The sequence below is a fragment of the Kineococcus sp. G2 genome (genome assembly GCF_037154035.1).
Taxonomy (GTDB): Bacteria; Actinomycetota; Actinomycetes; order Actinomycetales; family Kineococcaceae; genus Kineococcus.
On sequence record NZ_JBBBEM010000018.1, the window covers coordinates 57,672 to 102,405 of the forward strand.

The 44,734-nt window shown below is 75.6% G+C and carries 40 protein-coding genes and 1 tRNA gene (1 of these 41 running past the window's edge); 25 read left to right on the plus strand and 16 right to left on the minus strand.

The genetic code is table 11. The annotated features are described in order from the left end of the window. Window positions 1–168 carry the final stretch of a DUF368 domain-containing protein gene (locus V9U69_RS04025; RefSeq protein ID WP_337060015.1) on the plus strand. Its footprint begins 777 nt before the window's first position, so the window shows 168 of its 945 coding nt (coding positions 778–945); its start codon lies off the left edge, out of view; it ends in the stop codon at window positions 166–168. 28 nt (window positions 169–196) lie between these two features. Here the strand turns inward: V9U69_RS04025 and glpK are convergent, their stop codons facing one another. The 3 genes from glpK to V9U69_RS04040 are packed head-to-tail and all read right to left on the minus strand — an operon-like array spanning window position 197 to window position 3,147. Next, entirely contained in the window at window positions 197–1,765 is a 1,569-nt protein-coding gene (gene glpK / locus V9U69_RS04030; protein WP_442907574.1) for a glycerol kinase GlpK, read from the minus strand. A 31-nt stretch (window positions 1,766–1,796) separates the two neighbouring features. Further along, entirely contained in the window at window positions 1,797–2,549 is a 753-nt protein-coding gene (locus V9U69_RS04035) for an IclR family transcriptional regulator (protein WP_337060017.1), read from the minus strand. Between the two features lie 31 nt (window positions 2,550–2,580). Further along, on the minus strand, window positions 2,581–3,147 hold the full coding sequence (locus tag V9U69_RS04040) for a beta-class carbonic anhydrase (RefSeq protein WP_337060018.1): 567 nt from the start codon (window positions 3,145–3,147) through the stop codon (window positions 2,581–2,583). Between the two features lie 56 nt (window positions 3,148–3,203). Here V9U69_RS04040 and V9U69_RS04045 point away from each other — a divergent pair, with 56 nt between their 5' ends. The 5 genes from V9U69_RS04045 (at window position 3,204) to V9U69_RS04065 (ending at window position 8,608) form a co-directional block, all read left to right on the plus strand. Further along, on the plus strand, window positions 3,204–3,818 hold the full coding sequence (locus tag V9U69_RS04045) for a histidine phosphatase family protein (protein ID WP_337060019.1): 615 nt from the start codon (window positions 3,204–3,206) through the stop codon (window positions 3,816–3,818). A gap of 84 nt (window positions 3,819–3,902) precedes the next feature. Then, the gene (locus tag V9U69_RS04050) at window positions 3,903–5,345 is read left to right on the plus strand and encodes a putative bifunctional diguanylate cyclase/phosphodiesterase (protein WP_337060020.1); all 1,443 of its coding nucleotides are present in this window, start codon (window positions 3,903–3,905) and stop codon (window positions 5,343–5,345) included. 109 nt (window positions 5,346–5,454) lie between these two features. After that, a complete protein-coding gene (locus tag V9U69_RS04055; protein WP_337060021.1) occupies window positions 5,455–6,414 on the plus strand; it encodes a YihY/virulence factor BrkB family protein in 960 nt (319 codons plus the stop codon). Between the two features lie 90 nt (window positions 6,415–6,504). Next, a complete protein-coding gene (locus tag V9U69_RS04060) occupies window positions 6,505–7,797 on the plus strand; it encodes an FAD-dependent oxidoreductase (RefSeq protein WP_337060022.1) in 1,293 nt (430 codons plus the stop codon). Window positions 7,798–7,843: 46 nt separating this feature from the next. Next, window positions 7,844–8,608 (plus strand): PadR family transcriptional regulator, encoded by a 765-nt coding sequence (locus V9U69_RS04065; protein WP_337060023.1) that lies wholly within the window; start codon window positions 7,844–7,846, stop codon window positions 8,606–8,608. Here the strand turns inward: V9U69_RS04065 and V9U69_RS04070 are convergent. Next, entirely contained in the window at window positions 8,590–9,183 is a 594-nt protein-coding gene (locus V9U69_RS04070; protein WP_337060024.1) for a hypothetical protein, read from the minus strand. The genes V9U69_RS04065 and V9U69_RS04070 overlap by 19 nt on opposite strands. A gap of 165 nt (window positions 9,184–9,348) precedes the next feature. Between V9U69_RS04070 and V9U69_RS04075 the strand changes: the two genes are divergently transcribed. Both V9U69_RS04075 and V9U69_RS04080 read left to right on the plus strand, forming a co-directional pair. Then, window positions 9,349–10,092 carry a MerR family transcriptional regulator gene (locus V9U69_RS04075; RefSeq protein WP_337060025.1) on the plus strand — a complete coding sequence of 248 codons (744 nt, stop codon included), beginning with the start codon at window positions 9,349–9,351 and terminating at the stop codon, window positions 10,090–10,092. A 109-nt stretch (window positions 10,093–10,201) separates the two neighbouring features. Next, the gene (locus V9U69_RS04080; protein ID WP_337060026.1) at window positions 10,202–11,122 is read left to right on the plus strand and encodes a DNA/RNA non-specific endonuclease; all 921 of its coding nucleotides are present in this window, start codon (window positions 10,202–10,204) and stop codon (window positions 11,120–11,122) included. A gap of 24 nt (window positions 11,123–11,146) precedes the next feature. Here V9U69_RS04080 and V9U69_RS04085 read toward each other — a convergent pair whose 3' ends face one another. The 5 genes from V9U69_RS04085 to V9U69_RS04105 form a co-directional block, all read right to left on the minus strand. Further along, the gene (locus tag V9U69_RS04085) at window positions 11,147–11,941 is read right to left on the minus strand and encodes an SGNH/GDSL hydrolase family protein (RefSeq protein WP_442907575.1); all 795 of its coding nucleotides are present in this window, start codon (window positions 11,939–11,941) and stop codon (window positions 11,147–11,149) included. A gap of 92 nt (window positions 11,942–12,033) precedes the next feature. Continuing rightward, complete coding sequence (arfA, locus tag V9U69_RS04090; RefSeq protein ID WP_337060028.1) at window positions 12,034–13,551, minus strand: arabinosylfuranosidase ArfA; 1,518 nt, start codon at window positions 13,549–13,551, stop codon at window positions 12,034–12,036. Between the two features lie 104 nt (window positions 13,552–13,655). Beyond that, window positions 13,656–14,555, minus strand: a complete 900-nt coding sequence (locus V9U69_RS04095) for a carbohydrate ABC transporter permease (RefSeq protein ID WP_337060029.1) — start codon at window positions 14,553–14,555, stop codon at window positions 13,656–13,658. A gap of 2 nt (window positions 14,556–14,557) precedes the next feature. Continuing rightward, entirely contained in the window at window positions 14,558–15,520 is a 963-nt protein-coding gene (locus V9U69_RS04100) for a carbohydrate ABC transporter permease (RefSeq protein ID WP_337060030.1), read from the minus strand. Between the two features lie 13 nt (window positions 15,521–15,533). Continuing rightward, the gene (locus tag V9U69_RS04105) at window positions 15,534–16,841 is read right to left on the minus strand and encodes an extracellular solute-binding protein (RefSeq protein ID WP_337060031.1); all 1,308 of its coding nucleotides are present in this window, start codon (window positions 16,839–16,841) and stop codon (window positions 15,534–15,536) included. A 98-nt stretch (window positions 16,842–16,939) separates the two neighbouring features. On the opposite strand from V9U69_RS04105, the gene V9U69_RS04110 reads away from it, so the two are divergent. Then, complete coding sequence (locus V9U69_RS04110; RefSeq protein WP_337060032.1) at window positions 16,940–17,956, plus strand: LacI family DNA-binding transcriptional regulator; 1,017 nt, start codon at window positions 16,940–16,942, stop codon at window positions 17,954–17,956. A gap of 50 nt (window positions 17,957–18,006) precedes the next feature. After that, entirely contained in the window at window positions 18,007–18,969 is a 963-nt protein-coding gene (locus tag V9U69_RS04115) for a quinone oxidoreductase family protein (protein WP_337060033.1), read from the plus strand. A 25-nt stretch (window positions 18,970–18,994) separates the two neighbouring features. On the opposite strand, the gene V9U69_RS04120 is transcribed toward V9U69_RS04115, so the two are convergent. The 3 genes from V9U69_RS04120 to V9U69_RS04130 form a co-directional block, all read right to left on the minus strand. Then, a complete protein-coding gene (locus tag V9U69_RS04120) occupies window positions 18,995–20,020 on the minus strand; it encodes a DUF808 domain-containing protein (protein ID WP_337060034.1) in 1,026 nt (341 codons plus the stop codon). 91 nt (window positions 20,021–20,111) lie between these two features. Beyond that, window positions 20,112–20,876: a VOC family protein gene (locus V9U69_RS04125; protein WP_337060035.1), complete on the minus strand. Its 765-nt coding sequence runs from the start codon at window positions 20,874–20,876 to the stop codon at window positions 20,112–20,114. A gap of 5 nt (window positions 20,877–20,881) precedes the next feature. Then, window positions 20,882–21,094: a DUF3072 domain-containing protein gene (locus V9U69_RS04130; protein WP_337060036.1), complete on the minus strand. Its 213-nt coding sequence runs from the start codon at window positions 21,092–21,094 to the stop codon at window positions 20,882–20,884. 245 nt (window positions 21,095–21,339) lie between these two features. On the opposite strand from V9U69_RS04130, the gene V9U69_RS04135 reads away from it, so the two are divergent. The 8 genes from V9U69_RS04135 (at window position 21,340) to V9U69_RS04170 (ending at window position 32,366) form a co-directional block, all read left to right on the plus strand. Further along, window positions 21,340–22,566 (plus strand): acyltransferase family protein, encoded by a 1,227-nt coding sequence (locus V9U69_RS04135; RefSeq protein ID WP_337060037.1) that lies wholly within the window; start codon window positions 21,340–21,342, stop codon window positions 22,564–22,566. Between the two features lie 60 nt (window positions 22,567–22,626). Beyond that, window positions 22,627–24,450, plus strand: coding sequence for a methionine--tRNA ligase (metG, locus tag V9U69_RS04140; protein WP_337060038.1), 1,824 nt, complete (start codon window positions 22,627–22,629; stop codon window positions 24,448–24,450). After that, entirely contained in the window at window positions 24,447–25,280 is an 834-nt protein-coding gene (locus tag V9U69_RS04145) for a TatD family hydrolase (RefSeq protein ID WP_337060039.1), read from the plus strand. Before metG ends, V9U69_RS04145 begins: the two co-directional genes overlap by 4 nt. A 309-nt stretch (window positions 25,281–25,589) precedes the next feature. Continuing rightward, window positions 25,590–26,753, plus strand: coding sequence for a ubiquitin-like domain-containing protein (locus tag V9U69_RS04150; RefSeq protein WP_337060040.1), 1,164 nt, complete (start codon window positions 25,590–25,592; stop codon window positions 26,751–26,753). 82 nt (window positions 26,754–26,835) lie between these two features. After that, window positions 26,836–27,687, plus strand: a complete 852-nt coding sequence (rsmA, locus tag V9U69_RS04155) for a 16S rRNA (adenine(1518)-N(6)/adenine(1519)-N(6))-dimethyltransferase RsmA (protein WP_337060041.1) — start codon at window positions 26,836–26,838, stop codon at window positions 27,685–27,687. An 11-nt stretch (window positions 27,688–27,698) separates the two neighbouring features. After that, entirely contained in the window at window positions 27,699–28,652 is a 954-nt protein-coding gene (locus tag V9U69_RS04160) for a 4-(cytidine 5'-diphospho)-2-C-methyl-D-erythritol kinase (RefSeq protein WP_337060042.1), read from the plus strand. Window positions 28,653–28,715: 63 nt separating this feature from the next. After that, window positions 28,716–30,536: an ABC-F family ATP-binding cassette domain-containing protein gene (locus V9U69_RS04165; RefSeq protein ID WP_337060043.1), complete on the plus strand. Its 1,821-nt coding sequence runs from the start codon at window positions 28,716–28,718 to the stop codon at window positions 30,534–30,536. 360 nt (window positions 30,537–30,896) lie between these two features. Continuing rightward, entirely contained in the window at window positions 30,897–32,366 is a 1,470-nt protein-coding gene (locus V9U69_RS04170) for a sugar transferase (protein ID WP_442907578.1), read from the plus strand. 131 nt (window positions 32,367–32,497) lie between these two features. Here V9U69_RS04170 and V9U69_RS04175 read toward each other — a convergent pair whose 3' ends face one another. Further along, window positions 32,498–33,040 (minus strand): MarR family winged helix-turn-helix transcriptional regulator, encoded by a 543-nt coding sequence (locus tag V9U69_RS04175; RefSeq protein WP_337060045.1) that lies wholly within the window; start codon window positions 33,038–33,040, stop codon window positions 32,498–32,500. A 10-nt stretch (window positions 33,041–33,050) separates the two neighbouring features. Next, window positions 33,051–33,737, minus strand: a complete 687-nt coding sequence (locus tag V9U69_RS04180) for a TetR/AcrR family transcriptional regulator (protein WP_442907579.1) — start codon at window positions 33,735–33,737, stop codon at window positions 33,051–33,053. 157 nt (window positions 33,738–33,894) lie between these two features. Between V9U69_RS04180 and V9U69_RS04185 the strand changes: the two genes are divergently transcribed. The 5 genes from V9U69_RS04185 (at window position 33,895) to pth (ending at window position 38,065) form a co-directional block, all read left to right on the plus strand. Beyond that, window positions 33,895–33,966 (plus strand) — tRNA-Gln (locus tag V9U69_RS04185). Between the two features lie 213 nt (window positions 33,967–34,179). After that, entirely contained in the window at window positions 34,180–35,631 is a 1,452-nt protein-coding gene (gene glmU, locus V9U69_RS04190) for a bifunctional UDP-N-acetylglucosamine diphosphorylase/glucosamine-1-phosphate N-acetyltransferase GlmU (RefSeq protein ID WP_442907580.1), read from the plus strand. Continuing rightward, a complete protein-coding gene (locus tag V9U69_RS04195; protein WP_242126021.1) occupies window positions 35,628–36,605 on the plus strand; it encodes a ribose-phosphate diphosphokinase in 978 nt (325 codons plus the stop codon). Before glmU ends, V9U69_RS04195 begins: the two co-directional genes overlap by 4 nt. Window positions 36,606–36,807: 202 nt before the next feature. Beyond that, window positions 36,808–37,440, plus strand: coding sequence for a 50S ribosomal protein L25/general stress protein Ctc (locus V9U69_RS04200; protein WP_337060048.1), 633 nt, complete (start codon window positions 36,808–36,810; stop codon window positions 37,438–37,440). Window positions 37,441–37,468: 28 nt separating this feature from the next. Beyond that, window positions 37,469–38,065, plus strand: a complete 597-nt coding sequence (gene pth / locus V9U69_RS04205) for an aminoacyl-tRNA hydrolase (RefSeq protein ID WP_337060049.1) — start codon at window positions 37,469–37,471, stop codon at window positions 38,063–38,065. A 96-nt stretch (window positions 38,066–38,161) separates the two neighbouring features. Here pth and V9U69_RS04210 read toward each other — a convergent pair whose 3' ends face one another. Together V9U69_RS04210 and V9U69_RS04215 are read right to left on the minus strand one after the other, a co-directional pair. Further along, window positions 38,162–38,545, minus strand: a complete 384-nt coding sequence (locus V9U69_RS04210) for a hypothetical protein (RefSeq protein WP_337060050.1) — start codon at window positions 38,543–38,545, stop codon at window positions 38,162–38,164. Window positions 38,546–38,711: 166 nt separating this feature from the next. Continuing rightward, complete coding sequence (locus V9U69_RS04215) at window positions 38,712–40,496, minus strand: DUF4012 domain-containing protein (RefSeq protein WP_337060051.1); 1,785 nt, start codon at window positions 40,494–40,496, stop codon at window positions 38,712–38,714. 139 nt (window positions 40,497–40,635) lie between these two features. On the opposite strand from V9U69_RS04215, the gene mfd reads away from it, so the two are divergent. Together mfd and V9U69_RS04225 are read left to right on the plus strand one after the other, a co-directional pair. After that, window positions 40,636–44,220, plus strand: a complete 3,585-nt coding sequence (gene mfd, locus V9U69_RS04220) for a transcription-repair coupling factor (RefSeq protein ID WP_337060052.1) — start codon at window positions 40,636–40,638, stop codon at window positions 44,218–44,220. Next, window positions 44,217–44,734, plus strand: a 518-nt coding sequence (locus V9U69_RS04225; protein ID WP_337060053.1) for a MazG family protein, incomplete at its 3' end; no start/stop codon positions are given. The genes mfd and V9U69_RS04225, both read left to right, overlap by 4 nt.

The window sequence follows — 44,734 nt, forward strand, 5'->3', positions numbered from 1 at the left end:
CTGTGGCCGTGGCAGGGCGCGCAGCGCGAGCTGGCCGGCCCCTCCGGCGACGTGCTGCCCGTGGTGCTGCTCGTGCTGGCCGGCGCCGCGCTCGTCGTGGTGCTGCTCGTCGTCGAGGAGCGCCTGGCGCGCCGCGGCGCCGGGGCGCCGGACGCCGCCGTGCGCTGACGCCCGTGGTGCGCCGGGGCGCCGCGCGTCACGGCGCCCCGTGCCGCACCCACCCGAACGTGCGCCGCACCGCCTCCTGCCAGTCCTCCCAGCCGCGCTCGCGCTCGCCGGCGGCCATCGCCGGCGACCACTGCGCGGCGCGGTGCCAGCGGCGGCGCAGCGCGGTGGTGTCCGGCCAGAAGCCCACCGCCAGGCCCGCCGCGTACGCCGCGCCCAGCGACACCGTCTCGGAGACCATCGGCCGCACCACGGGCACGTCCAGCACGTCCGCGATCGTCTGCATGAGCAGGTTGTTCGACGTCATGCCGCCGTCCACCCGCAGCGAGGACAGCCGCAGGCCGGAGTCGGCCTCCACCGCCTCGACGACCTCCCGGGTCTGCCACGCGGTCGCCTCCAGCACCGCGCGCGCCACGTGCCCCTTGGTGACGAAGGAGGTCAGGCCGATGAGCAGCCCGCGCGCCTCCGCCCGCCAGTGCGGGGCGAACAACCCGGAGAAGGCGGGCACGAAGTAGCAGCCGCCGTTGTCGGGCACCGTGCGCGCCAGCGACTCCACCTCCGGGGCGGTGGAGATCAGCCCCAGGTTGTCGCGCAGCCACTGCACCAGCGCCCCGGTGACCGCGATCGAGCCCTCCAGCGCGTACGCGGGCGGCTCGTCGCCGATGCGGTGCGCCACCGTCGTCAGCAGCCCGTGCGCGGAGCGCGGCACCTCGGTGCCGGTGTTCATCAGCAGGAACCCGCCGGTGCCGTAGGTGCACTTCGCCTCGCCGGGGGAGAAGCACGTCTGCCCGAACAGCGCCGCCTGCTGGTCGCCCAGGGCGGCGGCGATGCGCGCGCCCGGCACCACGGTGCGGGCGGTGCCGTACACCTGCGAGCTGGGCACGATCCGCGGCAGCGCCGCCCGGGGGACGCCGAACTCCGCCAGCAGCTCGGGCGACCAGTCCAGCGTGCGCAGGTCCATGAGCATGGTGCGGCTGGCGTTGGTGACGTCGGTGACGTGCTCGCCGCCGTCCGGCCCGCCGGTGAGCTTCCACACCAGCCACGACTCCACCGTGCCGAACAGCACCTCACCGCGCTCGGCGCGCCGGCGCAGCGACTCGTCGTGGCGCAGCAGCCACGTCATGCGCGGGCCCGCGAAGTAGGTGGCCAGCGGCAGCCCGCACACCCCGGCGAAGCGGTCCACGCCGCCGTCGGCGGCCATCTCCTCCACCAGGGCGGCGGTGCGGGTGTCCTGCCACACCACGGCGGGGCCGACGGGTTCGCCGGTGCGCCGGTCCCACGCCACGACGGTCTCGCGCTGGTTGGCGATGCCGACGGCCACGACGTCGGCGGGGGAGGCGTCCACCTGCGCCATCGCCTGCGGCACCAGGCGGGCCACGTCGCTCCAGATGCGGGCGGCGTCGTGCTCCACCCACCCCGGGCGCGGGTAGTGCTGGCGGTGCTCGCGCTGGGCGACGGCCACCAGGCGCCCGGCGTGGTCGAAGAGGATGCAGCGCGTCGACGTGGTGCCCTGGTCGACGGCCACCACGTACCCGCGGTGCTCGGGCCGCTGGTCCGCGCCGTCCAGCGTCGTCGCCGCCCGCGTCGTCACGCGCGCCATCCTGCCCGACGCGGTCCCCGGCCCGGGGGGCTCACGCGGGACGGGCGCCCAGTTCGCGGGAGATGGCGCGGGCGGCGTGCCGCACCGCCGGGACCAGGCCCGCCCGGGGGCGGCCGCGCGTGTCCACGAGGCGGTCCGCGTCCCCGTCGACGCCGATCGCCCCCGCCACCAGGCCGCCGCGGTCGCGCACCGGCGCCGCGACGCCCGCCACCCCCGCGGTCAGCTCCTCCACCTCCAGGGCCCAGCCCTGGTCGCGCACCGCCGCCAGCGCGCGCCGCAGCGCCGCCGCGTCGGTGACGGTGCGTCCCGTCATCGCCGGCAGCCGCCCGCGCAGGCGCACCGGCGCCGACGCCAGCAGCACCTTGCCCAGGGCGCACGCGTGCGCCGGCAGGCTGGCCCCGGTGGTCAGCTCCTGGGCGCTGTCGTCGGGGCGGAAGACGTGGTGCACCACCAGCGCCCTGCCCTCGTGCAGCACCGCCAGCCGCACCGACTCGCCCGTGCGGGCGGCCAGCGAGTCCGCCCAGTTCACCGCGTGCGCGCGCAGGTCGTCGGCGCCGGTGCGGGGCCGGCCCAGGTCGGCCAGCGCGGGGGAGGCGCGGTAGTCGCCGTCGTCGTCCTGCACGACGAACCCGACGTCCACGAGGGTGCGCAGCAGCCCGTGCGCGGTGGTCTTCGCCAGCCCCAGCGCGTTGCCGACCTCCACCACGCCCAGGCCGCGGCCGGCGCCGGACAGCAACCGCAGCACCGCAGCGGCCCGCTCCACGGACTGGATCGGCCCCGGCACGCCGCGCCTCCCGCCCCGCGCCGGCCGGCGCTCAGCGCGCCGCGGGGGGCGCTGGGGTGTCCTCGGCGGGGCTGTCGGCGTCCACGACGATCCGGATCCGCCCCGTGCGCACGTCGTAGACGCCGCCGGCCACCGGCATGCGCGGCGGCAGGAACGGCCAGGAGCGGATGCGCTGCACGTCGTGCACGAGCGTGGCCTCCTGGTCGCTGATCGTGCGGAAGTCGATGCTGCGCGTGTCCACGCCCTGCGCCAGGACCTTCGCGTGCACGTCGGCGTCGGTGCTCTTCGTCATGCCGCAGTCGGTGTGCGCCAGCACCAGCACCCGCTGCACGCCCAGCAGGTAGGTGGCCAGCACCAGGGTGCGCAGCACGTCGTCGGTCACGCGGGCGCCGGCGTTGCGCAGGATCTTCGCGTCCCCGGGGACCAGGCCGAGCATCTCCAGCGGGGAGATGCGCGAGTCCATGCACGTCAGCACGGCCAGGCCGGAACCGGCCACGCCGGGCCGGCCGGTGTCGACGAACGAGTCGGCGTACGTGGCGTTGGCGCCCAGGACGTCGCCGAAGGGGTCGCCGGGTCGGGGGTCGGTGGTGTCGTTCACGGCGACATTCTCACCACGGGGCGCGTCCCACCGGCACGGGGCGTACCGTCCCGGACGTGTCCATCCTCGTCGTCCGTCACGGGCAGACCGCCTGGAGCCTGTCGGGTCAGCACACCGGCACCACCGACGTGCCCCTGACCGCCGAGGGCGAGGCCCAGGCCCGGGCGCTGGCTCCGGTGCTCGCCGCCCGCCGCACCTGCCTGGTCCTCAGCAGCCCGCGGGTGCGCGCCCGCCGCACCGCCGAGCTCGCCGGCCTGGCCGACGCCGCGCCCCTGCGGCTCGACGACGACCTCGTCGAGTGGGACTACGGCGGCTACGAGGGCCGCACCACCGCGGAGATCTCCGAGGAGCTGGGCCGGCCGTGGTCGGTGTGGCACGACGGCGTCGTGCCCGGCGGGACACCGGGCGAGACCGTCCAGCAGGTCGCCGTCCGGGCCCGCGCCGTCCTGGCCCGCGCCGCCGCCGCGGTGCGCGAGGCGGGCGGGGACGACGAGGCCGACGTCGTGCTCGTCGCCCACGGCCACCTGCTGCGCGTCCTGGCGGCCTGCTGGCTGGGCCTGTCGCCCACCGCGGGAGCGCTGTTCGCGCTCGACGCCGGCACCTGGGGAGAGCTGGGCCACGAGCACGGGCGGCCGGTGCTGGTGCGCTGGAGCGTGCCCGCCCAGGGCTGAGCAGCGCGGCCGCAGGCCCCGCACGGGCCCGAACTCACCCGGCCGGACCGTTCAGGGCGCGACCGCCCGCGCCGATGGGCCTTCGTGGACACAGCCTGGATCGCCTGGACGACGGTCGTCCTCGTGACCGCGGCCGCCGCCGTCGCCCTCGCCGTGGTGGTCCACCGGCGCGACCGCCGCACCGCGCGGGCGGCTCGCACCGACGCCCTCACGGGCCTGGGGAACCGGGCCGCGCTCGCCGAGCGCGTCGCCGCGCTGCTCGCCGAGGGCCGCGCCCCGGCCCTGCTGCTGCTGGACCTCGACGGCTTCCGCGACGTCAACGACACCCTCGGGCACTCCGCCGGCGACGCCCTGCTGCGCCAGGTCGCGGACGTGCTGGAACGCACCGCCGGCGAGCAGGCGCAGGTCACCCGCCTGGGCGGTGACGAGTTCGCCGTCCTCGTGCCCGGCCCCACCGACGCCTCGCAGGCGGACGTGCTGGCCCGCCGGCTGCTGGCCGGCCTGGCGATGGGCGCCTTCACCTCCGGCGAGGTCCCCCTGGACGTCCAGGGCAGCATCGGTGTCGCGCTCGCCGGCCCGGACGGCGCGACGGCCGAGGCGCTGCTGCAGCACGCGGACGTGGCGATGTACGCCGCCAAGCGCGCCCGCGCCGGGGTGCTGCGCTACGACCCCGCGCACGACCCGCACTCCACCGGTGCGCTGGAGGTCCTCGGCCAGCTGCGGCAGGCCATGGAGGAGGACCAGCTCGTCGTCCACTACCAGCCGAAGGTGTCCGGTGGCGGCACCGGTGGCGGCCGGCTCCTGGGGTTCGAGGCGCTGGTGCGCTGGCAGCACCCCACCCGCGGGCTGCTGCCCCCGGCGGCGTTCCTGCCGTTCGTCGAGCGCACCCGCCTCATCCACCCGCTGACGCGCTGGGTGCTGCTGACCGCGACGCGGCAGGCGGCCGCGTGGCGCGCGCGGGGCCTGGACACCACCATCGCCGTGAACATCAGCGCCGCCTGCCTGGACGAGGGGCTGCTGGGCGTGGTGGAGGAGGCCCTGGCGCTGACGCGCTGGCCCGCCCAGCAGCTCGTCCTGGAGATCACCGAGACCGCCATCGTCGTCGACCCCGACGGTGCGCGCCGCACCGTGCAGCGCCTGCGCGAGCGCGGCGTGCGCGTCTCCGTCGACGACTTCGGGGCCGGTGCCACGAGCCTGGTGCACCTGCGCGGGCTGGCCGTGCACGAGCTGAAGGTGGACCGGCAGTTCGTCACCGAGCTGATGGCGCACCCGGAGGACGAGGTGATCGTCTCCTCCGTCATCGCGCTCGCGCACCGGCTCGGGCTGGTCGTCGTCGCCGAGGGCGTGGAGGACCCCCGCACCGCCGAGCGCCTGCGCGCCATGGGGTGCGACGAGCTGCAGGGGTACCTGTTCGCGCGGCCGCTGCCGGCGGCCGAGGCGCTGCGCTGGGCCCTCGACGCGCTGGGCCGCGAGCCGGGCGGGCCGGCCGGTGAGCCCGCGGGGGAGCCGGCGGCCGAGCCCGCCTGACCCTGCCCGCCTGACCCTGCCCGCCTGACCCTGCCCGCCTGACCCTGCCCGCCCCCTGCCCGGGCGGACGGCCATCCTGGGCGGTGGACGTCGTGCGGGAGGGGTGGGTGTGCTGATCGACGGCGACGAGGTCTGGCGGCGCCTGGAGGGCGCTGCCGCGGCGCGCCGGGTCCGGGTGCGGGGGCGCAACCCGGCCCTCGTCGCGGTGCGCGCCGCCCACCGGGCGTCGGAGGTGCGGGTGCCGGGGCTGGCGGCCGAGATCACCTACTACCTCCTCGTGTCCCTGCTCCCGCTGGCGACGGTCCTGGCGGCGAACCTGGGGCTGCTGCGAGACCTGCTGGGCACGGCCGCGGTCGAGCGGATGGAGGAGCGGATCGTCGGCGCGGTGGAGGCCACCCTCAGCCCCGAGCTCGCCGGGGACGTGGCGGTCCCGTTCGTCCGGCAGCTGCTGCACGAGGAGCGGGTGGGCGTCGCGCTCAGCAGCGTGGCGGTGGCCCTGTGGCTGGGCAGCAGGGTGTTCCGCGCCGCGGTGCGCACCCTCGGCGACGCCTACCGGGTCCAGGAGCGGCGCGGGTTCCTGCAGCTGTGGGGCCTGTCCCTGGTGTTCACGCTCGCGGCGGTCGTCGTCACCAGCACGTTCCTCGCCCTGGCCGTGGTGGGCCCGCTGCTCGGGAGCGGGCAGGAGCTGGCCGACGCGCTCGGTGCGGGGGAGGCGTTCCGCTCCGCCTGGTCCCTGGCGCGCTGGCCGGTGCTGGCCGTCGTCGTCACCGCGTTCCTGGCCTGGCTGTACCAGGTGGGGCAGAACGCCGACACCCGCTGGCGCGACGCCCTGCCGGGCGCGGTCCTGGCCACGGCGGGCCTGGTGGTGCTCGCCTGGGGGTTCCGCCTGTACGTGGGGATCGCCGGCCCCGGCACGCCGGACGTCGACGGCGGCGACGCGGCCGTGCGGGCCGTCGGGCAGTTCCTCGGCACCGCCCTGGCGGCCGCCCTGCTGGGGTGGCTGGCCAGCGTCGTGGTCCTGCTCGGCGGGGTGTTCAACGCCGAGTGGGACGCCGGCCGCTGCCCCTGACCGCGACGGCGGGGGTTCCGCCCGGGCGCCGGGAGCACCACGATGGCCGCGCCGGGGACGGCGCAGGGCCGCCCGGGGAGGGAGCGTGCGGTGGACGGCGACGCCGGTGCGGGACGGGTGGAGCGGACCCGGTGCGTGGTCGCCGGGGGAGGCCCCGCGGGGCTGGTGCTGGGGTTGCTGCTGGCGCGCGCGGGCGTGCCGGTGCTGGTGCTGGAGAAGCACGACGACTTCCTGCGCGACTTCCGCGGCGACACCGTGCACCCCTCGACGCTGCGGCTGCTGGACGAGGTGGGGCTGGCGGAGGAGTTCCTGCGGCTGCCGCACGCGCGGGTGGAGCGGGCGGCCGTCACCACCGACGACGGCACGTTCGAGGTGGCGGACTTCTCCCGGCTGCCGGGCCGGTTCCCGTTCCTGGCGCTGGTGCCGCAGTGGGACTTCCTGGACCTGCTGGCCGCGCGGGCGCGGCGCTACCCGGGTTTCGAGCTGCGCACCGGGGCCGAGGTCACCGGGCTGCTGCGCGAGGACGGCCGGGTGGTGGGGGTGCGGTACCGGCGCACGGCGCGCGGGGACGGTGCGGGTGACGACTCCGGCGACCGCGCCGAGCGCTCCGTGCGCGCGGTGCTCACGGTGGCGGCCGACGGGCGCGGTTCGGTGCTGCGCGAGGACGCCGGTCTGCGGCTGCGGGAGTTCGGCGCCGGGGTGGACGTGCTGTGGTTCCGCCTGCCGCGCCCGGCGGGTGCGGTGACGGGCGTGCGGGCCTCCAGCGGCCGGTTCGTCGTGGTGCTGGACCGCGGTGACTACCTGCAGTGCGCGTTCGTGGTGCCCTCCGGCGGGCTGGAGGCGGTGCGGGCGGGTGGTGCCGCGGCGTTCCGCGCGGACCTGGCCCGGTTGCTGCCGGTGCTGGCGCCGGTGGTGGGGGCGCTGGTCGACCTGGACGGGGTCCGCGTGCTGCGGGTGCGCATCGACCGGTTGCGGCGCTGGTACCGCGACGGGCTGCTGGTGATCGGGGACGCCGCGCACGCGATGTCCCCGGTGGGCGGGGTGGGGGTGAACCTGGCGGTGCAGGACGCGGTGGCCGCGGCCCGGCTGCTGGCGGGGCCGCTGCGCCGCGGGACGGTCTCGCGCCGCGACCTGACGCAGGTGCAGCGGCGGCGATGGCTGCCGGTGGTGCTGACGCAAGCGGCGCAGCGCGTGGCGCACCGGCGGGTGCTGGGGGCTTCGCTGGCGAGCGCGGGGCCGGTGCGCGCGCCGCGGGTGCTGCGGCTGCTGGCGCGGGTGCCGGCGCTGCGGGTGGTGCCGGCGGCGGCGATCGGCCTGGGGCTGCTGCCGGAGCACGCCCCACCGGAGCGGGGAGCACTCGATACGTCAGCGATGTATCGTTGACGTATCGAGTGTGGCGCCGTGCCGCACTCCGTCCCGGAGGTGCACCGTGCGCAACCCCTTCTCCGCCTTCCCCCTCCCCGAGCCCGAGGGCCCCGGCCCGCGCGGCGGCGGGCACCGGCACCGCCGCGGTGGGCGCCCGCCCTTCGAGGGCCCGGGCGGCCCCGGGTCCCGTGCCTCGTTCGGCGGCCGCGGTGGTTTCGGCCCCGGTGGCCCGGGTCGCGGTGGTTTCGGCCCCGGTGGCCCCGAGGGGGCCGACTGGCACTTCGGCGGCCCCGGGTTCGGTGGCCCCGGGTTCGGTGGCCCCGGGTTCCGCGGCCGCGGCGGACCGCGCCGGCCCAAGGGCGACGTGCGCGCCGCCGTCCTCGTGCTGCTGGCCGAGGGACCCAGCAACGGCTACCGCATCATCGGCGAGGTCGAGCGCCGCAGCGACGGCGCGTGGAAGCCCAGCCCGGGCTCCGTCTACCCGACGCTGCAGCAGCTGCAGGACGAGGGTCTGGTGACCGCCGACCCCGCCGACCCCAAGCGGTTCACCCTCACCGACGCCGGCCGCGAGGTCGTCGAGCGGGAGCTCGCCGGGGCGCCCGCGCCCTGGGAGAGCGTCGAGAGCCGGCCCTCGCGCGGGGAGTTCCGCGACCTCGGCCGGCAGGTCCAGCAGATCGCCGGGCTGCTGCACCAGGTGGCCCTCAGCGGCCGCCCCGGCGACGCGCAGCGGGCCGGTGACGTGCTCGAGCGCTGCCGCCAGGACCTGCTGCGACTGCTCGCCGAGGACCCCCGCGCTCAGGCCCGCCCGGATCAGGGCGACGCCGGCTGAGACGCCGTCAGGAACCCCACCGCCGGCGTCAGGGCGTGCACCAGCGGGCGGTCCCCGCCACCGTCCAGGGCGGCCGCCCCGCAGCGGCGCAGCAGGTCCGCGCGCACCGCGAGGTTCAGCCGCACCGGGTGCGGGCCGCGAGCCCCCCGCACCGGGCCGGTGCTCGCCTGCGCGCCGGTGGCGTGGTGGTGCACGTGCTCGGTGATCCACCGGCTGCCCACCGCGACCCGCGGCGCCGTCGTCAGCAGCACGACCGCACCGGGGCGGGGCAACCCGGCCGCCACCGCGCCGGCCGCCGCGGCCAGCACCCGCTCGGCGTCCCCGGACGCCGCCAGCACCGGTCCCGGTTCCACCGGCTCCAGGGCCACCCCGTCGACCAGCGCCACCAGCGGCCGCCACGATGCGAGGACCTGCGCGGCCGCGGGGCCGGGCGGCACCGCCGGCACCAGCGTCGTCGGCACCCCGGCGGCGGCGGCCTCGTCGGCGCACGCCACCAGCCGCTCCAGGCAGCCGTCGAGCAGCGGCAGGTCGGCGGGCAGCACCGGCAGCACCACGACCGCGCGTTCGATGCGCACGAGCCTCCCCGTCCCCCGCGGCCGGGCCCGCTGCGCCCCTCGCCTCTCCCGGCGTGTCTACGTGGGACCGCAGGAGCGGTCAAGCCGGGGCGCGTCACCCGTCGTCGCTTGACCCTGCCGCTGCGTCAACTCCTAGCGTCGTCCGCGGAGTTCGGGGAGGGCACCGTGGAGTGGACGATCCACCAGGTCGCGAAGGCGACCGGCACGACGAGCAGGACGCTGCGGCACTACGCCGACATCGGCCTGCTGGCGCCCAGCCGCGTCGGCACCAACGGGTACCGCTACTACGACGACGGCGCCCTGCGCCGGTACCAGCGGATCCTGCTGCTGCGGGAGCTGGGGCTGGGCCTGGCCGCCATCGCCGAGGTGCTCGACGAGCGCACCGACGAGGTCAGCGCCCTGCGCGCGCACGCCGGGCTCCTGGAGGCGGAGGCCGCTCGCCTGACCCGGCTGGCCGGGGCGGTGCGGGAGACCCTCCGCAGGACCGAGCAGGGGGAGGAGCTGGACGTGACGACGAGCTTCGACGGCTTCGACGCGAGCCGCTACGAGGAGGAGGTGGTGCAGCGCTGGGGCCGCGACGCGCACGAGCGGGCGCAGCGGGCCTGGCGGGAGCTGGGCGAGGAGGGGCGGGCCGCGCACGGCGCCGAGGCCGACGCGATCGGGCGAGGTCTGGCCGCGGCGGCCGCGCGCGGCGCCGCGCCCGACGAGGAGGCGGTGCAGGACCTGGTGCGCCGCCACCACGCGTGGGTGTCCGCGTTCTGGACGCCGGGCGCCGAGGCGTACCGGGGGCTGACGGCGGTGTACGTCGACGACGAGCGGTTCCGCGCCACGTACGAGGCGTACGGTCCCGGCACGGCGGTGCTGCTGCGCGACGCGGCGGAGGTGCTCGCGCAGCGCGAGCTGCGCTGACGCGGCCGGCCGGGCGCTCACCCGCCCGGCACCCGCCCGTCACGTCCCCGACCCCGCGCGTCGTCCCGGGCGTCGTCGCCGTGTCGCAGGGCGGGTGCAGGGTGGGCCCATGAGCGAGACGCCCACCGCCGAGGTCGCCGCGGGCCCCGTCACCGCCGCCGCGGCCGACCTGTCCGGTCGCGCCGGGTACGACCCGGGCTTCCTCGCGCCCGGGCCGGTGGTGCCGCTGCCGGTGCCCACCGACGGCACCGAGGTGGTGGTGCTGCCCTACACGCACTTCTCGGTGGTGCTGCGCCCCGACCGGCGCCTGGCGGCGGCCACCGCCGTCACCGTCGACGGGGCGGCGCTGCGCGACGTGGAGCGCGGCGACGACTGGTTCCTCGACCCGCGCGTCGGCCCGGACGCCCAGGCGGGCGCGGAGCTCTACGCCCGCAACGACTTCGACCGCGGCCACCTCGTGCGCCGGCGCGACCCGGTGTGGGGCGCGCCGGCCGAGGCGCGCCGGGCGAACGCCGACACCTTCAGCTACACCAACGCCGCCCCGCAGGCGTCGGGCTTCAACCAGTCGCTGGAGCTGTGGCTGGGGCTGGAGGACCACGTCCTCGCGCACGCCCGCGAGCACGACGCGCGGCTCGTCGTGCTCACCGGCCCGGTGTTCGCCGACGACGACCCCGAGTACCGGGGGGTGCGGGTCCCGCGCAGGTTCTTCAAGGTCGCCGGGTACCTGCTCGACGAGGGCGCCCCCGGCGCCGCGGGCCCCGTCCTGGCGTCCGCCGGTTTCGTGCTGGACCAGACCCCCCTGGTGGAGGAGGTCCTGCGCTCGGAGGCCACCGCGCAGCACGCACCCGAGCTGGGCGCGTTCCGCACCTTCCAGGTGCCCGTGGCCGACGTCGCGGAGCTGACCGCCCTGGACCTGGAGCCGCTCGTGGCCGCCGACCGGATGCCCGCGCTGGTGCCCGCAGCCGCCGCCGAGGGCGACGGGGTGCCGATGTGGCGTGCCCTGAGCGCGCCGGGGGACCTGCTGCTCTGAGCCCGCACCGGGGGCGGGCGGGTCTCAGCGCACGGGGGTCGGCTCGGGCCGCTTGCCCGTGCGGTGGGCCCCGGAGGTGGTGCGCCGCAGCCGGCGGTGCACCCACGGCAGCAGGTGCACCCGGCCCCAGCGCAGGTCCGCCGCCAGCGCCCGGTGCCGCGGCACCGGTTCCGCCGCCGGCAGGGGGCTGCGGTAGTCGCGCTCGGCCTCGCTCAGGCCCACGGGGGCGGGCCGCCCCAGGGCGTCCAGGGCCGCCAGCGCCACGCGCCGGTGCCCCTCGGGCGTCAGGTGGATGCGGTCCTCCCCCCAGCAGCGGGGGTCGGCCAGCGCCCGCAGCCCCCACAGGTCGACCACGTCGCACCCGTGGCGGTGCGCGAGGCTCCACACGTGGCAGTTCCAGGCGGCGACGGCGCCGCGGGTGCGCCGCAGCAGCGGTGCGGCCGCCGGGTCCGCCCCCGTGGCCAGCAGCACGCGGGCGCCGCCGGTGCGCAGCCGCACCACCGCCCGCTCCAGCAGCCCCGCGAGCGCGTCCGGGTCGGTGCCCGGGCGCAGCAGGTCGTTGCCGCCGCCGACCAGGCTCACCAGGTCCGGGGCCAGCTCCAGCGCTCGCGGCACCTGCTCGTCGACGATGCGCGGCAGCAGCCGGCCGCGCACCGCCAGGTTGGCGTACTCCACGACCGTCCCGTCGCCGGCCGCGGCCAGGTGCTCGGCCAGGCGGTCGGCCCAGCCGCGGTACCCCCCGTCCGGGCGCGGGTCGACCATGCCCTCGGTGAAGGAGTCCCCGAGGGCGACGTACCGGTAGGTGCCCACGGGCACCATGCTGCCGCCCCTGACCCCGGACGTGCCACGGCCTCCCCGGCGGTGTCGCCGGGGAGGCCGTGGCGGGTGCGGGGCGCCGAGCCCCGGCGGTCTCAGGCCTTCGCGACCTGCACGACCGCCCACGACAGCGGCGGCAGCACGACGGTGGCCACGCCGTCGACGAGGCTGACGTCCTGCAGCGGGCGCAGGCCCACCTGGTCGTGCGAACCGGTCGCGTTCGTGGTGTGGCGGTCCTGGCCCTCGGTGGCGGCCAGCACCTTCGCGCCCACGACCTTGTCGACGTCGAAGCCGCGCAGGGAGACCTCCACGGAGGCGGCCTCGGACTGGTCGCGGTTGGCCAGGAACAGCGACACGGTGGAGGTGTCGTCGTTCCAGGTGGCGCTGGCGTCCACGACGTCGACGTCGCCGAACTCGTCGGTCTCGTACTTGTCGGACGTCGTCGCGACCCGCAGCACGTCACCGGTGGCGAGGTGGCGCATCTGCTCGAACGGGTGGGCGATGGTCTGCTTCCACGCGTCCCCGCCCGCCTCGCTGCGCAGCAGGCCGATGACGTTGACGAGCTGCGCCTGGGCGCCGATGGTGACGCGGTCGGCGTGGCGCAGCAGCGAGTTCAGCAGCGTGCCGACGACGACGGCGTCGGTGATGGAGTACTCGTCCTCGATGACGCGCGGGGCGACGTCCCACGGCTGCACGCCGGGGGCGTGGTGGGGGCGCGACTGGTACCACACGTTCCACTCGTCGAACGAGATGTTGATGCGCTTGTTGTGCTTGCCCTTCGCGCGCACCGCGTCCGCGGTGGCGACGACCTGGTCGATGAACAGGTCCATGTCGACGGCGGAGGCGAGGAAGCTGGCGGCGTCGCCGTCCTTCTCCTCGTAGTAGGCGTGGCAGGAGATGTAGTCGACCGCGTGGTACGAGAGGTCCAGGACGGTGGACTCCCACGCGCCGAACGTCGGCATCGAGCGGCTGGAGGAGCCGACGGCCACCAGCTCGATGTCGGGGTCGATGGAGCGCATCGCCATGCCGGTCTCGGCGGCCAGCCGGCCGTACTCGTGGGCGGTCTTGTGACCGGTCTGCCAGGGGCCGTCCAGCTCGTTGCCCAGGCACCACAGCTTGATGTCCAGCGGGTCCTTGGTGCCGTGCGCGACGCGCAGGTCGGAGTACTTCGTGCCGGAGTTCAGGTTCGTGTACTCGAGCAGGTTGCAGGCGTCCTGCAGGCCGCGGGTGCCGAGGTTGACGGCCATCATCGTCTCGGTGCCGACCTTGCGGGCCCAGGAGTCGAACTCGGCCAGGCCGAACTGGTTCGTCTCCACCGAGCGCCACGCGCGGTCGATGCGCCGGGGGCGCTCCTCGCGCGGGCCGACGGAGTCCTCCCACTCGAAGCCGGAGACGAAGTTGCCGCCGGGGTAGCGCACCACGGTGGGGGCGAGCTGCTTCGTCAGCTCCAGGACGTCGCCGCGCAGGCCGTCCTCGTCGGCGGTGGGGTGGTCCGGCTCGAAGATGCCGGTGTACACGCAGCGGCCCATGTGCTCCACGAAGGAGCCGAACAGTCGGTGCGGGACGGGGCCGACCGTGAAGGCGGGGTCGAGGGTGAGGCGGGCGTTGCGCACGGGGGGTCCTTCCTGGGGCTGTCGTGCGGGGTGGAGAGGTGGGGAGGTGGAACGCAGGGAACGGGCGCGCGGCCGCTGCCGCACGCCCGTCCCCGATCAGGGTGTCACTGGCCGCCGAGGCCGGTGGTGGCGACGCCCTTGATGATCTGCCGCTGGAACAGCATGAACACGATGATGAGGGGCAGGCCCGCCAGGATGGCGGAGGCCATGACCTGCGCGTAGCGGATGCCGAAGGTGCTCTGCACCGTGACCAGGCCGACCGGCAGGGTCATCAGGTTCGGGTCGGAGGTCACGATCAACGGCCACAGGAAGTTGTTCCAGGCGCCGATGAACACGAAGATCGCGACCGCCGCGATGATGGAGCGCGACAGCGGCATGATGATCTGCCAGAAGATGCGGAAGGTGCCGGCGCCGTCCACGCGGGCCGCCTCCTCCAGCTCCTTGGGCACGCCGTCGAAGAACTTCTTCAGGATGAACACCATGGCCGGCGCCACCAGCTGCGGGAGGATGATGCCCCAGTAGGTGTCCACCATGCCCATCACGATGAGCTGCTTGTACAGCGGCACGATCAGGATCTGCGGCGGGACCATGATGCCGGCCACGGTCAGCGCCAGCAGGAAGTTCTTGCCGCGGAACGAGGTGCGGGAGAACCCGTAGGCGGCCAGCGCCGAGACGGTCACCGTCAGGACCGTCACGGCGATCGCGACCACCGTGGAGTTGACGAACCAGGTGATGAGGTCGTCGCTGCCCAGGACCGAGCGGTAGGCGTCCAGGGTGAACCCGGACTCGGGGATCCACTGCGGCGGGACCGCGGTGGTCTCCGCCTCGGGCTTGAGCGAGGTGTCCAGCGCCCACAGCAGCGGCGCCAGCCACAGCAGGGACACCACGACCAGGCCGGTGACCATCAGGGCCCGCATCCCCAGCGGGGCCTTCGGTCCGCGCGGATCGCTCGAGCGGGAGGGGCGACGGCCGGACGTCGCCCGCGACGGTGCGAGGGTCGCCATGGTCACTGTCCCTTCCGGTTGGCGCTGCGACGGTTGGTCAGCCACAGCTGCCCCAGCGACACCGCGATGATGAGGAGGAAGAAGAAGTACGAGATCGCCGAGGCGTAGCCCAGCCGGTAGTTCACGAAACCGGAGTCGTAGACGTACTGCAGGATCGGGGCGGCGGCACCCTCGGGGCCGCCCGTGCCGCCGGCCCACAGGATGTAGATCTGGTCGAAGACCTTCAGCGAGGCCAGGACCTGAAGGATGATCACCAGGCCGGTCGTGCGGTTCAGCAGCGGCAGCGTCATGGACACGAGCCGGCGGAAGGGGCCGGCGCCGTCGATGGCCGCGGCCTCGTAGATCGACTCGGGGATGGCCTGCAGCGCCGACAGGTACAGCAGGAAGTTGAAGCCCACGGTCCACCACACCGTGATGATCACGGTGGACAGCAGAGCCATGTTCGGATCGGTGAGCCAGCCCACGGTGGGCAGGCCCCACTGCGCCAGGGTGTTGTTGATGAACCCCAGGTCGTTCTGGAACAACCACTGCCAGATGAGCACGACCGTGGCGACGGGCAGCAGGAACGGCGCGAAGAAGGAGAAGCGCCACAGCCACTGGCCGCGCACCCCGGACTGCACCAGCAGCGCCATGCCGAGGGCGACGAGCACGAGCGGGACCGTGCTCATGACGGTGAACAGCAGGGTGTGCCCGAGGGTGCGCCACACCTGGGAGTCGCCGAGGAGCTCGGCGTAGTTGTCCAGGCCGACGAACTGGGCGGGCCTGCCGGCGAGGCTGACGTCGAAGAAGCTCATCCCCAGCCCGTACAGGACGGGGATGATCGTGAAGAGGGCGTAGACGACGAGGAAGGGCAGGACGAACCAGAACCCGCCGCGGTTGGTCGTCAGGCTGTTCTTGGGGACGCGGCCGTCCAGCGGCCGGGCGGGCCCGGGCGAGACGGTGGACGTCGTCGTGGTGGTGGCCATGTCGGTGTCCTCCTCAGACCGGGCTCGGGGTGGCGAGCTGCTTGTTCAACCACGCCTCGAGCTGGTCGACGGCCTCGTCGGGCGTGATGCTCTGCAGGTGCAGCGCAGCCAGGATCTGGCCGGCCTGGCCCATGAGGGACGAGCCCGATCCGGAGAAGTACGCGTCCGGGTCGAAGGCGATCTTGTCGGCCGCCTCGCGGTAGTTCGACTGCGGTGTCAGCGCCAGGTACTCCTGGGACTCGCTCACCGGGCCGTAGGCGGGGATGTGCCCGCCCTCGCCCCACGACAGCGAGTTCTTCAGCGCCGAGGCGACGAAGAGGTAGGCGTTGCGCCGGCTCTCCTCGTCCAGGTCGCGCTGGCGCGGCAGCACGAAGCTGTGCCCGTCGCCGCGCACCGCATCGGTGCCGTACAGCTGCGGGAACTCCTGCATGGAGAACGGCGTGCCGGTGGTCAGGAAGGTGCTGACCTCCCACTCGCCGGTCAGCAGGATGCCTGCCTGGCCCGAGCCGAACACGGCGATGGCGCCGGCCGCGTCCGCCGTCTGCGAGACGACCTCGCCGTCGGTGAACTCCTGCATGAAGGTCAGGACCTCGATCATCTTCTCGCGGTCGAACTGCGCGGTCCCGCCGGGGGGCAGCTCCAGTGTCCCGCCGTTCTGGCTGTACAGCGTCCAGAACATCATCCAGTTCACGAAGGCGTCGGCGGCGGCGTAGGCGATGCCGTTGCCGCCGGTGACCTCCGCGCAGCGGCGGCCGAACTCGATCAGCTCCTGGGGGCTGTTGATCGGGTTGAGCTTCCCGTCGGGGCCCAGCAGGCCCGCCGCGTCGCAGATCTCCGTGTTGTAGAACAGCACGAAGGGGTGCGAGTCCAGCGGCACGGCGAACAGCTCGCCGTTCACGGTGGCCTTCTGCCACAGCGGGGCGGGAAAGTCCGCCTCGGTGATGCCCAGCTCCGCCAGTTCGTCCAGGTCGAACGGCTCCAGCAGGTGCTCGGCGAACGTGGGCAGGCGCGACAGGTGCATGGACGCCACGTCCGGCGGCCGCCCGCCGGCCGCCGCCATGGCCAGCTTCGTGTAGTACGGCGAGCCCCAGGCCAGCGTCGTGGCCGTCACGTCGATCTCGGGGTGCTCGGCGCGGAAGGCGTCGACCAGCCCGATCATGCGCAGGCCGTCGCCGCCGGCGAAGAAGTTCCAGTACTGCAGGGACGACTCCGCGCCCACCGACGTGATCGGTGTGGCGCAGGAGCCCAGGACGCCCGTGCCCGCCAGTCCGGCAGTCAGAGCGGTACCGCGCAGGAACGCGCGGCGAGATGGTGCGGTCACCCTCGACCTCCTCCTTGCAACGTTGGAAGACAAGGTGGCACGGGGGTTGTCGTGAGGTCAAGCCGCTCGACGACACCGGTCTGTGCCACGATTCGGCCATGCCAGCGACCCGCGCGACGACGCTCAAGGACGTCGCCGCGGCGGCGGGCGTCTCGATCAAGACGGTCTCCAACGTCGTCAACGACCACCCGCACGTGCGCCCGGAGATGCGCGAGCGCGTGCGCGCCTTCATCGAGCAGCTGGACTACCGCCCCAACGGGATGGGCCGTCAGCTCCGCCAGGGCCGCAGCGGCCTGATCGCGCTGGCCGTCCCGCACGTCACCAGCCCCTACTACGGCGAGCTCACCAGCGCCCTCGTCGACGCGGCCCGCGAGCGGGGGCTGACCCTGCTCGTGGAGCAGACGGACGCCGACCCCGTCCGCGAGCGCCAGGCCGCCGAGGGGTTCGGGGTGCGCATGGTGGACGGGCTGGTGTTCGTGCCCCTGAACATCCCCACCGGCGTGCTCGCCGAGCGGCGCGACCGGACCCCCGCGGTGCTCATCGGCGAGAACGGCGAGGGCGCCGACGCCGACCGCGTCACCATCGACTCCACCGCCATCGGCGACCTGGCCACCACCCACCTGCTCCAGCTCGGCCGCCGCCGCGTGGCGTTCCTCGGCGACAAGGACGCCGAGCGCTCCCCGGTGCTCGCCCAGCGCGTCGCCGGGTACCGGCGCGCGCTGCAGCGGGCCGGGGTCGACGTCGACCCGCAGCTCCTGCAGCCGACGCCGGAGTGGGAGCGCGGCCACGGCCACGACGGCACGGCCGAGCTGCTCGCCGCCCGCCCCGACGTGGACGCGATCTTCGCCGCCAACGACCTGCTCGCCTTCGGCGCCCTGCACGCCCTGCGCCGCCTGGGCCGCCGCGTGCCCGAGGACGTCGCGGTCGTCGGGGTCGACGACGTGGAGGAGTCGCGCTTCTGCGCCCCCACCCTCACCACCGTCGCCATCGACCGCACCTCGCTCGCCCGGCAGGCGCTGGCGCTGCTGGCCGAGCGCCTCGACGGGCTGGACGTGCCGGCGCGCACCCTGACCGCCGAGCACCACCTCGTGGTCCGGGAGAGCACCGGCGGCTGACCCGTCCGGTCGATCGGTGCCGCGAGCGCGGCGTGCGGCAGGATCGTGCCGTGCGAGCCGTGCAGATCACCGCCACCGGCGGCCCGGAGGTCCTCACCGTCGCCGACCTGCCGGAGCCGGAGCCCGGCCCGGGGCAGGTGCTCGTCGCCGTGGAGGCCGCGGGCGTCAACTTCATCGACACCTACCGCCGCAGCGGGGTGTACCCGCTGGCGCTGCCCGCCGTGCTCGGCAGCGAGGGGGCCGGTCGCGTCGTGCGCGCCGGCGAGGGCGTCGAGGGGTTCGCCCCCGGTGACCTCGTGGCGTGGAAGGAGGGGGCCGGCAGCTGCGCGGAGCGGGTCGTCGTCGCCGCCGCCGAGCTGGTCCCCGTGCCCGACGGCGTGGACGCGCGCACCGCGGCGGCCGTGCTGCTCCAGGGGCTGACCGCGCACTACCTCGCCACCGACACCTTCCGCGTCACCGACGGCACCTGGGCCCTCGTGCACGCCGCCGCCGGCGGGGTGGGCCTGCTGTTGACGCAGCTGGTGCGGCTGCGCGGCGGGCGGGTGCTCGCCACCACGTCCACCGAGGAGAAGGCCGACCTGGCGCGCGCCGCCGGCGCCGAGGAGGTCGTGCGCTACGCCGGCGCCGCGGCCCGCGCCCGCGAGCTGACCGGCGGCCGCGGCGTCGACGTCGTCTACGACGGCGTCGGCAGGGACACCTTCGACGGCTCGCTGAGCGCGCTGCGCCCGCGCGGCCTGCTCGCCCTGTACGGCGCTTCGTCCGGGCAGGTGCCCCCGTTCGACGTGCAGCGGCTCAACGCCGCCGGCTCGCTGTTCCTGACCCGGCCCACGCTGGCGTCGTACACGCAGGACCGCGCCGAGCTGCTGGCGCGCACCGGCGAGCTGTTCGCCCTGGTCGCGGACGGGCGCCTCGACGTGCGGATCGGGGCGACGTACCCGCTGGCCGACGCCCGGCGCGCGCACGAGGACCTCGAGGGCCGGCGCACCACGGGCAAGCTCCTGCTGCTGCCCTGAGGCCGCCCCGCCGGAGGGAGCCGGCTCAGGCGTCCCCGTGCGCGGTGCCGCGGCGCACCGCCGTGCTCCCGGACGCTCCGCCCTCGTGGGACCCGTCACCGTGGGCTCCGTCCCCGTGCGCGCCGCGGCCTCCCCGCAGGCGCCCGACGAGGGTCACCACGAGCACGACCAGCGCGCCGACGACCAGCCCGGCGAGCGCGCTGCCCAGCGTGTTGGTCGTCCAGCCCAGGACGCCGCCGAGCGCCCCGGTGGCCTCGTGGACCGCCTCCTCCGCGTGGTGCACCAGCCCGTAGGGGGCGTGCAGGCCCAGCTCGTCGGCGCCCACCAGCAGGATGTGCCCACCGACCCACAGCATCGCGGCGGTCCCGACGACGGTCAGGGCGGTCAGCAGGCGCGGCATCCCCTTCACCAGGGCGTGCCCGAGCCGCGCCACGGCGCCGCCGGAGGAGCGGGACAGGCGCAGCCCCACGTCGTCCATCTTCACGATCAGCCCCACCACGCCGTACACCAGGGCGGTGATGAGCACCGCCACCACGGCCAGGACCACGGCCCGGGTGACGAACGGCTCCTCGGTGACCTGGTCGAGCGAGATGACCATGATCTCCGCGGACAGGATGAAGTCGGTGCGCACGGCCCCGGAGACGATGGTGTCCTCGTCCGCCAGCTGCTCACCGCCGCCGTGCCCGTGGCCGTGGCCGCTGAGCTTGCCCCAGATCTTCTCCGCGCCCTCGTAGCAGAGGTACGCCCCGCCGAGCATGAGGATGGGGGTGAGCAGGAACGGCAGGAACTGGCTCAGCAGCAGCACCGCGGGCAGGATCAGCAGCAGCTTGTTGCGCAGCGAGCCCAGCGCGATGCGCCGGACGATCGGCAGCTCGCGCTCGGCCGCCAGGCCCCGCACGTACTGGGGGGTCACGGCCGTGTCGTCGACGACGACGCCGGCGGCCTTCACCCCGGCCCGCGCCGCCGCGGTGCCGATGTCGTCGACGGACGCGGCGGCGGCTCGCGCCAGCACCGCCACGTCGTCGAGCAGGGCCACGAGTCCACCGCTCACGGGAAGGTCCTCTCCGTCCGGCCGGCCCCTGGGGCGGGTGCCGGTCGTGCCCATGGTGTCCGCCCGGCGCCCCGGGCGCACCCGGCGGGGGTCAGCCCGCCCGGCCGGACAGCACGCAGAACTCGTTGCCCTCCGGGTCGGCCAGCACCACCCAGCTGACGCGCCGGTGCTGGCCGACGCCCACCGGCCGGGCGCCGGCCTCGCGGGCGGCGCGCACGACCCGGTCCTGGCCCGGCGGCGGGGAGGTGGGCCGCACGTCCAGGTGCCAGCGGTTCTTCACCGCGTGCGGCGTCGCGGTGCGCACGAACTCCAGGTACGGCCCGCGCCGGCCCTCGCGCAGCGCCGCGGCCGCCGGGTCCGAGCGCACGACGTCCCAGCCGGTCAGCGGCGCCCAGAAGGCGGCCAGCGCCGGCGGGCGCAGCGCCTGCACCACGACGGCCGCCACCCGCCCGCAGCCCTCGTACTGCGGGCGCGGGTCCAGCACGCAGAACTCGTTGCCCTCCGGGTCCGCCAGCACCACCCACGGGGCGTCGCCCTGCCCGACGTCGGCGCGCCGGGCGCCGGTGTCGAGCAGGAACTGCACCGTCTCGCGCTGCTCGGCGGGGGAGGAGGTGTCCAGGTCCAGGTGCACGCGGTTGGGCCCGGTCTTGGCGTCGCGCACCGGCACGAACACCAGCGGGACCCCGGGCTCGCCCTCGGGCGGGTCGACGTCCACCTCGCCGGCGTCGGCGTGACCGAGGCGCCAGTCCAGCGCGCGGGCCCACCAGCGCGCCAGGGCGGGCGGGTCGGCCGCGTCCACCGTGACCGACGCCAGCCGGGCCCCGGCCCCGGGTGCGACGCCGGGCGCGGGCACCACGGCGGCTACTGCCCGCGGCCGGTCTGCTGCTGCAGCTCGTCGATCAGCTCGGAGGCCTGCGCCTTCGTCAGGTCCTCGGGCAGGTCGCGACCGGCCTCGCGGGCCAGGGTCTGCAGGTAGCTCTGCTGCGGGCCGGTCATCGGCTCGTCGCCGGTGACCCAGGTCTCCGGGTCCTTCTCGGCGTTCTGCGTCGGGTCCGGGGTCTCGTTCTCGCTCACGCGCCAGACGCTACGACGCGGCCCCGACGCGCGCCCGGTGAGCGCGGCCGCGGGGGCACCCGGGCCGGCGGCCGCGGCACCGGGCGGGTGGGCACCCTCCCGGTGCACCGGGGCGAACCACCCGAACGGATCAGCGGATCACCCACCCGGCCCCCTCCCGAATCACTAGTCTCACCCCCGGCGACGAGCCGTCACCGTCGGGTGGCGAGCCGTCGGAGGAGACGAAGCCAACGGGGGAGACCGTCGTGAACGAGCCCGCGCCCGCCACCAGCCGCCAGGAGTGGGCCGACGCGGCCAAGGGCGCCAGCGTGGCGCTCGTCGTGCTGGGGCACGTCACGTGGTTCCACTACCTGCCGGTCGTCGAGCGCGCCTGGCCCGGTGCCTCGGGCGCGCAGTGGCTGTGGTCGATGTTCAACGAGGTGCTGCGCCCGCTGCGCATGCCGCTCTTCTTCGTCGTGGCCGGCTTCTTCGCGGTGCGGGCCCTGCAGCGCCCCTGGTCGCTGGTGCTGCGCCCGCGCGTGGGCACCTACGCCTACCTGCACGTGGTGTGGCTGCTCCTGTGGACCCTCACCGCGCTGGCCGTCGGCGCGCTCGCCGGCGGTGGGCTCGAGGCCGGCGGCCTCGGCCTCGTCGTGCCCACGGACCCCGCCGGGTGGCTCACCGCCGGCCTCGCCGGAGGGGTGGGCCCCTGGTTCCTCTACGCGCTCGCCCTGTACTTCGCGATCGGCAAGCTCACCGCCCGCCTGCCCCGGGCCGTCGTCGTCGCCGCGGCGGCCGCGCTCGCCCTGGCCTCCTTCGCCGCCTGGCTGCCGACGCCCGTGTGGTCGGAGCCGGTCCTGCGCAACGGCGTGTGGTACTTCCTCGGCTCCGCGTGCGCCGGCCGGCTGCGGGAGCTGGCCGCCCGCCCGCGACCGCTGCGGGCGGCGGCCGCCGCCACCGGGCTGCTCGGCGCCGGTGTCCTGCTGTGGCGGCTGGACCCGGGGGTCGTCGGCCAGGCCCTGGCCGAGCTGCCGCTGCGGCTGCTCGCGGTGATCGCCGGCGTCCTGCTCGCGGTGCAGCTGACCGCCTCACTGCCCCGGCTGGCCGCGCCCTGGGTGCGCCTGGGCCGCCGGACCCTGCCGGTGTACGTGCTGCACCCCGTCCTGCTGTTCGCGCTGCACCCGGTGCTGCTCGTCCTCGACGAGCGGCTGCTGAGCGCCCTGCCCGGCCCGCTGCCGCAGGTCGCCGCCCTGCTCTACCCGCCGGTGCTGTCGGCGGCGCTCGTCCTGGGGTCCGTGGGCGTGCACGCGCTGCTGCTGCGCGCCGGGGCCTCGTGGCTGTTCGCCCTGCCGGGTGGTCCCCGCTCCGTGCAGCTGCCTCGGCCCGCCGCGGTCCACCCGCCGGTGCCCGCCCAGCCCGGCCACCCCGTGCATCCCCCTCGGCCCGCCGCGGTCCGTCCGCCGGAGGCCGGGTCCGGCCGGCCCACCCCGTAGCGCCCCGGGGCCCGCCCCGGCTCTCCGCGGCCGCCGGGGGCGGCGCCCTAGGATCGCTCCATGACCCACGTCCTGTCCGCGGTGGCCTGGCCCTACGCCAACGGCCCCCGCCACATCGGCCACGTCGCCGGCTTCGGCGTCCCCTCCGACGTGTTCAGCCGGTACATGCGGATGGCGGGTCACGACGTCCTCATGGTCTCGGGCACCGACGAGCACGGCACCCCGATCCTCGTGCAGGCCGAGCAGGAGGGCGTGAGCCCCCAGGAGCTGGCGGACCGCTACAACCGCGTCATCGCCGAGGACCTGCACGGCCTGGGCCTGGCCTACGACCTGTTCACCCGCACCACCACGCGCAACCACTACGCGGTGGTGCAGGAGATGTTCCGCACCGTGCACCGCAACGGGTACATGGTCCCGAAGAAGGGCATGGGCGCCATCTCCCCGTCCACGGGGCGCACCCTGCCGGACCGCTACGTCGAGGGCACCTGCCCCATCTGCGGCTTCGACGGCGCCCGCGGCGACCAGTGCGACAACTGCGGCAACCAGCTGGACGCGATCGAGCTGAAGAACCCCCGCAGCCGCATCAACGGCGAGACGCCGCTGTTCGTGGAGACGGAGCACTTCTACCTGGACCTGCCGGCGCTGGCCGACGCGCTCGGCTCGTGGCTGCAGACGCGCGCGGAGTCGGGCCGCTGGCGGCCCAACGTGCTGAAGTTCTCCCAGAACCTGCTGGAGGACCTCAAGCCGCGCGCCATGACCCGCGACATCGACTGGGGCATCCCGGTGCCGCTGCCCGGGTGGGAGGACAACCCCGCCAAGCGGCTGTACGTGTGGTTCGACGCCGTCATCGGCTACCTGTCGGCGTCGGTGGAGTGGGCGCGCCGCTCCGGCGACGACGACGCCTGGCGGGCCTGGTGGACGGACCCGTCCGCGCAGTCGTACTACTTCATGGGCAAGGACAACATCACCTTCCACTCCCAGATCTGGCCGGCCGAGCTGCTGGCCCACGACGGGCTGGGCGCGCGGGGCGGTGAGCCCGGCCGGTTCGGGGCGCTGAACCTGCCCAGCGAGGTGGTGGCCAGCGAGTTCCTCACCATGGAGGGCAGGCAGTTCTCCTCCAGCCGCGGTGTCGTCATCTACGTGCGCGACGTCCTGGCCCGCTACCAGCCTGACGCGCTGCGGTACTTCATCTCCGCGGCCGGCCCGGAGAACAACGACGCCGACTTCACCTGGCAGGAGTTCGCCACCCGCACCAACTCCGAGCTGGTCGCCGGCTGGGGCAACCTCGTCAACCGCACCGCCAGCCTGATCGCCAAGAACGTCGGCTCGATCCCCGAGGCGGGTGAGCGCACCGACGCCGACCGGCGGGTGCTGGAGACCACGGGCCGGGCCTTCGGCACGGTCGGCGGCCTCATCGAGGCGCACCGCCAGCGCGCGGCGATCTCCGAGGCGATGCGCGTGGTCGGCGAGGTCAACAAGTACCTCACCGAGCAGGAGCCCTGGAAGATCAAGAACTCCGACCCGGAGCGGATGCGCTCGGTGCTGCACGTCACGGCCCAGGCCGTCTCGGACTGCCGCACGCTGCTCTCGCCGTTCCTGCCCCACTCGGCGCAGGCGGTGCACGAGGTCCTCGGCGGCACCGGCACCGTCTCGCCGATGCCGCAGCTGCGCGAGGTCACCGACCTCGACGACGCGTCGCGCTCGTACCCCGTCCTCACCGGCGACTACCGGCGCGGTGAGAACCTGCCGGGGTGGGGGTCCGTGCGCGTGGTGCCCGGCACGCCCGTGGCGCCGCCGAAGCCGGTCTTCACGAAGCTGGACATCGACGCGGTGGTCGAGGAGGAGCACCGCCGGCTGCGGGGCGAGGACCCCGACGCCGGGTGAGCCCGCGCGAGACGTCCAGGCCGCCGGCGCCGGAGCCCCTGCCGGTGCCGGTGGCGGACAACCACACCCACCTCGACCTCGAGGCGTCCGAGGCGGAGGTCGCCGCGCTGCTGGCGGCCGCCGCCGAGGCGGGGGTGCCGCGCTCGGTGCAGATCGGCTGCGACCTGCCCGCCGCCCGCTGGACCGTCGAGGCCGTCGAGCGGCACCCGCAGCTGCTGGGCGGGGTGGCGATCCACCCCAACGAGGTGCCCGGCCTCGTCGAGCGCGGTGAGCTGGACGCGGCCCTGGCCGAGGTCCGCGAGCTCGCCCGGCACCCGCGCGTGCGGGTGGTGGGGGAGACGGGGCTGGACTTCTTCCGCACCCCGCCGCAGCAGTGGCACCTGCAGGAGGAGTCCTTCCGCGCGCACATCGCCCTGGCCAAGGAGCTGGGCCTGGCGCTGCAGATCCACGACCGCGACGCCCACGACGCGGTCCTGCGCGTGCTGGCCGAGGAGGGCGCCCCGGAGCGCACGGTCTTCCACTGCTTCTCCGGCGACGCGGCGATGGCGCGCGCGTGCGCGCAGGCCGGCTACTACCTGTCCTTCGCCGGCACCGTGACGTTCAAGAACGCCGAGCCGCTGCGCGAGGCCCTGCGCGCCGCGCCCCACGACCGGATCATGGTGGAGACCGACGCGCCGTACCTGACGCCGGTGCCGCACCGCGGCCGGCCCAACGCCGGCTACCTCGTCCCGCTGACCGTGCGCTCGATGGCCGAGACCCTCGGGACGGACCTGGAGCAGCTGTGCGGGCAGCTGGCCGCGACCACGGAGGCCGTCTACGGGCCCTGGTGAGCTGCGTCACCCCGAGCTCGCCGGGCGGGGCCGCGCCCGCCCGGCGGCGCCGCGCCCGAACGCGCTGCACCGCAGAGCCTCCCCCCGGTGATCACGTTCCGTCCACGGCGCGACCCCGCGTGATCACTCGCCGTGACCGCGCTCCAGGGATCACGGGAACTTGTCGAAACGGTGTCAGCGCGGTTACGGTCCCGCGCAGTCGGCCGGATCGAGCAGGCCGGTCGCCACGGCCGACGTGGGGGACGGGGGTCCCCCTCACACCGGTCCGCGCCCGCGCTCGTGCCCGGGAAGCACGTCGAAGGACTCCTCGTGCAGTTGCGCACCCTCCTCCCCGCCACGTCCCGCACCGTCCGCGTCGCCGCCGGAGGCACCGTCCTCGCGGCCGTGCTCGGCGGTGCCGTGGCGTTCACCGCCCTCGACAAGGACGTCACCCTCGACGCCGACGGCTCGCGCACCGAGCTGAGCGTCTTCGGCGGCACCGTCGCCGACGTCCTCGAGTCCGAGGGCGTCGAGGTCGGCCCCCACGACATCGTCGCCCCCGCCGTCGACACCCCCGTCGTCGACGGCACCGACATCGTCGTGCGCTACGGCCGGCAGCTGACCCTCACCGTCGACGGCGAGCAGCAGGTCCGCTGGACCACCGCCCGCACCGTCGAGGAGGCCCTCGCCGACCTGGACGTGCGCGCCGACGGCGCCAAGCTGTCCGCCTCCCGCTCGCAGCCCCTGGGGCGCGCGGGCCTGGCGCTGGACGTGGTGACCCCCAAGGCCGCCGTCGTCGTCGCCGACGGCCAGGAGCGCGCGGTGACCACCACGGCCACCGACGTCGCCGCCCTGCTCGCCGAGACGGGCGTCACCGTCCGCGAGGGCGACGAGGTCTCCGTGGACACCGCCGCGCGCGTGACCCCCGAGATGCGCGTGCAGGTCGTGCGCGTGGACCGCTCGCAGAGCACCGAGCAGGTCGCGATCGCCCACGGCAGCCGCACCGAGCGCACCGACGCCCTGTACGAGGGCGAGCGGAAGGTCGTCACCGAGGGCGTGGACGGCTCCAAGACCGTCACCTTCGACGACGTCTTCCGCGACGGCGTGCGCGTCAGCCACGACGCCGTCGGCGAGACCGTCGACGTCCAGCCCGTCGAGGAGGTCGTGCAGGTCGGCACGAAGGAGAAGCCCGCCCCGGCGCCCGCCGCCGCGAGCAGCTCCTCGTCGTCCTCCGGCGGCGGCTCCGTCGGCGGCGGCGTGGACTCGCTGAACTGGGCCGCCCTGGCCGCCTGCGAGTCCGGCGGGAACCCGGGCATCGTCTCCGCCAGCGGCAAGTACCACGGCCTGTACCAGTTCAGCGTGCAGACCTGGCGCTCCGTCGGCGGCAGCGGCCTGCCCAGCCAGGCGTCGGCCGGCGAGCAGACCTACCGGGCCAAGCTGCTGTACCAGCGCTCCGGTGCCGGACAATGGCCCACGTGCGGCAAGCGTCTCTGACCACGACCACCCGGACCACCCGGACCACCCGCCCGGCCGAGCGCCCGGCGAGCTCCGCGACCACCCGCCCGGCGGGGGCCCCGTGTCCCTGCTGAGCGCCGGGGACGTGCGCGAGCTCGCCGGGCGCCTCGGCGTGCGGCCCACGAAGACCCTCGGCCAGAACTTCGTCGTCGACGCCAACACCGTGCGCCGCATCGTGCGCGTGGCGGGCCTGGAGCCCGGGGACGTCGTCGTGGAGGTCGGTCCCGGGCTCGGCTCGCTGACCCTGGCCCTGCTCGAGGTCGTCGACCGGGTCGTCGCCGTCGAGATCGACCCCGTGCTGGCCGCCGAGCTGCCCGCCACCGTCGCCGCCCGCGCCCGCCCCGGCGCCGACCTGGAGGTGGTGCTGGCCGACGCGGTGGCCGTCACCGAGCTGCCCGGTCCGGCCCCCACCGCCCTCGTGGCGAACCTGCCCTACAACGTGGCCGTGCCGGTGCTGCTGACGATGCTGGCCCGCTTCCCGTCCCTGCGGCACGGCCTGGTCATGGTCCAGTCCGAGGTCGCCGACCGCCTCGTGGCCCCGCCGGGCAGCCGCACCTACGGCGTCCCCAGCGCCAAGACCGCCTGGTACGCCGAGGCCCGGCGCGCCGGGGCCGTGCCGCCGCCGGTGTTCTGGCCCGTGCCGCGGGTGGACTCCGGGCTGGTGGCCTTCACCCGCCGCCCCGCCCCGGCGACCACCGCGAGCCGCGAGGAGGTCTTCGCCGTCGTCGACGCCGCCTTCGCGCAGCGCCGCAAGACCCTGCGCGCAGCCCTGGCCGGCTGGGCCGGCTCACCCGCCGCCGCCGAGAGCGCCCTGCGCGCCGCCGGCGTCGACCCCGCGGCGCGCGGCGAGCAGCTCGACGTGGCCGCCTTCGCCCGGATCGCGGCGCACCGGCCCGCCGCCGGGACGCCGTAGGGTCTGACCCCGTGCTCAGCAGTCCCGCGCGGGAGTCCGTCACCGCCCGCGCCCCGGCCAAGGTCAACCTCCTCCTGGAGGTCGGGCCGCGCCGCGACGACGGCTACCACGACCTCGTCACCGTGTTCCAGGCCCTGGACCTGACCGAGGACGTCACCGCCACCGAGGCCGACACCTTCTCCGTGGAGGTGACCGGCACCGGGGGCGTCGACGCGTCCGGCGTGCCGCTGGACGAGCGCAACCTCGCGCTGCGGGCCGCCCTGCTGCTGGCCGCCCGCGCCGGCGTGGACCGCGGCGCCCACCTGAGCGTGCGCAAGGGCGTGCCGGTCGCCGGCGGCATGGCGGGCGGCTCCGCCGACGCCGCCGCGGCGCTCGTCGCCTGCGACGCCCTGTGGGACCTGCACCTGGGCCTGGACGCCCTGGCCGAGCTGGGCTCCGAGCTCGGCGCCGACGTGCCCTTCTGCCTGCACGGGCGCACCGCCGTGGGCACCGGCCGCGGTGACCGCCTCGTGCCGGTGCTGACCACCACGTCCTTCCACTGGGTGCTCGTGCTCGCCGGGCGGGGCCTGAGCACCCCGGAGGTCTTCGCCGAGTGCGACCGGCTGCGGGAGGCGTCGGGGGGGCCGGTGCCCGAGGCCGACGCCGGCGAGAGGCTGCGCGCGGTGGAGGCCGCGATGCGCTCCGGCGACCCGGCCACCCTCGGGCGGGCGCTGGCCAACGACCTGCAGGAGGCGGCCTGCTCGCTGGCCCCCGAGCTGACCGGCACGCTCGCCGCCGGGGCCGAGGCCGGGGCGCTGGCCGGCCTGGTCTCCGGCTCCGGCCCCACGGTCGCCCTCCTGGCCGCCTCCGCCCCCGACGCCCGCCGCCTCGCCGCGCGGCTGCGGCCCCGCTTCGGCGAGCGGGTGCGCACCGCCACCGGCCCCGTGCCCGGCGCCCGGGTGCTCGAGGCCGTCCGCGCCCGCTGAGCCCCACGCCCCCACCGCCCCACCGCCGTCCCCACCACCGCACCCACCCGCAGGAGGAGCACCGTGCCCGCAGCCAACCTGGTCAGCGCCGAGGCCCTGACCGTCGTGCACGGCTCGCGCACGCTGCTCGACCGCGTCTCCCTGGGTGTGTCCGAGGGGGACCGGATCGGCGTCGTCGGCCGCAACGGCGACGGCAAGTCCACCCTGCTGCGCCTGCTCGCCAAGCAGCAGGAACCCGACGGCGGACGCGTCACCCACACCGGCGGGCTGCGCATGAGCATGCTCGCGCAGGCCGACGCGCTGCCGCCGGCGACCACCGTGCGCGAAGCCGTCCTGGGCGACCTGCCCGAGCACGCCTGGGCCTCCCAGCCGCGCGTGCGCGACGTCGTCGCCGGCCTGCTGGGCGACCTGGACGCCTCCGACGTCGGCGGCCTCGACACCGCCGTCGGCACCCTGTCCGGCGGCCAGCGCCGCCGCGTCGGCCTGGCGGCCCTGCTGGCCGCCGACCCCGCCGGCGAGCTCCTCGTCCTCGACGAGCCCACCAACCACCTCGACGTCGAGGGCGTCGCCTGGCTCGCCGAGCACCTGCGCACCCGCTGGGCGCCCGGCTCCGGCGCCCTGCTGGTCGTCACCCACGACCGCTGGTTCCTCGACGCCGTGTGCGAACGCGTCTGGGAGGTCCACGACGGGGTCGTCGACCCCTACGACGGCGGGTACGCCGCCTACGTGCTCACCCGCGCCGAGCGCGCCCGCGTGGCGGCCGTCACCGAGGAGCGCCGGCAGAACCTGCTGCGCAAGGAGCTGGCGTGGCTGCGCCGCGGTGCGCCCGCCCGCACCAGCAAGCCGCGCTTCCGCATCGAGGCCGCCAACGCCCTCATCGAGGACGTCCCGCCGCTGCGCGACTCCGTGGAGCTGGCCCGGATGGCCACCACGCGCCTGGGCAAGGACGTCGTCGACCTCGAGGACGTCTCGCTGTCCTACGGCACCAAGCGGCTGCTGGACCGCGTGACCTGGCGGCTGGGCCCGGGTGACCGCGTCGGGGTGGTCGGCGTCAACGGCGCCGGCAAGTCCACCGTGCTGGGGCTGGTGAACGGCACGGTGCAGCCGGACTCGGGCCGGGTCAAGCGGGGCAGCACCGTCGTGGTCGCCACCCTCTCGCAGGAGGTCCGCGAGCTCGACGAGGTCGGTGACCTGCGCGCCCTGGAGGCCGTGGACAAGGTCGCCAGCCACGTGCGCCTGGGGGACCGGGACGTGCCCGCCGGGCAGCTGCTGGAGCGCCTGGGCTTCACCGCCCAGCGCGCCTGGACGCGCGTGGACGACCTCTCCGGCGGCGAGCGCCGCCGCCTGCAGCTGCTGCGGCTGCTCATGGCCGAGCCGAACGTGCTGCTGCTGGACGAGCCGACCAACGACCTCGACACCGACACCCTCGCCGCCGTGGAGGACCTGCTGGACGGCTGGCCCGGCACCCTCGTCGTCGTCAGCCACGACCGCTACCTGCTGGAGCGGATCACCGACCGGCAGGTGGCGCTGCTCGGCGACGGCACCGTGCGCGACCTGCCCGGCGGGGTGGAGGAGTACCTGCAGCGGCGGGCGCGGGCCAAGGCTGCGCAGGTGGCGGCCCCGGTGGGTGGCGCGGGTGGTGGCGCTGCGCGCCGGCCCGCCGCCGACGGGGCCGCGGTGCGGGCGGCGCGCAAGGAGATGGCCCGTGTCGAGCGCCAGCTCGACCGCCTGGCGCAGCAGGAGGAGCGGCTGCACGCCGAGCTGGCCGAGCGCGCCACCGACCTGGCGGCCGTCACCGAGCTGGACGGCCGGCTGCGCGCCCTGACCGCCGAGCGCGAGGAGCTCGAGCGGCTGTGGATGGAGGCGTCCGAGCTCGTCGAGTGAGGCCGGTCCGCGTCCCCGCGGCGACACGACCCGTGGTCACCCCCCGTGATGCGGTTACCACGTTGCGCTGAACGGGTGGGGCCGTCCGGGGGGAACGGCGCGAACACGCCCGGACGGGCGCGGAACTCTTGCGCCGTCCAGGTGACGTTCCCCTACGCTGTGCGGCGCCGCGCGGTCCCATGGGGGTGGGGTCGCGCAGGTGGCCGAGCCGGCGAACCGGCGATCCGATCGAGTCCAGGGGGGACTTTGAGCATCAGCGACGCGCCCGGATCCAGGACACGGCCCGGTGAGCTGGAGGACCGGCTCCTGGGCACCTCACCGGCGGACGAGCAGGCCGACGCGGCACGTCGCGAACGGCTCCTGCTGCCCCGGCAGCGCACCACGCTCGGCCTGCCCGAGCGCACACCCGCCTGGCAGCGCAGCTACGTGCAGAAGATCATCGCCCTGGACGCGGCCGTGGCGGCGCTGGCCGCCTTCACCGGCTTCTTCGCCCGCTTCAACGGGCGCCCGGCCGACCTGGACAGCACCGCCGGCCGCGCGGTCGTCGCCTGCGCCGTGCTGCTGCCCCTGATCTGGGTGGCCGCCATGGGCGTCGCCCGGACCTACGAACCGCGCTTCCTCGGCGTGGGCTCCGAGGAGTTCCACCGCGTGCTGTCCGCGGCGCTCGCCGTCGTGGCCCTCGTCGGCACCTCCTCCTGGGCCTTCAACCTCGACGTCGCCCGCGGGTACGTCGTCGTCGCCTTCCCCGTGGCCACCGTGCTCACCCTGGTGGGCCGCTACGCGGTGCGCCGCCGCCTGCACGAGCGCCGCACCCGCGGCGAGGCGGGGCAGAGCGTGGTGGCGGTCGGTCACCGGGCCGCCGTGGCCGGCATGGCCCGCCAGCTGCACCGCGCCTCGTACCACGGCATGCGCATCGTGGGCGCCTGCGTGCCGGGCGGGAAGGGCGACGCGGTGGAGGACGCCGAGCTGGACGAGCTGGGCATCCCCGTCATCGGCAGCCTGGAGGAGGTGCGCCACGCCGTCACCAGCGTCGACGCCGACGTCGTGGCCGTCACCTCCTGCCCCGAGCTGGACGGCCCGGCCCTGCGCCGCCTCGGCTGGGAGCTGGAGGCCACCCGCGCCGACATGGTCGTCGCCCCGGCGCTGACCGAGGTGATCGGCCCGCGCGTGGCGATCCGCCCCGTGTGCGGGCTGCCGCTGCTGCACGTGGAGCGCCCCGAGCTGGACGGGGTGCGCCGCCTGGCCAAGACCACCGTGGACCGCACGGCGGCCGCGGTCGCCCTGCTGGTGCTCAGCCCCGCGCTGCTGGCCGTCGCGCTGCTGATCAAGCTCGACAGCAAGGGCCCGGTCTTCTTCAAGCAGCAGCGCGTCGGCAAGGACGGCAAGCTCTTCCCGATGTTCAAGTTCCGCTCGATGGTCACCGACGCGGAGAAGCTGCTCATCGACCTGCGCGAGAACACCGACGGCAACGGCGTGCTGTTCAAGATGAGGGTCGACCCGCGCATCACCCGCGTCGGCCGCGTCATGCGCCGCTACTCCGTCGACGAGCTGCCGCAGCTGATCAACGTGCTGCGCGGCGAGATGTCCCTCGTCGGCCCGCGCCCGCCGCTGCAGGCGGAGGTCGACAAGTACGGCTACGACATGCGCCGTCGCCTGCTGGTCAAGCCGGGTCTGACCGGCCTGTGGCAGATCAACGGCCGCTCCGACCTCGACTGGGACGAGTCGGTGCGCCTGGACGTGCGCTACGTGGAGAACTGGTCCTTCACGTTCGACTTCATGATCCTGTGGAAGACCGCGGGCGCGGTCCTGCGCGGCCGCGGCGCCTACTGACCCTCCCGCCGGCGCACCGCCCCGCGGCGCCCCCGCACCCACCGGGTGCGGGGGCGCCGCCGCGTCCGGGCGGGGCGGGTGGATCGGGGCGGGTGGATCGGGGCGGGTCGTCAGCAGGCGTCGCGGCCGCCTCAGCCCGCCGCGCCGGACCTCTCGAACGGCGCCGCCACCCGCCGCAGCAGCGTCGCCAGCGACCGGCGCTCCCGCTCGTCCAGCACCGCCAGCATCCGGTGCTCGGCGCGGACCAGGTCGGCCAGCGCGGCGTCGACCACCGCGGCGCCCTCCGCGGTCAGCCGCACCCGCACGCTGCGCCCGTCGTCGGGGGCGGGCCGGCGCTGCACCAGCCCCCGCCCGGCGAGGCGGTCCACCCGGTTCGTCATCGTGCCGCTGGTCACCAGCGTCTGGACGACCAGCTGCCCCGGGGACAGCTCGTGCGGGGCGCCCGCCCGCCGCAGCGCCGCCAGCACGTCGAACTCCCACGTCTCCAGCTCGTGCGCGGCGAACGCGTCGCGGCGCAACCGGTCCAGGTGGCGGGCCAGGCGGGCGACGCGGGAGAGGACCTCCAGCGGCTCGACGTCGAGCTGCGGGGTCTCGCGCCGCCACGCCGCGACGATGAGGTCGACCTCGTCGGCGTGCGGCTGCGCGCCCGGGGACCGGCCTGCGTCGCGTGCCACGGCAGCGACTCTAGGGCGTGCCCCGCTCCGGCTCCGCGGGCCGCTGCCGCCCCGCGGGCGGCGCGTCGTGGCCACGGTCGTGCTCGTGGTCGTCGTCGCGGGGGCGCACCGTCAGCCGGGGGGAGCGCTCCAGGCCCGTCAGCCCGTTCCACGCCAGGTTCACCAGGTGCGCCGCCACCTCCTCCTTGGGCGGCTCGCGCGTGTCCAGCCACCACTGGCCGGTGACCGCCACCATGCCGACGAGGCCCTGCGCGTACAGGGAGGCCGTCTGCGGCGGGAAGCCGCGGGCGGCGAACGCGTCCACCAGCAGGTGCTCCACCTGGCGGGCGATGTCCGAGATCGCGCTGGCGAAGGTGCCCGTGGCGGCGGCGGCGGGGGAGTCGCGCACGAGGATGCGGAAGCCCTCGGTGGAGCTCTCGATGTAGTCCAGCAGGGCCGTGATGGCCCGCTCCAGCAGCGTGCGGGGGCTGCCCCGCCCGGACAGGGCCCGGGTGATCGCCGACAGCAGGGAGGCGATCTCACGGTCCACCACGACCGCGTACAGCCCCTCCTTGCCGCCGAAGTGCTCGTACACCACCGGTTTCGACACGCCCGCGCGCGCGGCGATCTCCTCCACCGTGGTGCCCTCCACCCCGCGCTCGGCGAACAGGGCGCGGCCGATGCCGATGAGCTGCTCGCGGCGCTCCCCGCCGGTCATGCGGGAACGGGGGCGGGGGGGCACGCCACCATCCTGCCCCGCGCACCCGGCGCTGCGCCGACCGGGTGGTGGTGGGCGGCCCGCGGTGCCGGCGGGGACGCCCGCGGGGTGCTGGCAGGATGGTCCCGCGCCGGTCCGTCCGCGGACCGGGGCGCCCTCCCGGGTGGTGTAACGGCAGCACGGCGGGTTTTGGTCCCGTCCAGTAGGGGTTCGAATCCTCTCCCGGGAGCGTGGCGGGCTGGTCGGCCGGGCAGGGCCGGGCCGTTATCCTCGCCCAGGGGCCGCACTCCGGCCCTGCCTCCGCCGCCCCGAGCCCGCGAGGAGCGCGCCCCGCGTGAGCACTCCCCAGACCACCCCCGCCGACCCCACCGCCCCGCCGCCCGGCTCCCCGGGCCCGGCCCCCGCCGCCGTGGTGGTCCTGGCGGCCGGCGAAGGCACCCGCATGAGGTCGCAGCTGCCCAAGGTGCTGCACCCCCTCGGCGGTCGCCCCCTGCTCGCACACGCCGTGGCCGCCGCGCGCGCCACCGGGCCGCAGCACCTCGTCGTCGTGCTGCGCCACCAGGCCGAGAGGGTCGCGCAGGGCCTGCGCGACGCGGACCCCGACGCCGTCGTCGCCCTGCAGGACGACGTCCCCGGCACCGGCCGCGCCGTGCAGTGCGGCCTGGACGCCCTCCCGGCGGACCTGACCGGCACCGTCGTCGTCACCTACGGCGACGTGCCGCTGCTCTCGGCCGGCACGCTGCGCCGCCTCGTCGCCGCGCACACCGCCGGCGGCAACGCGATGACCGTCCTCACCGCCGAGCTCGCCGACCCCACCGGGTACGGGCGGGTGCTGCGCGACGGGCACGGCGTGCGCGCCATCGTGGAGCAGAAGGACGCCACCGAGGACGAGCGCGCGGTGCGCGAGGTCAACTCCGGCGTCTACGCCTTCGACGCGGCCGCCCTGCGCGCCGCGCTGGGCCGGGTCGGCCGCGACAACGCCGCCGGGGAGGTCTACCTGACGGACGTGCTCGGCCTGCTGCGCGCCGACGGGCACCGGGTCGAGGCGCTCGCGGTCACCGACGAGTGGGAGATCCGCGGCGTCAACGACCGCCTGCAGCTGGCGGAGCTGGCCGCCGAGGCCAACGCGCGCACGCTGCGCCGCTGGATGCTCGCCGGCGTCACCGTCACCGACCCGCGCACCACGTGGATCGACGCCGGCGTGGAGCTCGAGGCGGACGTCGTGCTCCTGCCGGGGGTGCAGCTGCACGGCCGCACCCGCGTCGCCGCGGGCGCCGTCGTCGGGCCGGACTGCACGCTCACCGACGTCGAGGTGGGCGCCGGGGCCGTGGTCGAGCGCACGCACGGCAGTTCCGCGGTGCTCGGCGAGGGCGCGCACGTGGGCCCGTTCGCCTACCTGCGACCGGGCACCCGCCTGGGCGCGGACGGCAGGATCGGCACGTTCGTGGAGACGAAGAACGCCGAGATCGGGCGCGGGTCCAAGGTGCCGCACCTGTCGTACGTGGGTGACGCCACGATCGGCGAGCACTCGAACATCGGCGCCGCCTCGGTCTTCGTCAACTACGACGGCGTGAGCAAGTCCCGCACCACCGTCGGCTCCCACGTGCGGATGGGGTCGGACACCATGTACGTCGCGCCGGTGACGGTCGGCGACGGTGCCTACTCGGGTGCCGGCACCGTCATCCGCAAGGACGTCCCCGCCGGGGCGCTGGCCGTCAGCGTCGCCCCGCAGCGCAACGTCGAGGGCTGGACCGTCCGCCACCGCCCCGGGACCCCGGCCGCCGAGGCGGCGCTGCGGGCCGCGGAGGACGCGGGCAGCACCGGCACCACCAGCAGCACGGGCGCCACCGAGGGCACCGGAGTCACCACCGAGGGCAGGGAGCAACGACCATGACCGGCATCACCACCACCGGCGAGAAGCGGATGATGCTCATCTCCGGGCGCGCGCACCCGGAGCTCGCGCGGGAGGTGTCCGCCGCGCTGGGCGCGGAACTGGTGCCCACCAGCGCCTACGACTTCGCGAACTCGGAGATCTACGTGCGCTTCGAGGAGAGCGTGCGCGGCTCCGACGCGTTCGTCATCCAGAGCCACACGGCGAACGTCAACCAGTGGATCATGGAGCACCTGATCATGGTGGACGCGCTGAAGCGGGCCTCCGCCAAGCGCATCACCGTCGTCGCCCCCTTCTACGGCTACGCCCGCCAGGACAAGAAGGGCCGCGGCCGCGAGCCGATCTCCGCGCGGCTGATCGCCGACATGTTCAAGACCGCCGGCGCCGACCGCCTGATGTCGGTGGACCTGCACACCGCCCAGATCCAGGGCTTCTTCGACGGGCCCGTGGACCACCTGTGGGCGCTGCCGATCCTCGCCGACCACGTCGGCAAGCGGGTCGACCGCTCCAACCTGACGATCGTGTCCCCGGACGCGGGCCGGGTGCGCGTGGCCGACCTGTGGTCCGACCGGCTGGGCGCCCCCCTGGCGATCATCCACAAGCGCCGCGACCCGAACGTGCCCAACCAGGTCAAGGTCCACGAGGTGGTCGGCGACGTCGAGGGCCGCACCTGCGTGCTGGTGGACGACCTCATCGACACCGCCGGCACGATCGTGCAGGCCGCCGAGGCGCTGAAGGCGAACGGCGCCGCGGACGTCATCGCGGCCGCCACCCACGCCGTGCTGTCGGGCCCGGCGGTGGACCGGCTGAAGAACTCGCCCATCTCCGAGCTGGTGGTGACCAACACGCTGCCCATCGCCGAGGCGCAGCGGTTCCCGCAGCTGACCACCCTGTCCATCGCCCCGCTGCTGGCGCGCGCCATCCGCGAGGTCTTCGACGACGGCTCGGTCACCAGCCTGTTCGACGGGCACAGCTGATCCGGCGGCCGGGCCACCGCCGGTCCCCGTCCGGGGACCGGCGCGCGGTCGGCCGCAGCGCGCGGCGCCGGTAGACTGGGGCCCGGTTGCCTCGGCGAGGGACGGCGCGCAGCGCTCTCCGTGATCGACGCGGTGGACGGGTGCGCCCCGCTCTCCCGAGGTCTGTCTGCACGAACCCCCGACCTCACGAGGAGAGCCCCAAGTGGCCGAGACCAAGCTGTCCGCCGAGAAGCGCACCGAGTTCGGCAAGGGCGCCGCCCGCCGCATCCGTCGCGACGACAAGATCCCCGCCGTGGTCTACGGGCACGGCGAGGCGCCGCTGCACGTGACCCTGCCGGGCCACGCCACCATGATGGCGCTGAAGCACGCCAACGCCCTGCTGAGCATCGACGTCGAGGGCGAGAGCCACCTGACGCTGCCCAAGGACGTCCAGCGCGACCCGATCAAGGGCTTCATCGAGCACGTCGACCTCATCGTCGTCAGCCGCGGCGAGAAGGTCTCCGTCGACGTCCCGCTCACCCTGACCGGTGAGGCCGCCGCGGGCACCGTCGTCAACCAGGAGCTGACGACGCTGTCCGTCGAGGCCGAGGCGACCCACCTGCCGGAGTCCCTGGAGGTCTCCGTGGAGGGCCTGGAGGGCGGCAGCCGCGTGGCCGCCGGGGACGTCGCCCTCCCCGAGGGCACCACCCTCGCCGGCGACCCCGAGCAGCTCGTCGTCGTGGTGCAGGCCGCCGCCAGCACCGAGCAGGCCGAGGCCGAGCTGGAGTCCCTGGAGTCCGAGGCCGGCATCGTGCGCGAGGAGCCCCACTCGGACGACCAGGGCGGCGAGGCCTGAGCACCGGTCCGCGCTCGCGGGAGGGCTAGTGAGCGACGCGTGGCTCGTCGTCGGGCTGGGCAACCCCGGCGCCGAGTACGAGCGCACCCGGCACAACGTCGGGCAGATGGTCCTCGCCGAGCTGGCGGGCCGCGCGTCGGCCTCGTTCAAGCGCCACCGCTCCGGTGCCCGGGTCGCCGAGGTGCGCCTGGGCACCGGCCCGGGCGGCGTGCCCGGGCCGCGGGCGGTGCTGGCGGCCCCCACCTCGTACATGAACCTCTCCGGCGGTCCCGTGGCGGGCCTGGCGAAGTACTACGACGTGCCGCTGGAGCACCTCGTCGTCGTCCACGACGAGCTCGACGTGCCCTTCGGTGCCGTCCGCCTCAAGCGCGGCGGTGGTGAGGGCGGTCACAACGGGCTGCGCTCGATCTCGAAGTCCTTGGGAGGCAAGGACTACGCCCGCGTGCGGGTGGGGGTGGGGCGGCCGCCGGGCCGGCAGGACCCGGCCGACTTCGTGCTCAGGGAGTTCTCCACCGTCGAGCGCAAGGACCTGCCGTTCCTGCTGGGGGACGCCGCCGACGCCGTGGAGCTGCTGACCCTGCAGGGGCTGGAGGCCGTGCAGCAGAGGTTCCACAGCCCACCGTGACGCGCGCCGCGCACGGGGAGCGAGAAACGGCCGAGGGCCGGTCAGGACGATTCCTGACCGGCCCTCGGCCGTTCGCGGTCCCCCGCGGCTGCCCGCTCAGTGCTGGCGGCGGGCGCTGCGCTTGGAGGCGACGACCATCGCGGTGCCGCCGAGCACGAGCACGGAGCCCGCAGCCGCCCAGGGCAGCACGTCGGCGCCGGTGTAGGCCAGCTCGTCGCCGGAGGAGTCGAGGGCGCGCGCCGGGCTCGTCGGGCGCTCCTGACCGGTGCTCGGCGTCTCACCGCTCGGCGTCTCACCGCGCGGGGTCTCGCCCTGCGGCGGGGCCGAGGGCTCCGGCGTCACCGGGGTCGTGACCGTCGGCGTCGGCGTGGACGGTGCGTAGTCGGTCGAGGCCGACGCGAGCGTGGCGGTGCCCGTCAGCGCAGCGATCGCGAGGCCCCCACCCGCGACGAGACGGACGGCGTTCTTGGTGCGGTGCACGTGTCTTCCCCCCAATGTCGACGACCCCGCGAGGTGTCGTCCCCCGGTGATCCTTGATCGGGGACCAGGATGACCCATCGTCACCCTCGCGTCCAGCGAACCGCGCCCGTCGGAGCGCTCTCGTGACCTTCCGTGTCCAGGTGCTCCCGGACGGCTCAGCGGACCGTCAGGAAGCAGCGCCGCAGGGCAGCACGCTCACCTCCGGAGCGGCCACGGTGGTGGGCCCGGTGACCTCGGCGGGCAGCTGCGCGGCCGGGCCGCGCAGCTGCCAGCGCACCACCACCGGCTCACCGGGGGGCAGGTCCACGGTCAGGCGCACCAGCCGCCAGCCGTGCTCGGAGTCCACGGCCGTGGGCACGGTCTCGCCGTCCACCGACGCGGAGTCCAGCCCCACCGCCGGCGGCACCCACAGGGAGACCACGTCGCGCGCGGTGCGCTCCCCGCGCGCGGTGGTGGCGACCTGGTTGGCCACGTAGTCCGGGACCTCCTCGGGCACCGCGTTCGTCAGGGTCAGCTCCAGCGCGACCGTGGCCTCCGAGCTCCCCGTCGCGCACGGGCGCTCCAGCCGCAGCACCGGCTGCGTCCAGTAGTCGAGCTTGGACGGGGCCACGTTCGTCAGGCCCACGTGCGCCACCGCCCGCGGCTCGCCCAGCACGCCCGCCAGCCCCGCGGCCACCAGCGCCGCCTGCTCCTGCTCGTCGGCGCTCCACAGCGCCAGGTGACCGCTGTCGACCGCCTCCTGCGCGCCGCGCAGCGCGGCGGTGGACATCCCGTCGGCCAGCACCGCCTCGAAGGCCGCGGCCGAGGTCGCGGACAGGAAGTCCTTGCGGGCGGTGTTGTCGTCGGCGAAGCGCACGTACGCGTCGCGCATGAGCACCGCCGGCAGGTCCGCCGCGGGGACCTGCCCGAAGACGCCCAGGTCGAGGGGCGCGTGGTCCGGGCCCAGCAGCTGCGCCAGCCCCACGGGGTCCACCAGGACCACGGCGTCCGGTTCCGGCAGGCCGGCGTCCACCACCAGGCTCACGGCCAGCCGGGCGGCGTCGTCGGCCTGGGCGCCGACGGTGAGGTTCTGCACCCGCCCCGCGTCGCGGTCCGCGCCGTGCAGGGCCGCGTACGCGTCGCCGTTGACGGAGACGTCGGCGCGGGCGCTGTACAGGTCGCCGTCGGTGCCGGTGCGCTCCAGGGCGATGCGGCCGCCGTCCACCGACACGTACGCGTACGCGCCGACGATGCCCTGCACCGGCCGCACCTCGGCGGGGTTGGTGAAGGCCACCAGGTAGGTGCGCGGGCCCTCGGCCCCCAGCATCGCCGGCAGCTGCGGCACCAGCTCGGCGGCGGTGTCCAGCGGGCCCGCCAGCTCGTCGAGCTGCCGGGCCACCGGCTCCAGCCGGCCGGAGAGCGCGCCGAGCACGGCCGGGTCGTCGGCGGCCGCCAGCTCGGCGCGGGCCACCGCCACGCGGTCGCGGTAGCCGGTGACGACCGGCACCAGCTCCTGCACGGCCGCCACGTCCACCGCCTGCTCGTCGGAGACCACCCCCTCGGCCAGGGCGTCGCCCACCACCTCCAGGGCCGCGGGCAGCGGCTCGGTCAGCACCGCTGCGGCCGCGGCGCCGCCCGACGCCGCCCGCAGCTGCGCCCCGGCCCACGGCAGGTGCTCCGCGGCCCGGTAGGGCCACTGGCTCGTGGCGCGGTGCGCGGCCGCGGCGTCGGCGGCCACCGAGCGGGCCGTGGTGGCCGCCTCGGCGAAGCGCTGCTCGCGCACCTGCTGCTCCAGGACCGGGACGGCACCGGCCACCCGCTGCAGCGCCCGCGCCGCCTGCGCACCGCTGACCGCGACGGCCGCGACCCAGGCCAGCACCACCAGGGCGACGACGCCGAGCAGCACCCGGGCGGCGCGCGGCAGTCGCCGCCGTCGGCGGGCGGGGGCGGTGGCGGGGGAGGAGCCGGACACCCCCAGACAGTAACGAGGACGGGGAGGTGCCCGGGCGCGCTCGCGGGTGCCGGCCCGCGGTGACCTCCGGGGCGCGGGTGGGTGTCGGGGCCCGGACGTAGGCTGGGGACCTCCCACCCCCACCCCTCCCGGAGTGTTCGTGAGCCTCACCGGCCTGCTCGACGTCCTGCGCACCGAACCCGCCGTCCGCGCGGCCGTTCAGGCGGCGCGCGAGGGCGGTGACCAGGCCCTCGACGTGGTCGCCCCGATCGGCGTGCGCCCCGCGCTGCTGGCGGCCCTGGCCGCCGAGCGGCCCCTGCTGGTGGTCACCGCCACCGGCCGCGAGTGCGAGGACCTGGCCACCTGGCTGCGCTGCTACCTGCCGCAGCACGCCGTCGCGGAGTTCCCCGCCTGGGAGACGCTGCCGCACGAGCGGCTGTCCCCGCGCAGCGACACCGTCGCCCAGCGCCTGGCGGTGCTGCGCCGGCTGGCGCACCCCGTCGCGGACGACCCCGCCGCCGGGCCGGTGCGCGTGGTCGTCGCCCCCGTGCGCGCGGTGCTGCAGCCGCTCGTGAGGGGCCTGGCGGAGCTGGAGCCGGTGCGCCTGCGCGCCGGTGACGAGGTCGGCCTGGACGCGGTGGTGCAGGCCCTGGCCGCCGCGGCGTACACGCGCGTGGACATGGTGGAGCGGCGCGGGGAGTTCGCCGTGCGCGGCGGCATCCTCGACGTCTTCCCGCCCACCCGCCCGCACCCGCTGCGCGTGGAGTTCTTCGGCGACGAGGTCGACGAGGTGCGCTCCTTCTCCGTGGCCGACCAGCGCAGCCTGGAGGCCGAGCCGGACGGGGTGTGGGCGCCGCCGTGCCGGGAGCTGCTGCTGACCCCGGCGGTGCGCGAGCGCGCCGCCGCGCTGGCCCCGTCGCTGCCCGGTGCCGCCGAGATGCTCGCCAAGCTCGCCGAGGGCATCGCCGTGGAGGGCATGGAGTCCCTCGCCCCGGCCCTCGTGGACGGCATGGAACCGCTGCTGGACGTGCTGCCCGACGGCACCCACGTCGTGCTCGCCGAGCCGGAGAAGGTGCGCGCCCGCGCCCACGACCTCGTCGCCACCGGCGCGGAGTTCCTCGACGCCGCCTGGGCGGGCGCCGCCGCGGGCGGGCAGACACCGGTGGACCTGGGCGCCTCGTCGTTCTGGACGCTCGCGCAGGTGCGCGCGCACGCGGAGTCCACCCGGCGGCCCTGGTGGTCGGTGACCTCGCTGGTCTCCGACGACGAGCTGCGCGACCTGGAGGACACGCGCGTGCTGCGCGTGGCCGCCCGCGACGTCGTCAGCTACCGCGGCGAGACGGAGAGGGCGCTGGCCGACCTGCGCGAGCTGGCGGGCGCCGGCTGGCGCATCGTCGTCACCACGGAGGGGCACGGACCGGCCAAGCGGCTGGTGGAGCTGCTCTCCGGCGAGGACGTCCCGGCCCGGCTCGTCGACGACCTCGTGGAGCCCCCGGCGCCGGCGGTCGTGGCGGTGACCACCGCGAGCGTGGAGCACGGGTTCGTCGCCGAGGCGCTGAAGGCCGCGCTGGTCACCGAGTCCGACCTCACCGGTGTCGGCGGGCAGTCCACCAAGGACATGCGCCGCATGGCCCCGCGCCGGCGCCGCAACGCCGTGGACCCGCTGAGCCTGCAGCCCGGCGACTTCGTCGTCCACGAGCAGCACGGCATCGGGAAGTTCGTCGAGATGGTGCAGCGCACCGTCCAGGGCGCCACCCGCGAGTACCTCGTGCTGGAGTACGCCTCCAGCAAGCGCGGCCAGCCCGGCGACCGCCTGTTCGTTCCCACCGACACCCTGGACCAGGTCACCCGCTACACCGGCGGGGAGACCCCGACGCTGTCGAAGATGGGCGGCTCGGACTGGGCGAAGACGAAGTCCCGGGCGCGCAAGGCCGTCAAGGAGATCGCCGGCGACCTCATCAAGCTGTACTCCGCTCGCATGGCCACCAAGGGCCACGCCTTCGGCCAGGACACCCCGTGGCAGCGCGAGCTGGAGGACGCCTTCCCGTACGTGGAGACGCCCGACCAGCTCGCCAGCATCGACGAGGTCAAGGGCGACATGATGAAGCCGGTCCCCATGGACCGGCTCATCTGCGGCGACGTCGGCTACGGCAAGACGGAGATCGCGCTGCGCGCGGCCTTCAAGGCCGTCCAGGACGGCAAGCAGGTCGCCGTGCTCGTGCCCACGACGCTGCTCGTGCAGCAGCACTTCAAGACCTTCGCCGAGCGGTACGCGCAGTTCCCCGTCTCGGTGAAGCCGCTGTCGCGGTTCACGCCCGGCCCGGAGGCGAAGGAGACGATCGCGGGCCTGGCCGACGGCTCCGTCGACGTCGTCATCGGCACGCACCGCCTGCTCAGCGGGGAGGTGAAGTTCAAGGACCTCGGCCTGGTGGTCGTCGACGAGGAGCAGCGCTTCGGCGTCGAGCACAAGGAGTCGCTGAAGACGCTGCGCACCAACGTGGACGTCCTCGCGATGAGCGCCACCCCGATCCCGCGCACCCTGGAGATGGCGGTCACCGGCATCCGGGAGATGTCGACGCTGGCCACCCCGCCGGAGGAGCGCCACCCGGTCCTGACGTACGTGGGCGGCCAGGAGGACAAGCAGATCGCCGCCGCGATCCGCCGCGAGCTGCTGCGCGAGGGGCAGGTCTTCTACATCCACAACCGGGTGCAGTCCATCGAGCGCACCGCCGCCCGGCTGAAGGAGCTCGTCCCCGAGGCCCGGATCGCCACCGCGCACGGGCAGATGGGCGAGCACCGCCTGGAGCAGGTCGTCGTCGACTTCTGGGAGAAGAAGTTCGACGTGCTGGTCTGCACCACCATCGTCGAGACGGGCCTGGACATCTCCAACGCCAACACCCTCATCGTGGAGCGCGCCGACGCGATGGGCCTGTCGCAGCTGCACCAGCTGCGCGGACGCGTCGGCCGCGGCCGGGAGCGGGCGTACGCGTACTTCCTGTTCCCGCCCGAGAAGCCGCTCACCGAGACCGCGCACGACCGCCTCGCCACCATCGCGCAGCACACCGACCTCGGTTCCGGGATGGCCGTGGCGATGAAGGACCTGGAGATCCGCGGCGCCGGCAACATGCTGGGCGGGGAGCAGTCCGGCCACATCGCCGGGGTCGGGTTCGACCTCTACATGCGCATGGTCGCCGACGCGGTGGCCGACGTGCGCCGGCAGGTCCCGGGCGCGGAGAACGACGCCGAGCCCGAGCCCACCGAGGTGAAGATCGAGCTGCCGATCGACGCGCACCTGCCGCACGACTACGTGCCCAGCGAGCGGCTGCGCCTGGAGGCGTACCGCCGCCTGGCGGCCGCCGACTCCGACCAGGACCTCGTCGACCTGAACGCGGAGCTGACGGACCGCTACGGCACCCCGCCGCAGCCGGTGCTGAACCTGCTGGAGGTGGCGCGCTTCCGCATCGCCGCCCGCCGCGTGGGCCTGCGCGAGGTGTCCCTGCAGGGCAAGCAGGTGCGGTTCGCGCCGATCGACCTGCCGGAGTCGCGCGAGCTGCGGCTGAAGCGGCTGTACCCGGGCACGATCCTCAAGCCGGCCCTGTCGGTGGCGCTGGTGCCGGCGCCGATGACCGCGCGCATCGGCGGCAAGCCGCTGCGCGACGCGGAGATGCTCGGGTGGGCGCACGAGTTCGTCGCCGCGGTGCTCATGGACCAGCCGGCGGCGGTCGCCGCGGGAGCACGGCGGTGAGCGGGGTGCCCGCCGGGCCGCCCGCCGGCTCGAAGCTGCTCGACCTCGTCGCCGTCATGGACCGGCTGCGCTCACCCGGCGGGTGCCCGTGGGACGCGCGGCAGACGCACGCCTCCCTGCTGCGGTACCTCGTCGAGGAGAGCTACGAGGTCGTCGACGCCGTGGAGAACGGCACCCGCGAGGAGCTGCGCGACGAGCTCGGCGACCTGCTGCTGCAGGTGGTCTTCCACGCCCGCGTGGCCGCCGAGGACCCCGCGGAGGGCTTCGACGTCGACGACGTGGCGGAGGCGATCGTCGCGAAGCTGGTGCGCCGGCACCCGCACGTCTTCGACGGGGAGGTCGCCGCCGAGGACCTGCAGGCCCGCTGGGACGCCATCAAGGCCACCGAGAAGCCGCGCGAGTCCGTCCTGGACGGCATCCCGCTGCAGCTGCCGGCGCTCGCCCGCGCCGACAAGGTCCTCGGCCGCCTGCAGCGCGCCGGCCTCGCCGAGCCCGCCGGGGCGCAGGAGCCGGT

Excerpts from the sequence above, each read along its gene's own strand:
- glmU (WP_442907580.1), top strand. The coding sequence starts at position 34,180 with ATGAGGTCGCAGCTGCCCAAGGTGCTGCACCCCCTCGGCGGTCGCCCC.
- V9U69_RS04110 (WP_337060032.1), top strand. The coding sequence starts at position 16,940 with ATGCCAGCGACCCGCGCGACGACGCTCAAGGACGTCGCCGCGGCGGCG.
- V9U69_RS04095 (WP_337060029.1), bottom strand. The coding sequence starts at position 14,555 with ATGGCGACCCTCGCACCGTCGCGGGCGACGTCCGGCCGTCGCCCCTCC.
- V9U69_RS04195 (WP_242126021.1), top strand. The coding sequence starts at position 35,628 with ATGACCGGCATCACCACCACCGGCGAGAAGCGGATGATGCTCATCTCC.
- glpK (WP_442907574.1), bottom strand. The coding sequence starts at position 1,765 with ATGGCGCGCGTGACGACGCGGGCGGCGACGACGCTGGACGGCGCGGAC.
- V9U69_RS04080 (WP_337060026.1), top strand. The coding sequence starts at position 10,202 with ATGAGCGAGACGCCCACCGCCGAGGTCGCCGCGGGCCCCGTCACCGCC.
- V9U69_RS04180 (WP_442907579.1), bottom strand. The coding sequence starts at position 33,737 with ATGACCGGCGGGGAGCGCCGCGAGCAGCTCATCGGCATCGGCCGCGCC.
- metG (WP_337060038.1), top strand. The coding sequence starts at position 22,627 with ATGACCCACGTCCTGTCCGCGGTGGCCTGGCCCTACGCCAACGGCCCC.
- V9U69_RS04100 (WP_337060030.1), bottom strand. The coding sequence starts at position 15,520 with ATGGCCACCACCACGACGACGTCCACCGTCTCGCCCGGGCCCGCCCGG.
- V9U69_RS04085 (WP_442907575.1), bottom strand. The coding sequence starts at position 11,941 with ATGGTGCCCGTGGGCACCTACCGGTACGTCGCCCTCGGGGACTCCTTC.